This window comes from Agrobacterium sp. MCAB5 (assembly GCF_052114365.1).
Classification (GTDB): Bacteria; Pseudomonadota; Alphaproteobacteria; order Rhizobiales; family Rhizobiaceae; genus Agrobacterium; species Agrobacterium tumefaciens.
On the sequence record NZ_JBFREP010000001.1, the window covers coordinates 791375 to 844773 of the forward strand.

A 53399-nucleotide genomic window follows, 5' to 3' on the forward strand; every position below is an offset into this window, starting at 1 on the left:
ACGGGAAGCGGCGCTCGCCTATTTTCATGAGAATGAGGCTGCCTTTACGGCCGCAGCCCTTGCCAAGATAAAACGCTCGGCTTTGCCGGCCGGTCGCAGTCTGCATCTCAACAGCCGCGATATCCGCCGTGCGATTGCGGGGGAGGGCGGGGATGTCGCGCTCCGTGTCTGCCGGGTGCTTGATCAGGGGTGATTTGTGATGGTCTCGCGGCTTAACTTCCCCACCACCTCATTCCTGTGACAAGCACAGGAATGAGGTGGGAGGATCCGCAAAACTCTCGACACCAAGGTGAGCCTCACCGGTGCTCCGCCGCGAAAACCTGAAGTTCCGCCTCGGCTTCCGGACCAAAGAGGCCGAGGTGTTTCAGAATATCCACCGCGAAACTGACGGGTGCACTGCCGGCTGCGGTTACGATGCCGCCATCGCTGACCGCCTTCGGCTGGTCGCGATAGAGCGCTTCGCCGCGATAGGACGGATAGGTCTTGTGAGAGGCGAGCGAATTTCCGGTATGGGCGACGTCATCAAGGGCGCCCGTGCCTGCAAGCGCGCTGGCAGCCGCGCAGATGCCGGCAACCAGTCGGCCCTTCTCGCGAAACCGCTGTACCAGCCCGCCAAGATCGACAGCCGTTCCCTTTTCCCAGCTGAGGCCGCCGGGAATGACGAGCGCATCGATGTTAGCAGGATCAAGCGCGTCATAGGATGTGTCGGGCGTAACGTTGAGCCCGCCCATTGAAACCACGGGCCGGCCGTCCGGGGTTGCGTAAACGATCTCGACGCCGAGATAGCCGCGCGCGGCGGCGGCAAGCAGCGCCGGTTCCCAGTCCGCAAAATCCTGCGCAAGCGCAATGGCAATCCGTGTCATGGCCGTCTCCAAAGGTTGCAATCAGGCGATAGACTGCATGTAGCGCATGCCGGTGACCGGGCGCGGCGCGAAATCCATGCTTTCGTAGAAACGATGCGCGGCGACATTGCCGGTCGTGGCGCTGACGGAAAGATAGTCGCAACCGAGGCGCTTGGCGATATCGCGGGCGCGGGAAACCAGGTGCTGGCCGGTGCCATGGCCGCGGTGACCGTCACGCACGAAAAGATGGTGCAGCTCAAGCCCGCGGCGGCCTTCCTGCGCCCTGTAGAGCGGCAGCATCAGGGCGTAACCGATCAATGCGCCGTCGGCTTCCGCCACCAGCCCATGCACCCAGGGAAGCGGGCCGAACAGGTCGCGTTCCAGTTTCGCCGGCGTAATCGCCGCCGCATCGCCATGAAAGGTGGCAAGCAGGGTGATCATCTCATTGAGCTCAGGCAAATCGGTCTTGCGTGCGCCACGAATGATGACGACGGGCGGTCTTTCCAGTGTAAGGGAACTATCTTCGGTCATTTTTCTGGTCCTTCGGTTTTATCGGTGCCGTCAGGACGCTTGAAAAACAACAAAGCCGCCTGACGGCGGCTTGTTGACAAAATGATCTGTCGAGCCGCCCTTTACAGGTAGGCCCAAAAGTACGAGCAGGAGATGGGTGCGCGTTCGTTGATCATGTCCATGCAATGCGCTCGAATCTGAAATCTGTCAAGCCTGCTGTTTAGCCTCAATGCTCCCCTTCGCACATGCCATGGTCGGAAAGTGCGCGGATGACATAACAATCCTCGATCGAATGACCATGGCAATGGGAGACGATACGTTCCAGCTCATGCTCGAGCTTTTTGAGGCTGGTGATTTTTTCGCGCACATGGGCGAGGTGTTCGGCGGCAATGCGATCCGCACCCTCGCACGGCATTTGCCGGTGCTGGCTGAGCGCGATCAATTCTCTGATGGCGTCTATATTGAGCCCGATATCGCGGGCATGGCGGATGAAAGCCAGCCTTTCGAGATCGGATTTTTCGTAACGGCGCTGGTTGCCTTCCGAGCGGTCTGCCTCGCGGATGAGGCCCATCTGCTCATAATAGCGGATCGTCGGAACCTTCACGCCGGTACGTTTGGACAATTCACCGATGGACAGCATTGCCTTCTCCATATCCTCAAGAGCAGCCGGGACAAGAACGAACCGGATGCTCTAGTCTCTAGAGATATAGCTTTTCAGCCTGCCGTTCAATGGGTGTCAGGCGGCGGCATCCACGCCGAGTGCCTGCGCCAGGGCTTTGAGAACTTCTGTCTCGATGCTGGAGGCGGCGTCAGGCTGCGCTGATGCGGCGATATCTACCGCCGGTTCGGTTCTGGCCTGTGCGCCGCTGTCCAGGTTCCAAAGTGCTGCGGCAAGTCCGGCGGAAACGCTGGCGGCGGCAGGTGCGGCGGAAACGGCAACGCTCTCGGCGCTGGAAATCGCGCGGTGTGCCGCCCGTGTCAGTTCCAGCAGGGCCTCGGTGGTTGCATTTGTTTCCCTAGTCTTTGTCGGCTCAAGGGTCCGGACCGGAGTTGCGTAATAGCTGCTGGTTGTTGCTGCGATAGTCGTCATGACTGAGTCCCCTAAGTTTCATGGGGTATTTTTAGGGGTCGAAACATTCGCGAAGATTGCGTCGCGCAGGGCTTGAACCAAAAAACATCGCAATATAGTATACCCCCCTATAGTATATGAGGTACTCATGTCCCATACGATCCGCAACAAGGAGAAGCTTCTCGCTCGCATCCGTCGCCTCAAGGGGCAGATGGAGGCGGTGGAGCGTGCCCTGGACGATTCCAAGCCCTGCGGCGAGGTGCTGCAATTGCTGGCCTCGGTGCGCGGTGCGCTTTCCGGCCTGACGGGGGAGGTGATGCAGGAACATCTGCATGAGCACGTCGTGCACGCCGAAAATGAAGACGAGCGGGCGCGTGCGGCGGACGAGCTGGCCCAGGTGCTGAAGACCTACATCCGCTAACCTCTCTCCCAAAAGTGTCCGCGGCTTTGGGAAAAGACATGCGTGAAACAGAATATTCCAGGATCGAACAGGATTAGCGACATGACGACGACATCCGAATTTTCCGCAGCGTCCGGCCACGACCATGTTTTCCTAGGCCGGAACCATGAGCGCAATGAAAAGCGCGTGTGGATGGTGATTGCGCTGACCACAGTCATGATGGTGGCGGAGATCGTCGCCGGCCACTGGTTCGGTTCCATGGCGCTGACGGCGGATGGCTGGCACATGTCCACCCATGCGGGCGCAATGCTCATCTCGGCGCTGGCCTATCTCTATGCCCGGCGTGAGGCGCGCAATCCGCGCTTCACCTTCGGCACCGGCAAGTTCGGTGATCTCGCCGGTTTTGCCAGCGCCATCGTTCTGGCGGTGGTGGCGCTGCTCATCGCCGTCGAAAGTGCGATGCGGCTTTTCAATCCTGTTCAGATCGACTTCAATCAGGCGATCCTCGTCGCCGTCATCGGTCTTGCCGTCAATCTCGTCAGCGCCGTGCTGTTGAAGGATGACCACGATCACGGCCATGGCCATGGCCATGGTTCGCATGCCCATCACGGCCATGGCAGCCACGCCCATCACGATCACGGCTCGCACGCGCATCACGGCGAGCACGGTGCGAAGGGCGGCAGGGACAATAATCTGCGCGCAGCCTATCTGCATGTACTCGCCGATGCGCTGACTTCCGTTCTCGCCATTGTCGCGCTGCTGCTCGGCAAGTGGAACGGCTGGTCCTTCCTCGATCCGTTGATGGGTATTGTCGGCGGTGTGGTGATTGCCCGCTGGTCATGGGGACTCATTCGCTCCACGGCAACGACGCTGGTGGATGCGGTTCCGCTGACGGAGGACTTGCCGCAGGAAATCCGTGAAAGCGTGGAAACGGAAGAAGATCGCATCACCGACCTGCACGTCTGGCAGGTGGGGCCGGGGCATCACGCCGCCATTGTCGCCATCCACTCGCAGGTGCCGAAGGCACCGGCTTTCTACAAGCAGAAGCTTGCAGCCATACATGAACTCTCACATGTAACGGTGGAGGTCAGCCCGGCAAGGGCCTGATCGGAATCACCTATTCGTATTCGGAATAGGCGCTGCGCACCCATTCGGCCTGCGCTTCTGCCTTGTCCTCGGCGGAGGTCGCAGCCTGCGTGTGGGCCGGCGCGCTGCCATTGCCGACGGCCCACAGCACGTTTGCCAGCGAACGGGAAAGAACGGTGCTGGAAACGGTAGGGTTGCCGGGGCCGCGTTTAACGGCCTGTTCCTCGGGCGCGCTCTGCGCGCTGCCGGGTTTTTCGATGTCGCGGACACGAGCCTGATAATTGTATCCGCCAATATTGCTTTCGATCTGCATGCCAGTGATTCCGCGTTCAAAAGTTAACAAATGGTTAACGGCGGCGGCTTGCCCGAAGCTTGCGCTTGCTGCATTGCAATGTCGTTCCCGGCTTGACACGTGGCAAAGGGGTGCTTCGTTTTTGCATGGTTGGATGGGAAGGCGGGCATTACCGGCCTTGCCCACACTTCGCGTCGTGCTCGCCATGGCGACCCTGTTGTGCCGCTCAAACTGTGGCGCCAAACACCCCAACTCCCGTCATGCCGGCTCTAGGCCGGTATGACGGAAGAGCGTTTTGACGCCGCCAGGCAGCTCCTATGTCTTTTGCGCAGCGGGGCTGGGGCTTTTTCGGTCCTCTGAAAGAAAGGCAAATCCTGTTGGTGCCGGATTACGCGGTTTCCTTCTCCACAGGCGCCGCCGGTTCCGGGATTTTTTCCGCTTCCTCCACGACTGCCACCCCGGCCTCCGCCTCCTGAGGTGCCGGCGTGACCATCGCCGCCACCAGCGTGTCGAGGCCGATGGCGCCGACTGGCTTGCCGTCTTCATCCACCACATGGGCGCTGGTTTCGTTCGCCTCCGACATATCGCGGGCGATGGTTTCCAGTGTCGCGTTTTCCGGCACCGACATGCCCTCGGGTTTCGCCGTCAGCGGTTCCATCACGGTGGTCGCCTGAAGCACGCGGCTGCGGTTGACGTCGCGCACGAAGTCGGTGACGTAACCATCCGCAGGGGAAAGGATGATGCTCTGGCCGTCGCCCTGCTGCACCACTTCGCCGTCTTTCAGAATGGCAATGTGGTCGCCGAGCCGCAAAGCCTCATCCAGATCGTGAGTGATGAACACCACTGTCTTGTTCAGCTCCTGCTGAAGGTCGAGCAGCATCGTCTGCATATCGACACGGATCAGCGGATCGAGAGCCGAATAGGCCTCGTCCATCAGGAGAATATCGGCATCGTTGGCAAGCGCGCGGGCAAGGCCGACACGCTGCTGCATGCCGCCGGAAAGCTGGTTCGGATAATAATCCTCATAGCCGGCAAGACCGACACGATCCAGCCAGTAACGGCCTTTCTCTTCGCTGTCCTTGCGTGGCATGCCCTGAATATCGAGGCCGTAGACGCTGTTTTCCAGCACGGTGCGATGCGGCAGGAGGCCGAATTTCTGGAACACCATCGCCGTTTTGTGACGGCGGAATTTCCGCAGCGCCGAAGTGCTCATGCCGCAAATGTCCTCGCCGTCGTAGAGAACCTCACCTGCGGTCGGGTCGATCAGCCGGTTGATGTGGCGGATCAGCGTCGACTTGCCGGAACCGGAAAGCCCCATGACCACGGTGATCTTGCCGCCCGGCATGGTGATGTTGATGTTGTTGAGACCGAGCACATGGTTGTGTTTGTCGTTCAGCTCGACCTTGTCCATGCCGGATCGCACCGCTTCGAGGTACTTCTCGGGATGCTTGCCGAAGATCTTGTAAAGATTCCTGATTTCGATGCTTTTAGCCATGGGAGACCTCGCGGTATTTCTGCAGGCGCTTGCCGAAAGCCTGGCTTGCCCGGTCGAACATGATGGCGATGGCGACCAGAGCGAAACCGTTCAGGAAGCCCACCGTGAAAAACTGGTTGTTGATGGCCTGCAGCACATTCTTGCCGAGACCGCCGACGCCGACCATGGAGGCGACGACGACCATTGCGAGTGCCATCATGATGGTCTGGTTGATGCCGGTCATGATGGTGGGCAACGCCAGCGGCAGCTGCACATTGAACAGCTTCTGGCCGTTGGAGGAGCCGAAGGCATCGGCGGCTTCCAGCACTTCCCGGTCTACCAGGCGGATGCCGAGGCTGGTCAGGCGGATGACGGGCGGAATGGCGTAGATCACCACTGCGATCAGGCCCGGTACCTTGCCGATGCCGAAAATCACCACCACGGGGATGAGATAAACGAAGCTTGGCAGGGTCTGCATCACGTCGAGCACCGGATTGATGATACGCTGCAACCGTTCTGAGCGTCCCATCAAAATGCCGAGCGGCAGGCCGATGACGATGGCGATCAGCGTGGCGATGGCGACGATGGAAAGCGTCGTCATGGCGTCGCGCCAGAGGCCGACTGCGCCGATCATGAGCAGGGAGATGGCCGTGCCACCGGTGATCTTGAAGCTGCGCCCGGCCAGATGCACGATCGCCAGAATGACCAGCATGGTGACGATCCACGGGGTCTGGATGAACAGCCGCTCCGAGGAGTTGAGAAAGAGCTGCAGCGGATGCACGATCACATCGATCGCATCGCCGTAATTGCGCACGATATCGCGAAAACCGTCATCGATGGTCTTGCGTGCCACACGCATCGTGCCGTTATCGATGGCCGGAAACTTGCACAGCATATCCGGCAGATAGTTACAGAGGGCCATTATTGTTGTTTTCCCTTTGGGTTTTGGGGGATGGGTGGTCGAGGCTGGAGCGCGGGGCACCCCTCCGTCCTGCCGGACATCTCCCCCAAAAGGGGGGGAGATCGATCCGAGGCAAAGTCTCGCCCATCAAACAGGTTGCGGATTTGTGAGAAGGGTGAGCCCAGCCGATCTCCCTCCTTGGGGGGAGATGCCCGGCAGGGCAGAGGGGGTAAGCCACGGATGACAACCGAAGCTTCCCACTCTCATCAACCAATCACATCGAAGCCTTGATCTTCTCCGCCACCTCGGGCGAAACCCACTTCGTCCAGATATCCTCGTTGTTCTCGAGGAAATATTCCGCGCCGTCTTCGTTGGTGCCCTGGTTTTCATCCATCCAGGCCAGAACCTTGGCGACGGTCTCGTTGTCCCACTGCCGCTTGCGGATATAGTCGATGGAAGGACCGGCCTTCTCGGCGAAATCCTTGGTGACAACAGTGAATACCTCTGCCACCGGATAGGCGTTTGGCTTGGGATCGGCGCAATCAGGCTTGGCGATGCAATTGTCGTAGGCCTCGCGGTCGAGTGCCACGCCATCGTCCAGTTTCACCATGTCGTACTTGCCAAGAATGGCCGTCGGGGACCAGTAATAGCCGAGCCAGCCCTGCTTTTTCTCATAGGCATTGGAGATCGAGCCATCGAGGCCCGCGGCGGAGCCGGTATCGATCAGGGCGAAGCCCTTCTCATCGGCCTTGCGTGCCTTGAACAGGTTGGCGGTCGTTGGCTGGCAGCCCCAGCCCGGCGGGCAGCCAAACACGGCACCCTTGCTGGCGTCTTCCGGCGCCGGGAAAAGCTCGGGATGCTTGAGTGCGTCCTCAACTGTCTTGATATCAGGGTGTTCGTCGGCGAGATATTTGGGAATCCACCAGCCTTCAACGCCACCTTCACTCAGGATTTTGCTTTCCTGGATCAGGTTGCCCTTCTTGACGGCGTCCTCATAGGGGGCGCCAAGGGTATTCACCCACATTTCGGGCGCCATATCCGGCTGGCTCTTTTCATTCATGGAGGTGAATGTGGGAGTGGTGTCGCCGCTGATGACGTTGACCGTGCAATCATAGCCGTTTTCCATGATGAACTTGTCGACGTAAGCCGCAACACCGGCGGACGCCCAGTTCATTTCGGCGATGGTGACACTGCCGCATGTTTCTGCGGCGTTGGCGGAATTTGCTGCACCGGCAGCGATGGTAAAGCCCGTTACGAGAATGGTCGAGGCTAGGAGTTTCTTCATGGGAGACCTCCAAGTCTGATGCAGTGTTTTCAATTGGCAAAGCGGGAGCACTGCAAAGCCCGGATTGCCAAGGGCGAACTGACATGGCGCATGAAAAAGCCGAAAAAATCCGGCGATAAGATTATCCGCAAGACGTGCTGCAGGATTGCCGCGAGAAAGGCGGCGAAAAGGCGCATGAATATGTCAACGGCCCGGATAATACGGCCGAAAAGTGATATTGCAATGCGAAATGGCGCAACGCAGCCATGCGTTCGATTTCCGGAACATTTTTTCCGGTGACGTAATATATGGGAATTATTTGCGTTTGCGGAAGATATATTATGATTTGCAGCAACTGGAAATAAAAATTCAATGTCGATAAAGATGTTATTTAAATAAAAGATGCGTATGATAATTTGTGGAAAAAATATTCAATAACGAGATTTTTTCAGGTATTTTCGTCCAAAATAAGATCGAGCGACGATTGGATCGCCGCCCGGTTCTGCATGCAGCGTGTCAGACGGTGTCCTTGCCCGCGACCTTCAGTGCGAAGGCATATTCGAAGGCAATTTCTTCCAGCCGCTGGAAACGGCCCGACTTGCCTCCATGGCCAGCCGCCATGTTGGTCTTGAGCAGGATCGGGGCTTCCCCCGTCGTCTTTTCGCGCAGTTTCGCCACCCATTTGGTCGGTTCCCAATAGGTCACGCGCGGGTCGGTGAGGCCGGAAAGCGCAAGCAGCGGCGGATAGGGCTTTTCCCCGACATTGTCATAGGGGCTGTAGGCGGCGATCCACTGATATTCCTCTTCCGATTCCAGCGGATTGCCCCATTCCGGCCATTCCGGCGGGGTTAGTGGCAGCGTGTCATCAAGCATGGTCGTCAGCACGTCCACGAAGGGAACCGCAGCGATGATGCCGGCAAATTTTTCCGGGGCCATGTTGGCGACGGCGCCCATCAGCATTCCCCCTGCCGAACCGCCTTCCGCGATAATGCGATCGTAGGAGGTAAAGCCTTCCTTGACCAGATGATCGGCAGCCGCGATGAAATCCTTAAACGTGTTCTCTTTGTCTTTCATCTTGCCGGTTTCATACCACTCGAAACCCTTGTCCTTGCCGCCGCGAATGTGGGCGATGGCATAGATGAAGCCACGGTCTGCCAAAGACAGCGTTGTGGTGGAGAAGGAAGCGGGGATGGTGATGCCATAGGCGCCGTAGCCATAAAGCAGGCAGGGGGCCGAACCGTCGAGTACTACATCCTTGCGGTAAAGCAGCGAGACCGGCACCAACTCGCCGTCATGGGCAGGCGCCATGATGCGGCGGGTAATGTAATCGTCGGGATTGTGGCCGGAAGGCACTTCCTGCGTTTTCAGCAGCGTGCGGTCGCGCGTCACCATATTGTAGTCGAACAACTGGCTCGGCGTCGTCATCGAGGAGTAGGAGAAGCGGATGACATCGGTGTCGTATTCTGCAGCGCCATGCAGGCCAAGCGAATAGGCTTCCTCGGCAAAGGCGATGGAATGTTCCTCGCCCGTGCGGCGATCGCGGATAACGATGCGCGGCAGGCCGTCGCGGCGCTCCAGCCAGATCAGATGGCGGGCATAGGCATCGACGGAGAGAATGAGGCGACCCGGCTCGTGCGGCACGACCTCCTTCCAGTTTTCCTTGCCCGGCGCGGTCACCGGAGCTTCCATGATGCGGAAATCCTTGGCATCGCCGTCATTGGTGAGGATGTAGAAGACATCGCCGCCTTCGCACATCGAATATTCGATACCTTCCTCGCGCTCCGCAACCACGACAGGCTCGGCCATCAGGTCCTTGGTGGAAAGAATGCGGTATTCGCTGGTCTCATGGTCGTGAATGTCGATGAAGATGAAGTCGTCGAGCACGGACGCGCCAACGCCCATGAAGAAGCCGGGGTCCTTTTCCTCATAGACCAGCCGGTCGGCCGACTGCGGCTCGCCGATGATGTGGTGGAAGACCTTCGAGGGGCGGTGGTTTTCGTCCTGCAGCGTATAGAAGAAGCTCTTGCCGTCAGGCGCCCATGCCCCGCCGCCGCCGGTATTTTCCACGACATCGGCAAGGTCTTCACCGGTTTCGAGATTACGGATGCGCAGCGTGAAATATTCCGAACCCTTGTCGTCATAACCCCAGATGCCGTGACTGTGATCGGAAGACTGGTCGAGGCCGGCAAGACGGAAATAATCCTTGCCTTCAGCTTCCCTGTCGCCATCAAGCAGCACGTGCTTTTCGCCGCCATCACGCGGGGTGCGGAAATAATGCGGTTGCTCGCCGCCGGTCACGAACAGCGTGCCATAGGCATAGGGTCCATCATTGACCGGAACAGAGGAATCATCCTGCTTGATACGGCCTTTCATCTCCTCGAACAGCTTTTCCTGAAGCGCCTTGGTGTCGCCCATTGCGGCTTCCATATAGGCGTTCTCGGCCTCCAGATGGGCGCGGATGGCTGGGTCGAGCAGGGTAGGGTCCTTGAACATGGCCTGCCAGTTATCGGCCCGGAACCATGCGTAGTCATCGGTGCGGGTGATGCCGTGATGCGTATCCTGGACGGGCCGTTTTTCGGCGGTCGGGGCGGCGGGCAGGTTCTTGAAAATCGGCAAGGGAAACTCGCTTTCGTATGAAAAATGCGTGGGCGGCACCCAAGATGTAGAGTGCCCCTCACCACCGATCAAGTTTCAAATCTCCACAGGTGAAATGAGGCTTGGGCACAATTTCGTCAGTTTTCGATCACATTTTGGCAATATCCGGCAAATCAGCGATGATACGCGCCTGCCACCGGCCTGCCGTGCATCGATAAGAACAAACGAAAACTGACAGGATCCCATGCGAAAGTTTCTTCCCGCTGCTCTTTCTGCGTTTTTCCTTGCCTTGCAGGCATCTACACCCGCTTTCGCAATAGACGCCAACGTCATGCGGCAGCTGAACGTGCTCGCCCCCGAGGAGCGTCTGGAGCAGCGTTGCGACATAGAGGCGATGGAGCGGATCGCGACGGAGCAGAAGGGCATGAAGCCGGATAAGGTCATTGCCTATACCTTCGGTGATCCCGAGGTTGGCAAGAATTCGATCAAGGCGTCGGGTGCAGTCTTCAGAAGCGCCGGTGAATGGTACAAGCTCAAATACAAGTGCCAGCTGAAAAGCGACAGCCTCTCCATCCAGTCCTTCGATTACCGTGTCGGCGACAAGATTCCCGAAGAGCAGTGGAAGAAGTTGTATCTTTATGACTGATCGGAGAATTCTTCGTCCGCGGTCGCCGGTTTAAACCCCGCTTTTCTTGCCGCCCTGCCAATGGGTCTGTAACGCTGTCCTTCGATCGAATTGAGGGGCGAGAACATGGCGAAGCAATTCAAGGGACTTTCGGCTTTTCCGATCACGCCCGCTGACGAGGCCGGGCAGGTGGATAGCCAAGCCTTTTCCGCCCTCGTCGAGCGGCTGGATGCGGCGGAGGTCGATTCCATCGGTATTCTCGGCAGCACCGGAACCTATATGTATCTGTCGCGTGCCGAGAGGCGGCGCGCGGTCGAGGCAGCCCATGCCTTCCTCAAGGGCAGGCGCACATTGATGGCAGGCGTCGGCGCATTGCGTACCGATGAGGCCGTGGCGCTGGCGAAGGATGCCGAAGCTGCCGGTGCCGATGCGCTGCTTCTGGCACCCGTTTCCTATACGCCGCTGACTCAGGAAGAGGCCTATCACCATTTCGCCGCCGTCGCCGGCGCAACCGATTTGCCGCTCGCCATTTACAACAACCCGACGACGACGCGATTCTCCTTCAGCGATGAGCTTCTGGTCAGGCTCGCCTATATCCCGAATATCCGTGCCATAAAGATGCCGCTGCCGGCCGATTCCGACTATGCGGGAGAGCTTGCGCGGCTGCGGCCGAAACTGACGGATGATTTCGCCATCGGTTACAGCGGCGACTGGGGATGTGCGGAAGCAACGCTTGCCGGTGGCGATGCCTGGTACAGCGTCGTTGCGGGCCTGCTGCCGGTTCCGGCATTGCGGTTGATGCGCGCCGCGCAGGCCGGGGATGCGGAGGAGACGCGCAGGCTCGATCTGGCCTTCCAGCCGCTTTGGGCGCTCTTCAAGGAATTCGGCAGTATCCGCGTGATCTACGCCGCCGCCAATGCTTTGTCGGTAACGGCATGCGAGCCGCCCCGGCCAATCCTGTCGCTCACCAGCGCAGAGCGCCAGCGGGTGGAAGAGGTGCTGAACGCTCTGTCCACGCTGGAAGCCGCGCCATAATTCGGGCGTTTTGCAGGCGGATTGCCACATCTTTACCCTTTGGAAACTGAAAAATGCTGCGTAGCCTGCCCTTTGCCGCTCTCTTCCTGTCGCTCTCCACTGCCGCCTTCGCGGGGACGGGGCTCGTCGAGCCGACGCTGAAAATGACGCCGAGGCATGACGGCAGGGTGCGGGTGGCGATGACTCTGGACGCCTGCATGGGCAAGACCGACCATCGCATTCTCGATACGCTGGTGCAGGAAAAGATACCGGCGACGATCTTTGTCACTGCCCGCTGGCTGAAGCACAATAGCGAAGCGCTTGCCGTAATGATGGCGCATCCGGATTTGTTCGAGATTGAAAACCACGGCGAAAACCATGTGCCAGCGGTGGATAAGCCCGTTGCCATCTATGGCATTGCCGCTGCCGGTTCGGAAGCGGCAGTCGAGCAGGAGGTCGAGGGCGGCAGGCAGGCAATTGTCGCCATGACCGGTCTTCAACCGCAATGGTTTCGCGGTGCGACGGCGAAATACACCACCTCGTCCATGGCCGCCATCAACAGGCTCGGCATGCGGGTGGCGGGTTATTCCGTCAATGGCGATGGCGGCTCGCTTCTGGGCGCGGCCGCCACGGCAAAGCACATCGCTTCGGCCAGGGACGGCGACGTCATCATCTCCCACATCAACCAGCCTACCCACGAAGCGGGTGAGGGCGTGGTGAGGGGCCTTCTGGCGCTGAAGGCGCGCGGCGTGGTGTTCACAAGGCTGGACGACCCGTCGTTTACGCCGCCGGGTAATTGAGCGGGGCGGCTCTCTCCTCATTCCTGTAACAAGCACGGGAACGAGGGAAATGAGCATCCCACATCCACGCCCGTTTTTCGGCGGCATACCGCTCAAATTTGCGCTAGCATCCTCCCATGCTGTTCAAACGCCCCGACACCGAAACCCTATATTCCGCCCTTGTGAACAAGGACCCCGCCTATGAGGGCGTGGCCTATGTGTGCGTGACCTCGACGAAGATTTTCTGTCGCTTTACCTGTACGGCGCGAAAGCCGAAGATCGAAAACTGCCGCTTTCGCGAAACCATCGCCGAATGTCTGGAAGCTGGCTTCCGCCCCTGCAAGCGCTGCAAGCCGATGCTTTCCTATGGCACGGCGGATGAAACCGTCACCACCCTTCTGACGGCACTGGAAAACGAACCGGCGCGGCGCTGGCGTGAGGACGATGTGGTGGCGATGGGCCATGACCCTTCTACCGTGCGCCGCACCTTCAAACGCCGTTTCGGCATGAGTTTTCTGGAAATCGCAAGGTTGCGGCGGCTGGGAGATGCGGCGACAAGCCTCGCATCAGGAGAAGCCGTGATCGGCGCGCAGATCGATGCCGGATATGAATCCGGCAGCGGTTTTCGCTCGGCCATCAACCAGTTCTTCGGCACCTCTCCCGCCGCCATGAAAGGCAAGGGGTTCCTGAAGGGCGACTGGATCGACACGCCGATCGGTCCGATGCTGGTGGTTGCCGATGATCACGCCCTGCATCTTCTCGAATTTGCCGACCGTCCAGCGCTTCCGGCCGAATTGAAGCGGCTGAAGGCCCGCACCGGCGCGGATATGGTGCTGGGCAGGACGGCGGTCACCGGCCAGATCGCAGCAGAACTCGCGGCCTATTTCGCCGGGCACTCGGCTGACTTCGAAACCCGGCTTGCCGGATACGGCACACCCTTCGAGCGCGATGTCTGGCACGCATTGCGGGAGATACCGGCGGGAGAGATCGTCAGCTATTCTTCGCTTGCGACGTCGATGCAACGGCCATCCGCCGTGCGTGCCGTCGCCCGCGCCAATGGCGCCAACCAGATTGCCATCGTCGTTCCCTGCCACCGGGTGCTGGGCGCAGATGGCAGCCTGACCGGGTATGGCGGTGGTCTGTGGCGGAAGAAATGGTTGATCGAGCACGAGCGGCGCATGGCCGATAAGCTCCGCATCCCTCTCGCCTCCTGACCGGCCATCAGGCCGGCAGGTTTGGAACGATGCGGCGTGAAGGAAACAGCTCGCGCGTTACTGTCATGGCGATCAGCGACAGCGGCAGTGCCAGCATGGCGCCCGCAGCACCCCACATCCACGTCCAGAAGATGATCATCACGAAGACGAGGAAGGGGTTGATCTCCATGTTGCGGCCCACAACTGCCGGAAAGGCCAGGTTTTCCATCAACAGGTGAATGGTGAAGAAGATCGCGGATGGCAGCAACGCCAGCACCATGTTGTCATGCGTGATGATGCCTGCCACCGCCAGCGACACCGTCATGGCGGTGATGCCGAGAAATGGCACGAAGCTGGAGAGAAAGGCGAAAAGCCCCCACAGAAGCGGCATGGCCAGCCCGCCGAAATATGCGATCGCCACCATCGTCACGCCCAGCGCCGCATAGATCAGCGCTGCCGTGGCAAAATAGGTGCCGAGCACTTCTTCCACCGAAGCGATGATCCGAATGGCCCTCAGCCGCTGGTGCCGGGCCGGAAAGGCCATGATGATCGCCTTGCGCAGCCGCAGGCGGCTGTAGAGGAACATCAAAAGCGCGGCGAGGAAGATCATGCCCTGAACGACTGCGGGGGTGACGTTGGAACCGAGCAGGGAAATTATCTCGCCGCTGCGCGAAATCAGCGATTCCATCGAAATCGACCCCATGCTGAAGGTCGCTGCCGAAATGTTCAGCCATCGGATGCTTTGAAGATAGGGCAGGAAGCGGTCCATACTGCGTTCGATCAGCGCTGGTCCTTCGGAGGCGAGCTGCGACAAAGGGTCTATCAGCGAATTGATCACGAAAAACATCACGGCCGCGACAAGGCCGGAGAGAATGACAGCCACACCGGCTCCGGGAATGCCATAGGAACTGAGCTTTTCCGCCGCGATGCCGAGGATCATGCCCACGACAATCGCCAGCACAACCGGTATGAGGATCAGAGACAATTCATGAATGACCGCCATCATGACGACGAGAAAAATGCCGATAACCGACCATGCAACGGCCACATCGAGCGCTTCTCGGCCGAGCGGCTGCTGGCTGCGCGCGTCGTCACGGTGCGACCCGGACGCCAGACCCTCGAAAGGGTCGGCCTTCGTCGACGGAGCGTTTGCGGCGCGCCGCCCGATATTGCCCAATATGCCGGTTTTTTCCGGCCTGGCATTCTCATTCATCGAACTGTCCCCCAATAAGACATCAAACGTTCGAAAAATGAGGCGGTTCCGGAGCTGCAAAAATTTCTGCCGCCCCGTGGTCTTTACGCGGAAAGCTTCAGGCCTATGCCCCACGGATCTTTGAGAACAATACCGTCGCTCTGCCGTTCCGTAGCTATTTCCAGCCGGTCGAGAGCGGCCGTTGCAGTATCGAGCGCCGCACTATCGTTGAACTTCAGCGAGTAGCCCGAAAGGCCGGTCATATTGTCCGTGCGGGCCGTGGCGCCGCGGCTGTTCCAGATATTGGCGGCCACATGGTGATGATAAGCGCCCGAGCCGAAGAAGCTGGCACCCGGATAACGCGCCATGATCTTCAACCCCAGCACATCCTGATAAAACTCATCCGCCTGCGGAATATTGCCGACCTGCAGATGCATGTGGCCGATGGCCGTTCCATCGGCGGCGCCCTCGAACGCCGTTTTCGGCGCACTGTCATACAGCGCCTGTAGGTCGAGGCGGAGCGTGGCCATCTCCACCGTGCCGTCCTGCTGGTAGGTCCATTCCGACGGCGACCGGTCGCGATAGACCTCGATGCCGTTGCCTTCGGGGTCGGCCAGATAGATCGCTTCACTCACCAGATGGTCGGATGCGCCCTGAAGCTGGATATTGTTGTGCGCGGCATGGGCCAGCCAATGGGCCAGATCCTCGCGGCGCGGCATCAGGAAGGCGGTGTGGAACAGGCCTGCGGCATTGCGCGGCGCGCGTTCAACCGTGCCGGAGGTGGAAAGTGTCAGCAGCGGCTGGCCGTTGACACCAAGAACCTCGCCGCTCGGGCTTTTTTCGATGACGGAGAGGCCGATGATTTTCTGGTAGAATTCCGAAATGCGCGGCAGATCGTGAACGACAAGATGAGCCTGACCGACATAAGCCGGCCGCGTCAGGGCGAATTGTTTGATTTCACTCATCATAATCTCCATATTGAATCCGGCGTGCTGACGACGCGGATTTGCGCGTCTGCATCAGCCGACGCCGCTTTGCGGCGTTCATTTGTGGTGAATATGGGCGGGTTTTGTCGTTCAGCAAAGATCGCCATCTGGCGATTGACCGTCCACTATTCGTTGACAATGCCCCTGTTGCTGCTCCGACGCGGCTTTGACTTCAATCAAGGCGAAGGGCGCATCGGCAGGGAAATATGAGCCCGACACGTGAACGGCAGATTACGCCAAAGGAGATAGCCATGTACAAGAAAATCATCGTACCGGTAGACCTCAGCGCCATCGACAAGGGAGAGAAGATTCTCGCCAAGGCCAAGGCGCTGCTGGATGTCGATGGCGAGATCGTCCTCATCAATGTGGTTGAGGAACTGCCCGGCTATATGGCGATTGACCTGCCGGTAGACCTCATCGAAAATGCCATCAAGGATGCCAAGACGAAACTTGCGGATATTCAGGCGAAGGCCGGCTTCAAGGGCAAGCACGAAATCAGAAGCGGCGCGCCGGCGCGTGAAATCATTGCCGCTGCCGAAGAGCACAAGGCCGATCTCATCATCATCGCATCGCATATGCCTGACTTTAGCAATTATTTCATCGGAGCCACCGCCGACCGCGTGGTGCGCCATGCCAAGTGCTCGGTGCTGATTGACAGGTAAAGTGAGCTGAAATCTTGGGGTTGCGGGCGATTTTCGCCCGCACCGGCTGGAGGAGAAGACCATGAATGTCGACAGTTACGAGAAAATCCTGCGCGACCGCCAGCGCGAGCTTTACAGCCGCCTGCACAAAATCGAGGCGGATTTCGAAGAACCGCGCAACCCCGATGACGACGATCGCGCCGCTGAACGCAGCAATGACGAGGTGCTGGATGAAATTGGGCAGGTGGGCCAGGACGAGTTGCGCGCCATCGACGCCGCACTCGACCGCATCGCGAACGGTACCTACGGCACCTGCGTCAAATGCGGCAAGAAAATTTCGGAAGACCGCCTGAAAGCCGTGCCCTATACGCCGTTCTGCCAGGAGTGCGCTGCGGCCTTGTGAGGGCGCTCCTTTTCCATCCTCATTCCTGTGACAAGCGCAGGAATGAGGGAAACGGCGAGGCCACCGCTCAACCTCTCCTTTCGCAACAGCCCGGAACGCAATTTGATCGCCGTTAACCGGCTGCTGTCTTGTTCCTGTCTAATATTGCCGTCATGCTTGGCCACAAGCAGGCAAACGGGAATGGACTATGAGTAACGTGTGGCGGTTTGGTCGCCAGTATGATTTTCACGAGATTGTCGCCGATGGTATCGTCCACGGCGTGGGTATCGTTTTTGCGCTGGTCGGCGCCACGGCGCTGATTTTTTACGCGACCGTCTGGGGCAGCCTCAGCGCCATCGCGGCCGCCTGGATTTACGGACTCGGCCTTGTCGCCTGCCTGTCCGTGTCCTTCACCTATAATATCTGGCCGCATTCCAACGTAAAATGGTTCCTGCGCCGGCTGGATCACTCGGCGATCTTCATCCTGATCGCCGCCACCTACACGCCGTTCCTGATGCGCGGTATCCACGAGCCGCTGATTGCCACCATGCTGGGGCTGATCTGGCTTGCCGCCATCTGCGGCATATTGCTCAAATGCCTGTTTCCCGGCCGTTACGACCGGGTCGCCATAGGCCTTTATCTCGCCATGGGCTGGAGCGGCATCATGGTGGTGCAGCCACTCTCGACGCATCTGGCCCCCGTCACGCTCTGGCTGATTGTCGCTGGCGGTGTCATCTATTCGCTCGGCGTGGTCTTCCATGTCTGGGAAAAGCTGCGATTCCAGAACGCCATCTGGCACGGTTTCGTCGTCGCCGCCGCCGTTGTCCACTATTTTGCCGTGGTCACTTCCTTCAGCCTCGTTCCCATGTCTTCCTGATCTAGAGAGCACTGGACAGCCATCCGCGTCATCGCCTAATGCTCGCCTGAAGGTCGTGCCCCGGAACGTTGGGCGCGCGATGCAGACAAGAATGAGGGCGAACGATAATGAGTTTGGAACTGCGCGATGCCACCGTGGACGATCTTTCCGGCATCATGGAGATTTACAACGACGCGGTCCTGAACACGACGGCGATCTGGAACGAAGTGCTGGTCGATCTGGAAAACCGCAAGGAATGGTTTTCCGCCCGCAAGTCACGCGGCTTTCCTGTGATCGTCGCGATTCTTGACGGCAAGGTTGCCGGCTACGCTTCCTATGGCGACTGGCGCGCCTTCGACGGCTATCGCCACACCCGCGAACATTCGGTTTATGTCCACAAGGACGCGCGCGGACACGGCATCGGCAAGCGGCTGATGCAGTCGCTCATCGACCACGCTTCCGGCAACGATGTGCATGTGCTGATCGCCGCGATCGAATCGGAAAACGCCGCCTCCATCCGCCTGCACGAAAGCCTCGGTTTCACCGTTGCCGGCCGGTTTTCGGAAGTGGGCACCAAGTTTGGCCGCTGGCTGGACCTGACCTGCATGGAGCTTAAACTGAACTAGTACGCGGGCCGGGATTTCTCTCAGGCGGGGCGCCGGGCGAAGGCCAGCATGACGCCGAAAGCCATCATCATCGATCCGCTGATCCGGTTGACGCGCTTCAGGGCGCGCGCATTGCGCATAAGACCGGACAGTCGCGAACCGACAAAGGCATAAACGGTGATCGCCACCACCTCGAGCAGCAGGAAAATTGCCCCGAGCGTGGCGAAGCTCTGCCAATAGGCGTCCTGCCGGATGAATTGCGGGAAAAAGGCCGTGAAGATCAGGATGGCCTTCGGATTGCCGGAGGCGACAAAAAACTCCTGCCGCAGATAGGTCTTGAGAATATTTCCGTTGCCCGAGGAGATATCGGGAGCGGTGACATCCGCCCTTGAGCGGATGAGCTTGAAGCCGATCCACAGCAGGTAGAGAACGCCGATCCATTTGATTAGCGAAAACATCATTTCGGAAGCCATCAAAAGTGCGCCGAGGCCCAAAGCGGCGATCGCGATCATGCCAGCAAACGCAACCAGCCGGCCGCTCGCGGCCATCACTGCCGTTGCCATGCCGTATCGCGCACCAACCGTCATCGACAGGAGATTGTTGGCCCCGAACGCCATGTTCAGGGCAAAGCAGGCGGGAATGAATATGAGGATGGTTTCGAGCGCCATGATGGTGATCCGGAAGGAGTGAGATCGCGATAATCTCACTCTCCGGTCCGGCTGTCGAGACGGTCATTTTCTTCGCAAGAACGGCCGGAAGGCAACCGGCCGTTACCTGTCTCTCATCAGATGGGTTCGAACACCATCGAATGGCCGTTGATGCAATAACGCAGGCCGGTGGGCGGTGGGCCGTCCGGGAAGACGTGGCCGAGGTGGCCGCCGCAATTGGCGCAGCGGATTTCGGTGCGCACCATGCCAAGCGTCGCATCGCGATGTTCCGTCACCGCACCCGGTTTCACCGGTTCGAAATAGCTCGGCCAGCCGCAACCTGCATCGAATTTGGTATCGGAGAGGAACAGCGGCTCGTCGCAGGCGGCGCAGCGATAGAGGCCTTTCTGGAACGTGTCCCAGTAGGGACCGGTAAATGGGCGCTCGGTGCCGTGTTCACGCAGGATGCGATATTGCTCCGGCGTCAGCTGCTCGCGCCAGTCGGCATCGCTCTTGTTCACTTTCGGGGATGTCAGATCGCTCATGGAATGATCCTTTCTGTTCCTGCCAGAAATAGGCATCGGCGCTGCAGATTGAAAGAGGGCAGCTGTCATAACGAGTACGTTATGGGCAGGTATGAGAGTCGATTTGGGTTGAGATGGCGGTGTCTATGCCTTAACTGAAAAATACGATTTGAAAAGAACGCCATTCATGGGCGTACAGGGGTAGGGGAAGCCCTGGGAGATGTGAATGACATCAGATGTCACGCAGCTGACATTCCTGTCGCTGTTTTTGCCGTTTCTGGCAGCGCTTGCCGCACCGATGCTGGTGAAAAGATTAGGTCACAATGCCGTCTGGATATTGGCGATCGCGCCCGCGCTGGCTTTTGTACACTTCGCACTGATGCTGCCGCAGGTGGCGGCTGGCGGCGTGGTCACGGGCGGTTACGTCTGGGTTCCAAGTTTCAACCTCAGCTTTTCGTGGTTCATTGACGGCCTGTCGCTGACCTTTGCACTTCTGATCACCGGTATTGGTCTGCTGATCGTGCTTTATGCCGGCGGTTACATGAAGGGGCATCCGCAGCAGGGCCGCTTCCTGTCTTTCCTGCTTCTGTTCATGGGCGCGATGCTAGGCGTCGTGGTTTCGGACAGCCTGTTGATGCTATTCGTTTACTGGGAACTGACCTCGATAACCTCGTTCCTGCTGATCGGATTCGACCATGCGCGCCCGGCCGCACGCCGTGCCGCCTTGCAGGCGCTGGTGGTAACGGGCGGCGGCGGTCTGCTGCTGCTCGCCGGGTTGATCTTCATCTGGGACATGAGCGGCATGACGCAATTGTCCATGCTGGTGCGTGGCGGCGATATATTACGCGACAGCCCGTTCTATCTGGCTGCGCTGCTGCTGGTTCTCGGCGGCGCGTTCACCAAATCGGCGCAGTTCCCGTTCCATTTCTGGCTTCCCAACGCGATGGAGGCACCGACACCGGTTTCGGCCTATCTGCACTCGGCAACCATGGTGAAGGCCGGCGTCTATCTTCTGATGCGCCTCAACCCCGTTCTCGGCGATACCGCTGCCTGGCAGATCCTGCTGCCGTTCTTCGGCGGGTTGACCATGCTGACCGGCGCGCTGCTCGCCGTGCGCCAGACCGACCTGAAGCTGATGCTGGCCTATACCACCATGTCCTCGCTCGGTCTGCTGGTGATGCTGACCGGCTTCGGCTCGGACCACGCGATCGAGGCGGCTGTGCTTTATCTGGTGGCGCATTCGCTTTTCAAGGGCGCACTGTTCATGGTCGCCGGCATCATCGACCACGAGACCGGAACCCGCGATGTGACGAAGCTCGGCGGCTTGCGAAAAGCCATGCCGATCACCTTTGCGGCAGCACTTGCCGCAGCCATCTCCATGGCCGGCCTGCCGCCCTTTTTCGGCTTTCTCGCCAAGGAGGAGATTTATTATGCGCTGGCGCATGGCAATCCGCGTGCCGTGCTGTTCACCGGCATCGCCATTCTCGGCAATGCGCTGATGTTTGCCGTCGCTTTTGCCGTGGCGCTGAAACCTTTCCTCGGCAAGCCCGTGAAAACCCCGAAACACGCTCATGAGGGACCACTGCTGCTGTGGCTCGGCCCGGCGCTGCTGGCGATAAAGGGGCTGACCATCGCTCTCTTCGCTGGCCTTTCGCATTTTTACATTTCGACGCCGATGGCAAGCGCGATCGCGGGTGAGCCGCGCCCGGTGGAAATCTCGCTCATTCCCCATATCGGCGTGCCGCTCGGCCTGTCGCTGCTGACCATCGCGCTCGGCATCGTCCTCTATATGCAGCTTTCCGCCGTTCGCGGCCTGATGGTGCGCACCTTCAAGGCGCTGGGTGCAGGGCCGGACAGGGGCTTCGATGTTTTCATCGAAACGCTGGTCAAAATCTCGTTCCATGTTGTCAGGCTTATCCAGCCCGGCAGGCTGGAATTTTACGTCACCGCCACTTTCGCCGTCATTGCCGTCGTGCTGCTTGCGCCGCTGTTTCTCTATGGCGAACTGCCGTCCATGCCGGCGTGGCCGCACGACATGAAAATCCATGAGCTGACCTTCATTGGCATCGCGGTTGCGGGCCTTGTCGCGGTGCTCACGGCGTCCAGCCGGCTTACGGCCATCATCGCGCTCGGCATTCAGGGGTTTGCGGTGGCGGTCATCTTCCTGCTGTTCGGCGCGCCCGATCTGTCGTTTACGCAATTCATGGTCGAAACCCTCTCCGTGGTCATTCTGACGCTGGTGATGACAAGGCTTCGCCTGTCGCCGTCAGACCACCGCGGCCCTGGCCAGAAGCTTCTGGACAGCACCATCGCCATTGCCTGCGGAACCGGCTTTGCCCTGTTCCTGATGCGGGCGACGGAAGCGTCGTTCGATAATCGCCTCACCGATTTCTACAACACCTATTCCAAGGTCATCGCCCACGGGGCGAATGTGGTGAACGTCATCATCGTCGATTTCCGCGGCACGGATACGCTGGGCGAGATTGCGGTGGTGATGATAACAGGCCTGGCCATTCTCGCGCTCATCCGCATCCGCCCGGCTGTTGCCATCAAGGGCCCAGCAAAAATAGCGAAGAAGAAGGGAGCGCGGGCTTGAACACGCTTATCCTGCGCACCGTCGCCCCCGTAGTCACCAGCCTCATGGTGCTGTTTTCCATCTTTGTATTGCTGCGCGGCCATAACGAGCCGGGCGGCGGTTTCATCGGCGGGTTGATCGCGGTCTCGGCGCTGGCGATCTACGGCATCGCTTATGGTGTGGCCGCAGTCCGGCGCGCCATCGTGTACCATCCGCTGTCCATTGCCGGCGCGGGGCTGCTGTTGGCGACGTTGTCTGGTCTCGTCTCGATTGCAGCCGGCGTGCCCTTCATGACCGGGCTGTGGGTCTATCCGAGCCTGCTTGGTGTGGAAGTGCCACTCTCCACCGTCATGTCCTTCGATATCGGCGTTTATCTCGTCGTGGTCGGTGCCATCACCTCCATTGCGCTGGCTCTGGAAGAAAGGGATAGCGACTGATGGAAGCTGTTTTCTCCATTCTCGTCGGCATCTTCTTTTCGGTGGCGATCTATCTCATGCTCTCGCGTCACAGCATCCGCATGCTGCTCGGCATCGCCATTCTCGGCAACGCAGTCAACCTCCTGCTGTTCACGGCGGGAAGGCTGACGCGCGAAGTGCCGCCGATCATTCCAACCGGCATGGACACGCTGCCGGCGGGTGCCGCCAATCCGCTGCCGCAGGCGCTTATCCTCACGGCAATCGTCATTTCCTTTTCCTTCTTCTGTTTCCTGCTGGTGCTGACCTGGCGCGCGTTCCAGGAATTGCAGACCGACGACACCGACGAAATGCGCACCGCAGAACCGGCAGGCGAGCCTTTGCCGCCGCTCGGTTATTGAGCGGGGCGGGGCACAGACACATGGCTTCATCCACCACTTCCGCAATATCAGATCTTTCCGCAGCGCTGGTCACGGCACCCGTGCCGCTATCCGACTGGCTGATCATCCTTCCCGTCGCGCTCTCAATCGGCGCAGGTGCGGTGCTGATGATGCTGCGCCACACCATGCGTCTGCATGCGCCCATTGCAATCACGGCACTTGTTCTGCTGGTACTGCTCGATGCTGCGCTTCTGTGGAAGGTCGTGACCCAAGGGCCGTTCACCATGGTCATGGGCCGCTGGCTGCCACCCTTCGGCATTGCCTTTACGGCTGATCTGACTGGCACGCTGCTGTCGCTCGCCGCCGCCATCGTAGCGCTGGCCGGTGCCATCCACGCCAGCGCCGATATCGACGCCAGCGGCAGGCGATACGGTTTTTATCCATTCCTGATGCTGTTGATGGCGGGTGTCACCGGTGCGTTCCTGACCGGCGACCTCTTCAACCTCTATGTCTGGTTCGAGGTGCTGTTGATCTCGTCCTTCGGCCTCATCGTGCTGGGCTCCACGCGCGAGCAGATCGATGGCGCGCTGAAATACGCCATCCTCAACCTCATCGGCACGACGCTGTTCCTGATCACGGTCGGTTATCTCTATGCCATCTTCGGCACGCTCAATATGGCCGATATCGCGCTGAAGGCGACGCAGCTGCGCGGCACGGCTCCGTTGATGACGCTGGCCAGCCTGTTTGCTCTCGCCTTCGCCATGAAGGCGGCGGCCTTTCCGGTGAATTTCTGGCTGCCCGCCTCCTATCACACGCCGCGCATCGTCGTTTCCGCCCTGTTCGGCGGCCTGCTTACCAAGGTCGGCATCTACGCGCTGCTGCGCGTCATGGTCATGCTGTTTCCGGTCGAGCGGGAGGAGCTGAGTATCGTCATCGCCATCTCTGCGGCGCTGACAATGGTGCTCGGCGCCATGGGTGCGCTGGCACAGAACGATATCCGCCGCATGCTCGGTTACATCGTCATATCGGGCATCGGTTACATGATGGCGGGCATCGCCATCGGCACGCCCTCGGGCGTTGCTGGCGCGATCTTTTACGCGCTGCACTCCATGGTGCTGATGACGGCGCTTTATCTCGCCGCCGGCCACGCCGCCCGCCTTGGCGGCAGTTTTACCCTGACTTCGCTCGGTGGCCTTTATCGGCAGGCGCCGTGGTTTTCGGGCCTCGCGCTCGCCTTGTTTTTCGCCGGTTCCGGCCTGCCGCCGTTTTCCGGCTTCTGGCCGAAGGTGGTTCTCGTCAAATCGGCGATCGATATCGGCGCCTGGTGGCTTGCCGCAGCCCTTCTCCTGTCCGGCTTCATCGCCACCATCGCCTTCGGGCGGGTCTTCCTCTTATGTTTCTGGCGCCCGGCAGTGGCCTCAACCGGCCAGGCGCCGTCGCTGCCTGCGTCGCCTCTAGCGGCCCCTTCTTTCGTCCCGCTGGTCGGGCTGACATTGCTGGTGGTGTTCTTCGGCCTGTTTCCGGAAAGCCTGCTCAATCTCAGCCAGCAGGCGGCGGCGGGGCTTGGCAACCCCGACGCCTATATCCAGTCGGTGTTTCCCGAAGGGAGCAGACCATGAGCCGCTACATCCTGTTACTGCTCTTCGTTGGCGTATGGCTCGCTGTGAGCGGCAGCGTCACGCCGGCGAACATTCTCTTCGGCCTCATCGTCTCGGCGCTGGCTCTGGGCCTTATCCGTCACCAGATCCCCAAGGGCGGCCGTCATCGACTGCGTCCGGTCCGCGTGCTGTCGCTGCTGCTGCTGTTCTTCAAGGAGCTGGCGCTGTCGGCCTGGAAGGTGGCGGTGATGGTGACGCGGCCGAAGCTCGATGTGCAGCCCGGTATCTTCGCCTATCCGCTCAGGCTGACGACGGATTTCGAGATCACGCTGCTTGCCAATCTCATCACGCTGACCCCCGGCACACTTTCGGTCGATGTTTCCGAGGATAAAACAACGCTCTACGTCCACGCGATCGATTGCAGCAATATCGAAGCCGCCAAGAATGACATCAGAAACGGCTTCGAAAAAAAGATCATGGAGGCGTTTCAGGGATGACGCCGGAACTCATAGTTTCATTTGCAACTGTACTTGCCACGGTTGTACTGTCCGCTGCCTTTTTGCTGACAGTATATCGCGTCGTCGTCGGTCCGACCTTGCCGGACCGAATCGTCGCGCTCGACATGCTGGTCGGCATCGCCATCGGCTTCATTGCGGTTATCGCCATCCGCACCGGCGTCGATCTTTATGTCGATATCGCCATTGCGCTCGGACTGGTGGGTTTTCTCGCAACGGTGGCTTTTGCCCGCTTCGTCCTGTCGCGCGGTGCAGATGGCAGGCGCAGGACAAAGGCTGTTCTTGACGGTGAGCGGGCATCGGAAGTTGTTGAAAAGCCTGAAAAACAAGTATCCAGGCGTGGAAAAAGAAGGGGCGGGCGATGATGGGCTGGATCGTGGCTATTCTGGTTGCGGCACTGACGGTCTCAGGTGCCGCCTTCTCGCTGATTGCGGCAATCGGGCTTAATCGCCTGCCGGATGTCTACACCCGCATGCATGCGGCTTCCAAGGCGGGAACGGTGGGCTCAGGCCTGTTGCTGCTGGCTGTCGGCATTCATTCCACGGAAATATCGACGCTGGCACGGGCACTTGCCGGTTTCTTTTTCTTTGTTCTGACAGCACCGGTCTCCGCACATCTTCTTGCAATGGCTGCACACAAGGCAGGTTATCCACTTGCTGATAAATCGGTAGTTGATGACCTAAAGAAAATTTGAAGTTGAATTACCCCCTAATAATGGGGGGTCTTCGTTTTGCATTACTACTTGGCATAGTATTTTATTACCCGTGATTTTTTGTATTCCAATTAGACTGTTTTGAACTGAAAAAATCATAATAGGAATTTGACTTTTGCTGTTTTGATGCTATCCAAATTAAGTGTAAAATTGCTTATTGCGATTTGCATCTAGCCTCTTCATGGTCGGCATAGGCATTTTATTAATGTCTAATCTATGGTTGATCAGACCTTTGTTGGCCATGTCGCGGGCTACAAGTTGAATCTCGGATCAATTCGTTTCCGGTTTCGCTTGAAATCTAGGGGTAGATTTCACGTTGGTTTCAACAGGGCGAAGGAGGGGCACCGGGTAACTTCACATCGCTCGATGCGGCGTTCATCCGTGTCTGGAGATAAATAACAGGAGATACTTAAATGACGGAAACTGCATACGGTAACGCCCAGGATCTGCTGGTCGAACTGACGGCGGATATTGTGGCTGCCTATGTTAGCAACCACGTCGTTCCGGTAACTGAGCTTCCCGGCCTTATTTCGGATGTTCATACGGCACTCAGCGGAACATCGGCACCGGCATCGGTGGCGGTCAATGTTGAAAAGCAGAAGCCTGCTGTGTCGGTTCGCAAGTCGGTTCAGGACGATCATATCGTCTGTTTGGAATGTGGTGGCTCGTTCAAGTCGCTCAAACGCCACCTGACGACGCATCACAGCATGACGCCGGAAGAATATCGCGAAAAATGGGATCTGCCGGTCGATTATCCGATGGTTGCTCCCGCCTATGCCGAAGCCCGTTCGCGGCTCGCCAAGGAAATGGGTCTCGGTCAGCGCCGCAAGGCGAACCGTTGATTTTCTAAGACGGATTGTGTCGCGGCTGTATTTTCTCCCCGTCCGGGGAAAGATGGCCCGAAGCGCCGGATAAAGGGGACCTTGGCAGCATATTGCTGGCCTTGCCCCTTAACTCGCCGCCGTGACCTTTTCCCTTAGCAGGAGATGGCGGCAGGGCGCACATGCCCGCTCCATACACATCTTGCACCATAGTGTTATGTCCAGCTGGTCCTTAGACCGGCTTTTTTATTGCCGCGCGCAATTTCGACAGAGGAAAAAAATCCTTGTCGAGGCGTCACTTTTATTCAAAAACAAAGCGAAATCAATCGCATGGTTTTCGACGCCAAATTTGCCCTTCCCCGGGCCCATCCTCAGGTGTATGAATTAATTCCTATTCGTAAAGGAGTTGCATATGCCTTCGGACATATCGTCTTTGCCTGCCCCCTTTCGGCCCTGTGTGCAGGTTGCCGATAGCAATTTCCGCCGTTTTCCGCCTGCTGCCGGGCGGGATGAGATTTCCCGGATTTGCCGGCTGGTCCGGCAACTGGCCGGGGAAATGGTGCAATTAACCGGCGATCGTGTGGCTGCGCGCCGGGACAGGCGGCGCACCGAATGCCATATCCGCCAGATCGCCATGTATGTGTGCCATGTGCAGCTCGGTATTCCCATGTCAGATATCGGCCCCTGTTTCGGCAGGGACAGAACGACAGTCGGCCATGCATGCCAGGTGGTTGAGGATCGTCGCGACGAACCCGCCTTTGACGAGTTCGTCGCCACACTGGAGCGGCTTTCCGGCAGCATTTTCAACGTGATGAAGGGTGTTCGGGATGAGTGAGACAAAAAGCGCTCCAGCCATGCCTCCCGATCCTGTCCTGTTGCGGCTCCTGCGCTGCATTGCTGCGGGCACGGCTGAGATATCGGGGGATCGCGGCGATATGGTATTGCAGCGACCGGAGGCCGGGAACGGCAGGACAGGGCGTCCGGCGTTGCGGTTTCCGGCCGCCACGGTGCAGCTCGCCCTCTCTTCGGGGCTGATCGAGAGACGTGAAAACACGCTCTCCGCCGCGCCGCCGCTCGCCTCCTATTTGAAGCGCGCTATAGCCAGGGATCGCGACGAGATTTTTCAGGAACAGCACTGGGATTTGCAGACGGTGGTTCTGGATGTCGGCAAGGGCAGGCAACCGGCCCGGCGCAACCTCAATAGCTCGCCACTGACAGGCCTTTCACGGCTGAAGGAAAAGGATGGCACGGCATTCTTCCCCAGCGACGCCTTGCAGGCGGGCGAACGCCTCGCCGCCGATTTTCACCGCGCGCAGTTGAACCCAAAGGTGACGGCAACTTGGGAACCGAAAATTGCAAGCCGCACGAAGGGGGAGGCGGGTGGCAAGCTCGATCTTACCGACGCGGCGATTTCCGCCCGGACGCGGTTTTCCCGTGCAGCCGATGCTATGGGGCCTGAACTTTCAGGTGTCGCCATCGATATCTGCTGCTTTGAAAAGGGGCTGGAGGCCGTAGAGCGCGAGCGGCAATGGCCGGCGCGTTCGGCAAAACTGCTGCTGCGGGCCGCTCTGCTATCGCTTGCCCGGCATTATGCGCCGCAAGCGCAACGCAGCAGAAGGACAAGCCACCATTGGGGCGACGAAGATTATCGCCCGCCGATGGCGCCAACGATGGCAACAGAATGAAGGCTCAGGCGGTCAGAAGTCTCGCTTCCTCGCGGATACGTTTGACCATGGAACGCAGGCCATTGGCGCGCTGCGAGGACAAATGTTCCACCAGCCCGATCTTGTCGAACACCTCAATGGCGTCGAGACCGGCGATTTCGGAAGCTTTTTTACCGGAATAGACGGCAAGAACGATGGCGACGAGGCCGCGCACGATATGCGCATCGGAATCGCCCTCGAAGGTCATGAGAGGATCTTCAGCACCATCGCTGTGGCTGACGAGCCAGACCTGGCTTGCGCAGCCCTGTACCTTGTTCTCAGGCGTGCGCTTGTCTTCCGCAAGGTCGGGAAGCGCCTTGCCGAGTTCGATGACGTAACGATAGCGATCCTCCCAGTCGTCGAGGAAGGCGAAATCGTCAAGGATCGTATCGAGAGAGGCCATGTTGCGCGCCGTACCGTTCGTTATTGCCATGCTTTGCTACGATATAGGGCAAGTGCGGACGGTTTTGAACCATGCGGACCATGAAAAAGCCCACGGAAACAGGTTTCCGTGGGCAAGTTTGGCAGGCAGTCACGCAGGCGGACATATCCGGCTGCAGAGAAGGGTCGGCGCGGCGTTAGGCGGCGGCGCAAAATATCAGGGGGTGGGGCGCTTCTGCGGCAGGGGAATGATGGTGCCGGTCTTCAGCATGTCGGCATTCCCAGGGAATTCGACGCTGATCGCCGGTGCTGCGGCCAGTTTTTCGCTCTCGCTGGCGAGTTCGGCTGCGGGTGCCGTTTTATCACCGGATGCAAGCTGCGCGTCGAGCAATTCATAGGCGACCTTGGCGCCTTCCTTTGCCCGTTCACCGAGCGCGTGGAAGGTTTCGGCGCCCTTGACGCAGACGTCGGGTTTTTCGATGCAGATGGCGCTGACATAACGATAGGCCTCACCGGCTGCCGAAACGGCGCTGGGAATATCGAATGCCGAAGGTTCCTTGGTCGGATCGTTGCTGCTGCCGAAATAGGACAGCGCGACCAGCACCAGCGAAAACCAGAATGTTCCTTTGATCAGAAACCACATTGTCAGACTACCCTGCCAGATGATCTTTGTTTTGAAGCCCCGCCCGTTTTGGGTCATCGGCCTTTGTCCCGTTTTTCGGGCTTGGAGAGAAGCTACAGGCGACCGGCGAACAGCCAATTGCAAAAAGCCGCGCAATTTAATTCAAATTGTATCTATTCTCCTCGCATCGGGACCGGCTCCAGCAATTCCGTCGCATTTTAACAGTCCATGTTAAGCATAATTGCGACAGATGCCGTCTGTTCCGGGCAAAAGTGCTCACCCGTGCCGCCACAAAGGTTAACGCGATGGCAAAAATAAAGCGAAATCCGTCGCTTACCCGTCATTAACCATGATTGGCAAAGCTTGGTTGAAATGCTCCGTAATGGGACTGCGGCGCATTTCGAGGCTGTTTGGTGCCGTTCTTTTTATCCATTCCTTAAGCCGCGGGCTTCTATTGTCGGAGCCGTTAGATCCGTCTCAGGGATTCAGGTTTGGTATTGCGTAATATGAGAAAAAAAGCGGTCGCATTGGTCGACCATGCCGCAGGCAGATGGCTTGCGCGTATGGAGGAGGACGCCGAAAGGCGCGCCGGCACCGTTGCGCGCCTGCGCCGCCTGTTTGCCTTCAGCGCCGTCGGCTTCCTGGTCGTTCCCGCCCTGTTCAGCCTCGTCTTCAGCCCCGCCATCGCGCTGCCCATCGGCGCCGCTCTGGTGCTGGCGCTCTATCTGGCCGCAGCCGCCCTGTTGATCGCCTTTTCGCGTCCTGCCCGTGGCGCAGCGTCCCTGTCCGCTCAAGCCGGCGACGATGACCTCGTTGCGGCATCGCAGTTGCCCGGCCTCGTACTCACCATCAATGAAAACGGCCTCGTCGAGCGCGTCTCCGGCCGCGACCTTGAAACGTTTCCAGCCGATCTTCAGGCCTGCAAGGGCCATGTCTTTGCCGAATATGTCTATGTTTCTGATCGCATCGAGCTGATGCAGGCTTTCGACCTTCTGCGGCAGGGCGAGGAAAAGTCCAGCGTGGAACTGCGGTTCGAAACCGGTGCGAAATCGCGCCATGCGCAGTTCATTCACGCGCGTATGGAAATGACGGCGATCCGCAATGCGGCCGGCAGGCTGCGCCGCGTCGTCGCCCAGCTCTCCGACGTCACCGAGATGGAGCTTCTGCGCCGCGATGTCGCCCGCAAGGCGGCAGAGGCGGAATCGGCCAACGACGCCAAGTCGCGGTTCCTCGCTGCCGTCAGCCACGAGCTGCGCACCCCGCTCAACGCCGTCCTCGGCTTTTCCGACATTCTGGCGGGCGAATATTTCGGCCGGCTGGAAAACGACCGCCAGCGGGAATATGTCGGCTTGATCCGCCAGTCCGGCGCGCATCTCCTGTCGGTGGTCAACACCATGCTGGATATGAGCAAGCTGGAAGCAGGCCGTTACGAGCTGATGATGGAAAGCTTCCCGATCGGCGAAACCATCTCGTCCTGCGAGGCCATGCTCGGCTTGCAGGCGAAGGAAAAAGGTCTGACATTGACCAGCCGCATCCAGCGCGGTATCGGCGAAATCTCCGCCGACCAGCGCGCCATCCGCCAGGTTCTCATCAATCTGGCCGGTAACGCCATCAAGTTCACCGATGCCGGCGGTGTAGTGTCGATCGATGCTGCGCGTGAAGGCAGGATGCTGAAACTGACGGTCAGCGATACCGGCATCGGCATCGCATCCGACAAGATTGAACTCCTGGGCCAGCCTTTCATGCAGGTCCAGAATGAATATACCCGTCGCTATGAGGGCACGGGTCTGGGATTGTCCCTGGTCAAGGGTCTGGTAGCACTGCATGGCGGCACTTTCGCCATCACCAGCCAGCCCGGCGCGGGGACGGTCGTAACGATCATGTTGCCTGCTGACGGTTCCGGCATGGCAGGTGGCGAAAACGCTGAAACCGAATGCATGGTGGAGTTTCCGCCGCGCATCAAACGGCTCGGCGAAATGGCCGTGATTATGAGGAAGGATGGTGACGATGGCCCCGCGAAAGCGAAAATCGCCTAAGAAAACAACGGCCCAGATTGGCGCCGGGATTGTTTCCTTGGTGGTTTCGGCCATCGGGCGCGAACTCCTGCGCCGTCCCAAACTGGTGGGCGGCTCAGGCGCCTTCGTGGTCGTCTTCGGTTTTGTCGCCGCCAACGCGCTCTGGTACCAGCCGGGCGTTCATCCGTCTCCTTTCCTGCGTACCCGCGATGCGGCAAACCCGAACGGCATTGCCGGTTATCGCGCGGCAGAGCCGCTCGGCACGCAGGGTCATGTCACGACCTTCCGCATAGAACGCCCCAGCGAAACCGAAACCGCACAGCAACCGGCGGCCGCAACGGCGACGCCTGCGACATCGGTTGCGGCGGAAAACCAGAAGCCGCAGCAGATCGTTGCCGATATTCAGGCCGAACTTAAAAAACGCGGGCTTTACGAAGGCGAGGCGGACGGCAAGATGGGACCGCGCACGGCTGCTGCCATCATGTTCTTCGAAGAAACGCTTGGCATGGAACAGACCGGCGAACCGACGACACGGGTGCTGGCGGCGCTCAGGATCGACGGCGCAACCGTCGCCGCAATCCCGAAGGATCGGCCTTCCGACGCCAACACTGGCGGCGGCGTTGAGATCGACCCGGTCGCGGCCGCAATCCGTAAGGCTGAAGCGCCTCGTCCCAAGGCCGAACCGGTCTCCTTGAACAGCGCTGCCGCCGCTTCAAAGCCGGTGAGCCGCGATCTGATTGCAAAGATCCAGCAGGGACTGATCAATATCGCCTATGCCGATGTGAAAGTGGACGGTGTGGCCGGCGAGCAGACCCGCAACGCCATCCGCCATTTCGAAAAACACTACCGCCTGCCGGAGACTGGTGAACCGAGCGAAGCCGTGCTGAAGAAGCTGAAATCGATCGGGGCGCTTTAGGGCACTGGGTCTCAATTCTCCCCATTCCTGTGACAAGCGCAGGAACGAGGAAAGAAGAGAGCGTAACAACACGGACAGGCAGCGGCCTGCCGCCTCCATCGAAAGCACCCCCAATGCGCCTCAAATCCGAAATCTTCGTATCAGCCCTTATCCGCCGCGTGTTTTCCGCTGGTGGCTTTGCCGCTGTCGAAAAGAAGGGTGCGGAAGAGGCCGGTGCGATCTTCATCCGCCAGCGCCTTCGTGATGGCCGCGAAAACCTCTATGGACCCGCGCCGCAGAGTTTTGCCGAGGACGAGCAAGTCCGGGCCGAACGCCGTTTCGAGACGCGTCTTGCAGGTGTGGAGGGGGAGGAAAGTACTGCTCTTCTCGAAAGGGAGCGGCGCTTCGACAGCGATCTGTGGGTCGTCGAGATCGAAACGGACGAGATCGGCACTCTCCTGACGCTGGTGGACCAACCGAAGATTTAAAGCGTGCAGCAGCTTTGCGCCCGGAATTGCTCCGGGCGAGGGGTGGCCGCCTTAACCCTCACGTCCCCGTTCTGTGAATGACAGGTGCGCTGTGGTTCGGTCGTTCGCGGCCGTGGGTGTAGCTGTCGGCGCGCCGCCAGCTTTCCACCCGCTCTTCGCATTCAATGATTTCGAGGCGGTCGAGCATGGCCTCGGCGCGGCTCATGTCGCCTTCGGCGGCGGCAAGATGCGGATAGAAGCATTGCAATATGAAGGCGGCTTCGGAAAATTCCATGCCGAGCCCGATGAGGGTGGTGGCGAGCTGCGTGCCTGATATGTCGAGCATGATGCGCTCCGACAGCCAGTAGCTGGACGACAGCGAATCCGCCAGCGTCACGGCAAACTGCCGCGCATCACGCTCGCGCGCGAACCGCACGAGCAGCGCTTCCTGCACGTCACTCAGGCGGCGCAGGCCAAGAACGTCGCTTTCCGGGCGGCTGAGCTGATGCGCCATCCGTTTGATGCGCTGGCGCATTTCCTCTTCCACGGCGGTGGATTTGATCTGGGCGTCTGCCGGCTGCGCAATGGCGGGCTCCGGCATGGCGGGAGGCGTCGCGTCATCGGGTCGCTTCAGGTCTTCCATGTGCCGCAGGCCGACTAGCGCGTCGATGACGGTCGGCGACAGGTCCTCGCGCCGCACGATGGCGCGCGCATGGGCGGCCCCTTGCGTGCGGGCAATGGTGATCAGCGTGTCGTCATCAAGGCACTTCGACGAAATCAGGAAGGGGGCGGCAATGGAAATCGGCTGGCAGGCGATGAAGAAGGCAACCGCCGAAGGCACGTTTGGATGCTGGGAAAGCGCTGCAATGGCTTCCCGCTTGGCCTCTTCGGTGGAAGCGTTGAAAAGCGGCATGAAAAGCTCGGCAAACTGCCGAAGGTCCGTTTTTGACGGATGGGGAACAGTCTCAAAATTCGTGACAGTGGCCATTAGCACCACATCTTTCTTCCTCACGGCTCTTGGCCTCTCAAGTTCTCGAAACCGGTCGGTCAACGCACTACCCAACAAAAACGCAAACACAATATCGGTTCAAATTAGAGCAAATCCGTTGACACCCTGTTAACTATGGGGGGTGGCAAGCGTTATTGTGCGTTTATCAACAAGGAAATTTTAAAACCTTCGTGACGGACAAAACGTCATGGAACCTTGCCGTCTCGCCTTTGTTTTCAACGGGTGCAGCTTTATGAAGGATAAGTTGGCGCCCGGCGATTAGGGTTAACGGATCATTAACCTCTGTCTGTTTCTAATTTCATGGGCAGTATTAGGATTCCATGTTATTCTGATTGATAGAATAATTTCGAAAATGGCATGCCGAAGCCTTGATATGCGCACGACACCTTGCAAAATCGCCATCGATTTTTGGGTCGTGCGAAAACCAGTCTGTGGGCTGGATTATGCGCAATGTGATGGTGATGAAATTCCCGACGCAAGACGAGGCTTGCGCGGTTCCCATGGGCAACATTGACTCCCGAAGAGGAGACGAGCATGGCAGTTATTATTCCAATCGCCGAAGCCCGACGAAGCCTGCGCCCGGCCGGAATGTCCGGCAAGGTTATGGGCCCGGCAAAGGTCGTGCTGTTTACCGGCGTGCGTTATGAAAAACGCGATACGGAACCGGCTGGCAAGGATGCGCGCAAGCGCAAGCCCGCACCGGAAACCGCCTTCAAATCCTGATTACGCTTGGTTGACCGGCGCTATTTCCAGGGTGTCGGCTGGCATTTCGCCTCGTTCAGGAACCGTTCCGCTTCTTCCCCGAAGCTCGGCTGCGGCACCATGGTCCGCAACACCACATACCCTTCCGTCTGATCCGATTCCGCCAGAATGGCCTGTGAAAGCGATGGCGGCTGCGCCTTGCGAATGGCCGCGATCTGCACCGAATCCGCCACCAGAATATCCATCACCCCGCCTGCGGACGTGCGGTCGTTCATGCTGAACACCTCGTTCGACGCCTTGTCGTAAACCGCGACCGACCAGAAGGGCACCGCGCCGATGGCCGTCAGCCTGACGGGCTTTTCCTCGATATTGAAGGTGCAGACGGCAACCCGCATGAAGGGATCGCCGCTTCCCAGTGTCTTTTTCTCCGTCGTTTCTTCGAGAAGATGAAACTGATGCGGCTTACCTTCCGCCAAGGCGCGGGTATAGGCGTCGCGATTGCTGAAATGCGGTATCGCCAGAAGAATGACGACATGCAGCACGGCGGCGGCGACAAGGCCGGTGAGGATGGCGAGCAGGGTCCTAAGCATTGCCACACCCCAGCTTGCGGATTTGCGGCATGGCGATGTCGATAAGGCCGGAACTGCCGGCAACCGGCGTGTCGAGCAGCGTCATGACCAGCTTGAATGTCTGCCCCTGCGGCACGGCCAGCCAGTTATAGGTCTGGGCATCGGGTGCAATGGTGATGTCGATGCCGCCATCGGCGCTGCGCAACAGCGTGCGCGAATTGAGCGCAAACGGTCGTCCGGCATCTTCCGCCAGAACATTGCCCTGCTGGTCGGCGGTATAGAGCGTCCAGAACCGCGAGGGCGGCACGGCGCCCGCCAGCTGGTAACGGCATTCGCCGGTCAGGCGCTGGCCGTCGCTGTCGACGGAGGCGGTGAAGGCCAGCCCCTCGGCCGTTCCATAAAGTAGCTTGCCGGCATCGGCGCGGTGCGACTTGGCGTAGGGATCGGCCTCGATCGTCTGCGCTTCCGGAAAGGCATCCCATGAGCCGATGCGGATCGAGCCGAAGCCGGATGTCGCCTCAAGTGCTGCCAGCGTCGCGGCAATGCCGCCGCCAAAGGCGATCAATAGGGCGATGCCGACAAGGAATGGAACTCGAAACACGCTGTTTTCCCGTTTTTGAACAGGTCGAGGACTATCACTGATTCCCTGTTTGGAAAATGGTACGCCTTGTTTAGTCTTGATGGAAATGACCAGAAGAGGGATTCCACCATGTCGCGACAAGCCGCCATCGACCACGCCACCCGCTTTTTCGACGATGGCAGGTTCGAGCAGGACTTGGCGCGGCGCGTTTCGCTGCGCACCGAAAGCCAGGATGAGGCGCGCGGTGCCGAGCTGGCGCTCTATCTGGAGCGCGAAATGCAGCCCGCTTTCACCGCCATGGGGTTTTCCTGCACGATCCTGCGCGACCCGGCGGCGGATTTGCCGTTTCTGATCGCCGAACGTTTCGAGGGTGAAAATCTGCCGACCGTGCTGGGTTATGGCCACGGCGATGTGGTGCGTGGTCTTGATGACGGCTGGGCAGAAGGCCTTTCGCCTTTCGTGATGTCCGAGCGCAATGGCAGGTGGTACGGGCGCGGCACCGCCGACAACAAGGGGCAGCATTCGGTCAACATGGCGGCGCTGAAAGCGGTGCTGGAGACGCGTGGAAGACTTGGGTTCAACGCCAAATATCTGATCGAGATGGGCGAGGAGAGGGGTTCTCCCGGCTTGAGGGAAGTTTGCCGGGACTATAGCGAGCGGCTGAAAGCCGATCTTCTGATCGCCTCCGACGGCCCGCGCCTGAATGCGGAGCGGCCGACCGTTTTTCTCGGTGCGCGCGGCGGCATTACCTTCGATCTGGTGATCGAGGCGCGGGAAGGCGGCCATCATTCCGGCAATTGGGGCGGGGCGCTGTCCAACCCCGGCGTCCAGCTGGCGCATGCCATGGCAAGCCTCGTTGGCCCATCCGGGCAGATCCGCGTGCCCGAACTGGTGCCCGAAGAACTGCCGCAGGCCGTGCGTGACGCGCTTGCCGATTGCGAGATCGATGGCGGCCCGGATGGTCCGAAAATCGATCCTGACTGGGGCGAGCCCGGCCTTTCCACCGCCGAGCGTGTGTTCGGCTGGTGTGCGCTGGAGGTGCTGGCCTTCGAGACCGGTAGTCCGCGCGCGCCGGTCAATGCCATTCCGCCACGGGCATGGGCGCGGCTGCAATTACGCTTCGTTGTCGGCATCGATCCGGAAGCGGTGCTGCCCGCCATCCGCCGCCATCTCGACCGGCAGGGGTTCAGCATGGTTCGGATCGTACCCGCCGGCGACGAGATTTTCCGCGCCACGCGGCTCGATCCGCAGGACCCATGGGTCGGCTTCACGCTGAGTTCCATGGCCCGCACGACGGGCAAGAAACCGGCACTTCTTCCCAATCTGGGTGGCTCGCTGCCCAACGATATCTTTGCCGATATACTGAAACTGCGCACCATCTGGGTACCGCATTCTTATCCCGGCTGCTCGCAGCATGCGCCGAACGAACATCTGCCGAAAGAGATTGCCCGCGAGGCGCTTGCCATCATGGCCGGGCTTTACTGGGACCTCGGAGAGGGAGATACCCCTCCGCTTTAAGCGCCCATGACCAGCTTGAAGGCGATGGCCCACATGGTGAAGGCGATAACCCCTTCGAGGATGCGCCAGGCGGACGGCTTTTCGAAGATCGGGCGCAGCCAGCGCGCGCCGTAACCCAGCGAAAAGAAGAACAGCAGGGAGCCGGTGGCGGCACCCGCCGCGAAGGTTTTTTCAAAGCCGGGAAATTGCGTGGAGATGGTGCCGAGCAACACGACGGTATCGAGATAGACATGTGGGTTGAGAAAGGTCAGCGCCAGGCAAATGGCAAGCGTCTGCCACAGGCTCGCCTCCCGCCTTTCCGCCACCGAAAGCACCTCCGACGAACGCAGGGCCGAATGTAGGCTTTTCGCGCCATACCAGATGAGAAACGCCGCACCGGCATACCGCATGATGGGATCGAGTGCCGGCATGACGGCGCTTATCCGCTGAAAACCGAAGACGCCGACGGTGATCAGCAGCGCATCGGAAATTGCGCAGGTGGCACAGACGGCAAAGACATGGGAGCGCGCCAGCCCCTGCTTTAGAACGAAAGCATTCTGCGCGCCGATGGCAACGATGAGGCTGAGACCCATCGTCAGGCCGGTGAAGAAGATTTGAATGTCCATGTGCTGGCTGCTGCCTTTTGTCTCTGCCTGTGCGGATGGATGATGCCACCGCTTCCAGACCGAGTGCTTTGATATTTCCCTCACATGGTTTAATCAAATTAAACAAACTCAGTTCAAGTAAGTAAAACTAATGACGGGCAAAAACTATACGACAGGGCGATTTCATGTTCGGGCACCTCTCCTCTTCCCTCATTCCTGTGACAAGGACAGGAATGAGGGAAGAGGCGAGTGCTACTGCTACTGCCCGGACGCTTCCCGCCAACCATGCCCATATCAATCTTTACAAGGAGGCCTGTGATGCTGGACTATCCTTCCATGCGCGCCGTGGCGCTCGTGGCCCAGACTGGCAGCTTTGAGAAGGCGGCACAGGTGCTGTGTGTCACGCCCTCGGCCGTTTCCCAGCGTATCAAGCAGCTGGAGGAGCGCCTCGGCGTGGTGCTGATAGTGCGCGGTAATCCTTGCGTGGCGACGGAAAAGGGCGAGTGGCTCTGCCGGCACATGGACCATGTCGGCATGCTGGAAACCGAACTGTTCCGGCAGCTTCCGGTTCTTTCGGAAGCGGGCGCGGCGGCAGAGCGTGTCACACTCAACATTGCCACCAATGCCGATAGTCTCGGCACATGGTTTCTCGACGCGGTTTCGAAATTCACCGGTGGCAGCGACTATCTCGTTAACATCGCGGTGGACGATCAGGACCATACGGTGGAATGGCTGCGCGGGGGCAGGGTGCTCGCCGCCGTCACCGCCCATGCCAAGCCTGTGCAGGGCTGCCGGGTCTTGGCTCTCGGTGTGCTCAGATATCACGCAACCGCCAGCCCGGCTTTCATGGCGCGCCATTTCTCCGATGGCGTCACGCCCGCCACGCTTGCCCGCGCGCCGGGGCTTACCTTCAACCAGAAGGACAGGCTACAGGCCAGCTGGATCAAAAAAGCGCTGGGTGAGGATATATCCTATCCCACCCACTGGCTGCCCTCGACCGACGGTTTCGTGAAGGCAAGTCTTGCCGGCATGGGCTGGGGCCTCAACCCGTTGCAGCTAGTGGCAGAGCACCTTCAGGCGGGGCGGCTTGTGGAAGTCGTTCCCGGCACGCCGCTCGATATCCCGCTTTACTGGCAGGTCAATCGGCTCGCCGCTGAACGACTCGGCACGCTCACCGCCCATGTGGTGGAAACAGCACGGGCGGCGCTTCTTTCCTGAGGCAGATCAAATAGTCTTCCATTCGCTCCAGCTCAACACGCGCGGAATCTGCGGTTTTGCTTCGCCGCCAAGAAACGCGATATATTCCAGCGAGTGGCCGTCGGGATCCTTGAAATAGACGCTGGCTGCCGGCATCCATGGAAAGACGACGGGCTCGTCGATCTCCTTTTCGCCGTCAAAACCGAGCGGCGTTACGCCGTTCCGGCGTAGATAGTCCGGTGCGGCGAGAAGCTGATCAAAATCGACGCTGAAGGCGATGTGCAGTCTCATATTGATGGGTGCGGACTGGATGGACCATAGGCCAAGCATCGAATGCCCACGTTCGCCGGTCCAGAAGAACGCCACATTCCGTTCAGGGAATCGTTGTGCCAGCTCCAGACCGACAACATTACGATAAAACTCAACCGAGCGTTCCAGGTTCGAAACCGTCAAATGCGTCTCGAACAATGCTTTTACTTTCACCATTTCCTGTCCTCAATTGCCTAGCGCTGCGCCTTTCGGGCATTCGCTTTCTTGCAATCGGACTGTGCAACCTCAACCATGATTGAGGTCAAGCGCCAAATGCGGATTTTTCTAAAGCCGAGTGCAGGCAGCAATCTGGAGGGAAAAACGCCTTCAGCATTATGAGCCAAGGTTGCCAAGCCGTCACCGCCGGGCCGCATCCCCCGGGCCATCCCGCAACGACGCATCCGCAACCTTTTGCGTCGTGACGGTCAAAGGCGCGGCTTCCTTCATCTTCTTGGCGATGGAACGGATGACGCGGGTTGCTTCGGCTGAGAGCGAGCGTGGGCGGGTGAGTGCCGGCATGGCGGGTGCAGCGGTGGCGGATGCGGCAGCGACCTGGGCCGAAGGCTGCGGGCGCGCGCCTGTCGGCAGCGGGTTCTGGATGCCGGGAATGGGGCGCAGCTCCATGCCTTGATGGGCGTAGTCCATAAGCCGCTTGAAGGTCATGGCGGGAAGCGCGCCGCCGGTCATGTTGTTCATCGGCGTGAAATCGTCGTTTCCGAACCAGACCGCCGTGGTGTAGTTGCCGGTGAAGCCCACATACCACGCGTCGCGGTAAGCCTGCGACGTGCCGGTCTTGCCGCCGGAAACGATGCCGTTTTCAAGCGCGCCGCGCCGGGCCGTTCCCATCACGGGAATGGTGACAAGCATCTGGTTCATCTTCGAATTGGCCTCTTCGGAAAGCACCCGCTTGGCGGGTTCCTCGTCACGGCCGAAATCGTAGAGAACCTTGCCCTCGTAATCCAGCACCTGCTCGATGCCGTGGCGGCGCGATTGCATGCCATCGGCCGGGAACACGGCATACGCCGTCGCCTGATCGAGAACCGTCAGTTCCGATGTGCCGAGCGGAATGGTCTTGTCGCTGCGCAGCGGCGTGGCGACGCCCATCGCCTTGGCGGTGTCGACGATCACCTGCGTGCCGAGGACGTCTTTGGCGAGACGCACCGGCACGGTGTTGTAGGATTTGGCAAGCGCCACCTGCAACGTCACCTTACCGGCGTAGGAGCGGCCATAATTCTGCGGCGACCAGCCGCGCCAGGTCACGGGCGCGTCGGAAATCAGCGTCTCCGGCTTCATGCCCTTTTCCATGGCGGCCGAGTAGGTATAGACCTTGAAGGAGGATCCCGGCTGGCGCAGCGCCGCCGTCGCGCGGTTGAACTGGCTTTCGCCGTAGTCACGCCCGCCGACCATGGCGCGCAACGCGCCGCCGTTCTCGATCATCACCATCGCGCCCTGCTTGACGCGGTAGCCCTCGCCATACTCGCGCAGCTCCATTTCCATCGCCTGCTCGGCTGCCTGTTGCAGCCCGGTATCGATGGTGGTGCGCACGACGACGGTATGGTCCTTGAACCTGCCCTGCGCCGCCAGCCGCTGTACCTCGTCAAACGCCCAGTCGAGGAAATAATCCGGGGCCTTCACATCGGCGCGGTCAATGACGGTAGCTGGATTGCGCCGCGCGCCGATCACCTGACCCTCGGTCATCAGCCCGCTCTGCACCAGGTTGGAAAGCACGGTGTTGGCGCGCGCACGTGCGGCTGGCAGGTTGACATGCGGTGCGTATTTGGCCGGCGCCTTGAACAGGCCGGCGAGAATGGCGGATTCGGCAAGCGTGACATCGGTCAGGTTCTTGCCGAAGTAAAATTGCGCCGCCGCTGCCGCCCCGAACGTGCCGCCGCCCATATAGGCGCGGTCGAGATAAAGGCTGAGGATTTCCTTCTTCGACATGTTGGCCTCGAGCCACAGCGCGAGGAAGGCTTCCTTGATCTTGCGCTCCAGCGAGCGCTCATTGGTAAGGAACAGGTTCTTGGCAAGCTGCTGCGTCAGCGTCGAGCCGCCCTGCACGACGCCGCCGGCGCGGGCATTCTCGCTCATGGCGCGTGCAAGGCCAATGAAATCGATGCCGAAATGGTCGAAGAAGCGCCTGTCTTCGGTGGCCAGAACCGCCTTGATGAAATGATCCGGCATCTGGTCGATCGGGACGGAATCCTCATGGATGATGCCGCGATGGCCGATGGTGTTGCCGTAACGGTCAAGGAAGGTCACGGCAAAATCACCGCGATAACGCCAGTCCTTCTTGGTCTCCTCAAAGGCGGGCATGGCAAGCGCCAGAAGCACGACACAGCCGGCCGTTCCGAAGGTCAGCGCGTCGCATGTCAGGTTGACGAGAAGCTTCTTCCAGCCGCGCACATGCAGTTTGCGCGAGGCAATGGTGACGTCTTCCCAGAAATCCACCAGCCTTGCCGCAGCCGTCCACAGGCCGGAGTCGATAAAGCTATCGATTCTCAGCAGGATGTGCCGCTTTTTGCGACCGTTTTTATCGTCTTTTTCTTCCTGCACCTGGCGATGTTTTCCTGTTCAACGCAACGCGGATTGTCGATGTTTCTGCGCTTCATCCAATTCCGGACGCAAAACCATGACATGGTTCTGCTGGAATTGCTTGACGCGGCGGCCTCTCGCGGGTCAATGACCCTTTGCCACTCGCCAAAATGCTAAAATATCGTACAAACCAGCCCTTGGCGATACGATATTAAGGATTAGGGATCGGTTAAACCTTGCCCTCCAAGAGATCAAAATGGAACGGAAATGTTAACGATGAATGACGCGCCGTTCTGGAAAACCAAATCACTGGAAGAGATGAGTGGCCAGGAATGGGAAAGCCTGTGCGACGGCTGCGGCCTGTGCTGTTTGAACAAGCTGGAAGATTGGGACACCGGCGAAGTGGTGTTCACGTCGGTCCGCTGTCAGCTGCTCGACGGTGAAAGCTGTCGGTGCTCCGACTATGAGAACCGCCGCGCCACCGTGCCGGACTGTATCCAGCTGGATTTGAAAAAGGTGCACGAAATCGGCTGGCTGCCGCCCACCTGCGCCTACGCGCTGGTACGCGATGGCAAGGATCTGTACTGGTGGCACTATCTCGTCTCCGGCGACGTGAACACGGTGCATCAGGCCGGGATTTCCGCGCGCGGCCGCACCGTCAACGAGCTGGACGTGGAGGTTGACGATTTCGAGGATTATGTGGTGGACTGGCCGCTCACAGTGGGTGAGACGGCGGGCGAAAAAGAGAATAGCTGACGGAAGTCGCCAATTTTCGTGTTGGTCCTATTCCTGCCCCATCGTTTTCTTAAGGCATGTTTCGGAAGAACGGCATGCCTGAAACAAGGGCCGCCGTTCATCCATTCCGGCATATGATCCGCAGAATGCGGACGAGGGACATCAAAACGCATGCGCTATCGGCTGCCCGCCATCGTTCTTTCGTGCATTGCCCTTCAGGGTATTCTGCCGCTTTCCGCCTCCGCCCAGCAATCGCAGGCTTTTGAATGCACGCTGGTCACCTCCATCGAGACCGGCGCTGTCATCAACCAGCAGGGCGCCTGCGATCAGCGCGTGGCGCCGGCCTCCACCTTCAAGGTGCCGTTGGCTCTGATCGGTTATGACGCCGGCATCCTGCTGGATGACAAGACCCCCGCATGGGACTGGAAACCCGGCACGGAGGCCCGCGCGCAGGACCGTAAGACGGTTGATCCGACCATATGGGAGCAGGATTCGGTGCTGTGGTATTCGCGCGAACTCACCCGCCGCCTCGGCCCGGAAAAATTCGCCGCCTATGTCAAACGTCTGGGTTACGGCAATGCCGATGTATCCGGTGAACCCGGCAAGAATAACGGTCTCACCCATTCCTGGCTCGGTGCTTCCCTGACCGTTTCCCCGGTCGAGCAGGTGGGCTTCATCCGCCGCCTTCTGGCCGGAAATCTGCCGGTTTCGCGCGACGCGCAGGCAAAGACGCGGGCGATCGTGCCGGTGTTCGATGCGCCGGAGAGCTGGAGCGTGCACGGCAAGACCGGCACGGGCTTCATGCGCGACGAAAAAGGCAACCCCGACCGAAGCCGCCCCTTCGGCTGGTTCGTTGGCTGGGCGGAGCGCGAAGGCCAGCACATCGTCTTCGCAAGGCTTCGCGTTGCCGACAAGCCGTCGAGTGAACCGCTCGGCCCCGCAGTGCGCGACGCCTTCCTGCGCGATATTGCCCGGCTGGCGGTGCACAGATGATTACACAGCCGGCCAGCCCCAAGGAAAAGCGGACATGGCGGATGCCTCCAACGATGTGATCAAGCTCTACACCGACCATGGGGTTGATTTCGACAGGCTGCGCGGTCGCTCCCTCGCCGAAAAACCCTGGCTGGATCGGTTCACGTCGCTTTTGCCGCAGGGCGGATCCATCCTCGATATCGGCTGCGGTTCAGGCGAGCCGATTGCCGGCTACTTCATCGGCAACGGATATGACGTGACCGGCATCGATACGTCATATCCCCTGATAGAAATTTGCCGCACCAGATTTCCGGAAAAGCGCTGGGTGGTCGCCGATATGCGTGAACTCGTGTTGAGTTGCCGCTTCGACGGGTTGATTGCCTGGCATAGTTTTTTCCATCTGAAGGCCGACGATCAGCGCCGCATGTTCGGTATTTTCCGGCAGCACGCCAATGACGGCGCCGCACTGATGTTCACGGCCGGGCCGGGAAACGGGGAAGCGACGGGGACCCTTCAGGGAAAGCCGCTTTACCATGCCAGCCTCGCTCGCGAAGAATATGAAAGCCTGCTTGCCGCGCACGGGTTTCGACTTCTCGGCCACATCGTCAACGATCCCGATTGCGGTGGGGCGACGATTTATCTCGCCAGACGTGTGGCGGCGTAACCATCGAATTCAGAGCCCTGCCAGGCACTCACGATTGTGCGTGCGATAAAAAATGTCCTTATCCCTTGACCTTCCCATGATGGGAATCCTTACATAGTAGCCATAAACTGGCGAAAGTCGCCCCGAGGGAAGTGGCATTATGAATATCGGACAGGCTTCGGATGCATCCGGCGTTTCCGCCAAGATGATCCGTTATTACGAACAGATCGGCCTCATCACCCCCGCCGCCCGCACCGGCAACAACTACCGGGTCTATGGCGAGCAGGACGTGCATAATCTCCGCTTTATCAAGCGGGCGCGCACGCTTGGCTTCTCGCTGGAGGAGACCGAAACGCTCCTGAAACTCTGGCAGGACAAGAGCCGCGAGAGTTCGGCGGTGAAGGACATTGCGCTCGGCCATATCGCCGATCTCGAGCAGAAGATTGCCGAGATGAAGGGCATGGTGAAGACGCTGTCCCACCTTGCCCATTGCTGCGGCGGCGACCACCGGCCGGATTGCCCGATCCTCGATGATCTAGCGGCAGGCGTCGAAAAGGCCGCCCACAAGCCTGCGAAGGCCCACTGACGGCCGCATCCCGCCCCGCCGCCAGTCCCTAAACCTCGTCGAACGCACCGCCTTCGCGCGAGGGATTGCGGTCGATCACGCGCTCTTCCGCGTCATCGGGAAGGGCCTCGTCGCTTTCCTGATAAGGGTCGTCCTCGCTCTCGGCCTCTTCTTCCTCGATTTCATGTTCGATGGACTGCGGAATTTCTCCCTTTGCCGGAAGGGCGTCGATATCGAGATCGAGCAGTTCCTCGTCCATGGCGTCTTCGTTGAGAGGTGTGATTTTCTTGCGGTCCATGGTGGTATCCTTTCTGTCTGGTCATTGCGCAAACGACCGGGGAGGCAGAGGGTTCCTGATGCCTGCAAGTTCGCTCGAGCGGAATAGGTGAAAAGGCGCCTTGACCTCAATGGTGCTTGAGGTTCTAGTTTGCCCGCCGTATCGCAAGAATGGAAAGGATACGGCTTTGACGAGTATGGAAATGACGGAGAAAAATAGCTGGTCGGAATTGCTTGGTGGGGCGAACCTCTCGCTTCTGACCGTCATTTCCTCCGGTATCGGCCTGCATGCCTTCAACCAGTTTGCAGTAGTCACGGCCCTGCCGGTCGCGGTGCGCGAGATTGGCGGCGCGGCCTTCTATAGCTGGGCCTACAGCCTCTATTTCGTCGGTTCCGTGGCAGGCGGTGTCACCGCCGTTCTGTTTCGCGAGCGTTTTGGCGCACGCAGCGTTCTATTCCTGTGCTGCCTTATCTTTTCCTTCGGCTCCGTCATGTCGGCACTCGCCGACAGCTTTTTATGGGTCGTCATCGGCCGGGCGTTGCAGGGACTTGCCGATGGCCTGATCGTGGCGGTGTGTTACAGCCTCATACCTGCCGGCTTTCGCTCGGCTCTACTGCCGAAGGTCTTTGCCATCGAGGCGGCCATCTGGGCGGTGGCGTCCTTCGTCGGGCCGCTCACCGGCGGGTTTGCCACGGAGCACATCTCCTGGCGCGCCACATTCCTGTTGTCTGCGCCGCTGATCGTGCTGCTGCTGGCCTATACGGCGATTGCGGTCTCGGCGGAACGGTCGGTCGCGACCTCGCGAAAGCCGATGGTGCCGCTGCTGCTTTGCCTCGTTGGCGCATTGGCTTTCTCCGCACCCTCCGCCTTTGAGGATGCCGGTCTGCGCATCATGTCGCTGCTGGTTGGTGCGGCACTGTTGTGGGCGTCGCTGAAGGCGGGCATCCGGCCTTCCACCGGCCTGTTCCCCAGGGATTCCTTCCGGTTGAAAACGGTACTTGGCAGCGGTTTCTGGGTGCTGTTCCTGATGTCCTATGCCCATGCACTCGGCAGCGTCTATCTCGCTTATGTCGCCATCAATCTCTGGCACCATGAGCCGACCTTCGCCGGTTTTATCGTCGTGACGATGCCGCTTGCCTGGAGCTTCGTGGCAATGCTGATCGGCAGCCTGCGTTCGGGCCGCCTGCGGCAGCTTTGCCTGCATTACGGACCCTACCAGATGGTGCCGGGCTGTGCGCTGCTCGGGCTTGGGCTGGCGACGGGGAACTGGCCGGAAATGCTGATCGGGCAGATATTGATCGGTTCAGCTTTCGGCATGTCCTGGGCAGGCATCAGCCAGGCAGCCATGGAAGCCGCGCCGGAAGAGGAACGCAAGATGACGGGCGCGCTGCTGCCTACGGTCGCGACGCTGGGTGCCGCGGCCGGTGCGGGCGCAAGCGGCACCGTCGCTGCCGCGAGCGATCTCGTTCTGCAGATCGATCGTGCGGATGTGACGATGCCGATGCTCTATCTCTATGGGCTGGGTGTCATCGTCTCGCTTCTGGCGATCCTGACAACCCGCGGCTTGCGAAGCGGACAGCGCTGACGCCTCTGCGGCGTGTGTGCGGTTAAGACTGCGTGGTGGCGATGGTGATCGCCGCCAGATAAACCACGAAAGCCATGATCGCGACTGCGCCAATAATGATGACGACACCCTTGCCCGCGCGTTTTTTCTCGGTCTTGTTTTCGTTGGCTTCTGTCGGAAACAGGATGGGATCGCGGGAATCGCTGATTTTTGTCATGCCGTTTCTCCTTTGAGCGGTTGCTGCTTATCAACAGCAGATCCGCCAAAAGGTTCCTCACGGACGCAGCGCCCAGCTGGTGGCGTGCACTACAGCCCCCGGCGCTGCCTTGAGGAGCGCTGAACGCACGGGCTCGAAACCCTCTATGCGTTTTGTTCCCACATACCGGCCCCGGTTGGCGAACACTTCGATGGATCCGTAGTCCAGAAAGACGCGGATGTGCGAGGCCCTTGCCCCTCTGGCGATATAGTGCGGCGAGGGGCCATCGCGCCCGTCATCATGGCGGATCCACAGGCCCGTTTCATCGGCGATGAGGCCCAGTGTGACCACGGGATGATCGAGCACCAACTCGAACGGTGCGCCGGGCGAGGCAAGCTCGATCAGCATCTCCACCGCACCGTTGATGAAGGTGACGCGCTCCCCGGCCGCCAGCCGCGTGCGATCGACAATATGGCTTCGCAGGCTTTCCGCCGCACCGATTGGCGGGGTCAGTAGCTCGCCGTTCGAATAGTGGATCCGGCGCGGCAGCGTCATGGATGTCGGGAAATCGATCTCCGGATTGGCATCCGCCCAATTGGCGAGCCAGCCGATGCCGATGATGCTGTCGCCATCCAGAAACGCCTGGAAGGCGTAATTGTCGGTGCCGAAATCCAGCTCCTGCCCAAATTCCTTGGTGAAGACCTTGCCGTCGAACCAGCCGACATCGGCCATGGTCAGGTTCTTGCGGCCGGTTTCAGGGTCTTCTGAATGCATCAGCCCATAGACCAAAACCCAGCGCGTGGATCGGGCATTGGCCGGGCCGTCGAGCGGCAGAAGGCAGGGGCATTCAATGGCAGTGGTCTTGTAGCGCGTTTCCACCCAAAGCTTGCCCACATAGGTCCAGCCTGACGCCGCCGTCGGGTCCAGCGTCTCGTAAAGCAGGATGACGCCGCCACCGTCGCTCTGACTTCCGAGCAGCATTTTCCAAAGTCCATCCGGGCCGCGAAAGACGTAAGGATCGCGGAAGTCCGGCGTCAGCCCCTGTCCGTCCGGGCGATGGCCGAGAATGACTTCGGCCTGTCCGGCCATGATGAGATCGGAAGAAGTGGCGGTGAGCTGGATCTGTTGTTCGGGAATGCGATCCTGCACCTGCTCGGTGAAGAACACGCGGATGCCCGAACCTTCGACCAAAGGAATTGTCGAGCCGGAATAAGCGCCGCCGCGCTTGTCCGGCCGCGTTGTCAGGTCCTCTGAAGGGAAGAGGAAGATCGGCAGATGCCGCCAGCGCAGGTAATCGGAGGAAACCGCGTGGCCCCAATGCATGGTGTTCCAGCGCAGCCCGTGTGAATAATGCTGGTAGAACAGATGCGGCCGTCCTTCGAACCGGCCAAAGCCGTTCGGATCGTTCATCCAGCCGAAGGGCGGGCGGAAGTGATAGCTGTCAGGCAGTTCCGGTGCGGCATTGTCCGGCTTGGTATGGACGACGGTTATGCCGGTTTCCAGCACGTCGGCGGCGGTGAACCAGTAGATGACGGAAACGGCGGTCGTGACAGTATCGTAGCTCAGTTCCACATGGCCGCCGCCGAAGACCTGATAGATTCTAAATCCGAACTCTTCCGTGTTGAGGCTTGAAACCTCAGCGAATTTTCCATTCGCATTGGAAAAGGAGACGGCACCGGGTTCCGCCGGTTTTTTCGCCTTCAGCCATACATGGAAAGTGGCGTTAACAGGCAGATCGGTGTGCAGGATGCGGATTGCGCTTTCCGGCTCGGCGGCTACGGCTTCAACGACGGTCATTCCCGTTCCTTTCGTTGCGGCTACTTTGGTTCAGGAAACGCAACGAATGGGACGAAAGAAAGTTCAACCGCCAGAGGTTTCGCCGTCGCCAGCCTCGTATTTGCCATCCAGCTCGAACAGCAGCCCGTCTGGATGATAGAAGGTGCGGCCTTCGCCGGAGAAGTAAGCCGCAACGATCTGGTTGGTCAGCCGCGAGCCGAAACCCGTACGCGTCGGCGTCCTGACCGCAGGTCCGTCCGTCTCGCGCCAGCGCAGTTCGAAGCGGTCATCCTCGTCCAGCGTCCAAAAGATTTCGATTTTGCCGCTCTCGTTGGAAAGTGCGCCATATTTCATCGCGTTGGTGGCCAGTTCATAAATGGCCAGAGACAGGCCCAGCGCCTGTTGCGGCGCGATTTCCATGTCCGGTCCGGAAATCGTTACGCGCGCCTTGTCGTCGAGATGCGGATAAACGGACTCGCGGACAAGCGCGGAGATGCTGGCACCCTTTCCCGAAGCATGAATGAGGTTCTGGGCGTTGCCGAGTGCGGCGATACGTCTTTTGATGGTGTCGCGCGCATCCTCAAGCGTCTGCGAATGGCGCAGGGTGGCGCTGACGACCGCCGTGGTGATCGCCATCGTATTCTTGACCCGGTGGACGAGTTCGCGCCGCAGAAGATCCTCCCGGCTGCGGCCCTGCACCGCTCCGGTCGTGTCGACGGCTATGTCTATCAGCCCTGCGATCTTGCCCTGGTCGTCGTAAAGCGGGCTGTATGAAAAGGTCCAGTAGGTGTCTTCGGGGTAGCCGTTGCGGTCCATGACGAGATGCATGTCCTCGGCGAACGTGCCCTTGCCGGAGAGTGCCTGATCAACGAAGGGTTTCACATCGTTCCAGACATCGGACCAGATGATGTGAAACGGCTTGCCGAGCGCACCCTCTTCCTTCAGCCCAAGAAACGGGCGGTAGGCGTCGTTGTAGACGATGTTGAGGTCAGGCCCCCAGAACAGACAGATTGCATGGCCTTGCTTGAGGATCATCTGCACGGTGGTTTTGAGTGATACCGGCCATGTCTCTATCGGCCCCGTGCTTGTCGACGCCCAGTCGAAGCGGCGGATGGCCTCGCCCATTTCACTGTCGTCATAGGGGAACTCTGGCACGAATTTATCCTGCTTGCATTGCGGCTCATTCATTGGATGTTTGTATGTTCAAATATACCTGTAGTTCAAATTGATTTTTCCAAACTCCGCTGCGGCTTCCCGTAATTGTGGCTATTCACCCCTCGCAACCGGGCGGAAAAAGAGCCATATCAGGTAAAAGCAGGGAGTTTACCCGTGATCACATTCGACAATTCCTATGCCCGCCTGCCGGAAAGGTTCAGCGCCGCCGTCTTGCCAACGCCGGTGAAGGCGCCACGCCTCATCGCCTTCAATCGCGCGCTGGCAGACGAGCTTCTTCTCGACGTCTCAGGCCTCGACGACGACAGGCTGGCGGCGATCTTTTCCGGCAATGTGGTACCGCAAGGGGCCGAGCCGCTGGCGATGGCCTATGCCGGCCACCAGTTCGGCGGTTTCGTGCCGCAGCTCGGCGATGGTCGTGCCATTCTTCTCGGTGAAGTCATCGACAAACACGGCAAACGTCGGGATATCCAGCTGAAGGGCTCCGGCCCGACGCCGTTTTCGCGAAGGGGCGACGGGCGCGCGGCGCTCGGCCCGGTGCTACGCGAATATATCGTCTCCGAGGCAATGTTCGCGCTCGGCGTTCCCGCGACAAGGGCGCTCGCCGCCGTCCTGTCCGGTGACAGGGTGCAGCGCGAGGTGGGTCTGCCGGGCGGGGTTTTCACCCGTGTTGCGGCAAGCCATATCAGGGTCGGCACCTTCCAGTTCTTCGCCGCGCGCGAGGATGATGAGGGGATCAGAAATCTTGCGGATCATGTGATTGACCGCCACTATCCCGAAGTGAAAAACGCGGACAATCCCTATCTCGCCCTGTTGCAGGGCATCGCCCAGAGGCAGTGCGAACTCATCGCCCGCTGGATGATGGTTGGCTTCATCCACGGCGTGATGAATACCGACAATATGGCGATCTCCGGCGAGACGATAGACTTCGGTCCATGCGCCTTCCTTGACGAATACAATTCTAACAAGGTGTTCTCCTCCATCGACGCACAGGGGCGCTACGCCTTCAACAATCAGCCGGGCATCGCCCAATGGAACATTGCAAGGCTGGCGGAATGCCTGTTGCCGCTGCTTGACCCTCAAGTGGAGAAAGCAGCCGAACTCGCAAACGCCGTGCTCGCTGATTTCGCCGCCGCGTTTCCCAAGCGCTGGCTTGCCGGCATGCGCGAAAAGCTTGGGCTGACGGGCGAAGAGGAGGGCGATATCGAGCTGGTGCAGGCGCTTCTTTCGCTGATGCAGGCATCGGAAGCCGATTATACGCTGACCTTCCGGCGTCTTTCTCACGCGGTAGAGGGCGATGCCGAGCCGTTTCGCGGCATGTTCATCGATATCGCGGCGGCGGATGCATGGCTGGCGCGCTGGCGGGAGCGGGCCGGGCGGGAAGAAGTTTCTGCCTCCGAGAGGTCGCGGGCGATGCTCGCCGTCAACCCGGCCATCATTCCCCGCAACCACCGCATCGAGGAACTGATCGAGGCGGCGGTGGAAGACGGCGATTTCGAACCGTTCCACGCCATGCTGGCGGCGATTGCCACGCCATTTGAGGAACGGCCGGACAATTTCGTCTACATGCAGCCGCCGATGAGCGATGAGAAGGTGTTTCGGACCTTTTGCGGGACGTGATTTGGGAGAGGCATTCCGCCGCTCGTCGTCATGCTCGGGCCTGCCCCGAGCATCTGCGACCTATCGATTTCGTGAGACGTTAGATCCTCGGGACAAGCCCGAGGATGACAGTGTCGGGGCCGATTGCTCCCCTTAACTCACCCAACCCGGGCCAGCGGCTCATGCGCGCCGTAATATCTTCCAAACCGGTTTTCCAGGAATTTCGGCAGGGCCACTTCTTCCTGCCGGACAAATCCCTTCTGCGGCAGGGCGCCTTCCGCAAGCAGGTCGAGAACCGTGCAGATACCGGCTGCGGTGGTGATCTGGATTGCGCTCATCATCCGGCCGGAAACGGGGCCGGCATAGACCTTGTTGGCATAGGTTTCCTGCAGGAACCGGCCGTTGCGGGTGCCGCAGACGGTAACGAAGACAATGACCACGTCCTGCATGGTGCCGGGCAGGGCGTTTTCGAACAGGTCCTTCAGCACATCGCGGCGGTTGCGCAGGTTGAGGTCGTTCAAAAGCGCCTTCATGATCGCGACATGGCCGGGATAACGGATGGTGCGGTAATTCATCGTCCGCACCTTGCCTTCCAGCGTCGCACATAGCGTGCCGAGGCCGCCCGAGGTATTGAAGGCCTCATAAGTCACGCCGTCGAGCGAGAACTCTTCGCGCTCTTCCAGCGCCGGAACGGCGGTGAGGCGGCCTTCGACGATGGCTTCGCAGGGCTCGATATACTCGTTGATCAGCCCGTCCGTGCTCCAGGTAAGGTTGTAGTTGAGCGCATTGGACGGATATTGCGGCAGCGCGCCGACACGCATGCGCACGCTGTCCAGCTTGTCGAACCGGGCGGCAAGATCTGCGGCGACGATGGAAATGAACCCGGGGGCAAGGCCGCATTGGGGAATGAGCGCGGTCTCAGCCGTTTCCGCCAGTGCCTTGACCTTGCGGGTGGATTCGACGTCTTCAGTCAGATCGAGATAATGCGTGCCGACTGTAACCGCAGCTTCCGCAATGCCCGCCGTCAGGTGGAAGGGGGCAGCGGAAAGCACGGCGAACTTGCCTTTCAACAGCGCTTCCAGCGCCGGACGGTCGCCAATGTCGACGATTTCAGTGTCGACACGCTCATGCGCCGGCACATTCGTCAGCTGGTCTGCCGAGCGATCGGCAACCGTGATGCGATAATCGCCGGTGACAGCCAGCATCCAGGCGATGGCTGAACCGATATTGCCCGCGCCGATGACGACGATGTTTTTCATGTTTTTGTTCCCCGCAGTAAATTTATATGCCTCTGCGCACCTGATGCGCTTCATAGACAGAATGCCAGCTTTTTTGGACGATTCGCAGCTTCACTATGTGCGAATAGCGGGTTAATAATGGACAATTAGACGACAGGATTGGTCATTATGACGATTGCCGACAAGGACCGGGCGCTGCTCGCCCTGCTTTCCGAAAACGCCCGCATGCCGGTGGCGGAACTGGCCCGCAAACTCGGCCTTTCGCGCACCACCGTGCAGGCTCGCATCGAGCGGCTCGAGGCCGAAGGGGTGATCGCCGGTTATGGCCTGAGACTTTCGGAAAGCTATCTTTCCGGGCTGGTGCGCGCCCATGTGCTGATCACCATCGGGCCAAAGGCGCTGCCTGGCGTGACGGCGGCGCTCACCGCCATCAAGGAGGTGACAACGCTGCATTCGGTTAGCGGCACTTTCGACCTGATCGCCATTCTGGCAGCACCTTCCATTCTCGACCTTGACCGGTTGATCGACAGGATCGGCGCGCTGGACGGCGTGGAACGCACGCTATCGTCGATCATTCTTTCCACGCGGATTTCGCGGTAGGCGTTGGAGGGTTTGGCAGGCGAAAGGCGGACGAGTGCGCGCAATGCTCTCGTCCCCCCTCATTCCTTTGACAAGCACAGAAATCAG

General features: G+C 59.7%; 61 protein-coding genes (1 of these 61 cut by a window edge). 35 read left to right on the forward strand and 26 right to left on the reverse strand.

Annotated elements, in window-relative coordinates; genetic code table 11:
• On the forward strand, positions 1–193 hold the 3' portion of the coding sequence (locus tag AB4Z23_RS03870) for a hypothetical protein (RefSeq protein ID WP_003511970.1). The gene continues 122 nt to the left of window position 1, outside the view; only the last 193 of its 315 coding nucleotides appear in the window; its start codon lies off the left edge, out of view; the stop codon is at positions 191–193.
• Between the two features lie 103 nt (positions 194–296).
• Here the strand turns inward: AB4Z23_RS03870 and AB4Z23_RS03875 are convergent, their stop codons facing one another.
• The 4 genes from AB4Z23_RS03875 to AB4Z23_RS03890 form a co-directional block, all read right to left on the reverse strand.
• Positions 297–863: a type 1 glutamine amidotransferase family protein gene (locus AB4Z23_RS03875; protein WP_421477935.1), complete on the reverse strand. Its 567-nt coding sequence runs from the start codon at positions 861–863 to the stop codon at positions 297–299.
• A gap of 21 nt (positions 864–884) precedes the next feature.
• On the reverse strand, positions 885–1373 hold the full coding sequence (locus tag AB4Z23_RS03880) for a GNAT family N-acetyltransferase (protein WP_003511975.1): 489 nt from the start codon (positions 1371–1373) through the stop codon (positions 885–887).
• A 205-nt stretch (positions 1374–1578) separates the two neighbouring features.
• Entirely contained in the window at positions 1579–1992 is a 414-nt protein-coding gene (locus tag AB4Z23_RS03885; RefSeq protein WP_003511977.1) for a MerR family transcriptional regulator, read from the reverse strand.
• 96 nt (positions 1993–2088) lie between these two features.
• A complete protein-coding gene (locus tag AB4Z23_RS03890; protein ID WP_003511979.1) occupies positions 2089–2442 on the reverse strand; it encodes a hypothetical protein in 354 nt (117 codons plus the stop codon).
• A 127-nt stretch (positions 2443–2569) separates the two neighbouring features.
• Between AB4Z23_RS03890 and dmeR the strand changes: the two genes are divergently transcribed.
• On the forward strand, positions 2570–2842 hold the full coding sequence (gene dmeR, locus AB4Z23_RS03895) for a Ni(II)/Co(II)-sensing transcriptional repressor DmeR (protein ID WP_421477936.1): 273 nt from the start codon (positions 2570–2572) through the stop codon (positions 2840–2842).
• Positions 2843–2923: 81 nt separating this feature from the next.
• Positions 2924–3928 carry a CDF family Co(II)/Ni(II) efflux transporter DmeF gene (dmeF, locus tag AB4Z23_RS03900; RefSeq protein WP_112513406.1) on the forward strand — a complete coding sequence of 335 codons (1005 nt, stop codon included), beginning with the start codon at positions 2924–2926 and terminating at the stop codon, positions 3926–3928.
• Between the two features lie 10 nt (positions 3929–3938).
• On the opposite strand, the gene AB4Z23_RS03905 is transcribed toward dmeF, so the two are convergent.
• The 5 genes from AB4Z23_RS03905 to AB4Z23_RS03925 form a co-directional block, all read right to left on the reverse strand.
• Positions 3939–4220: a hypothetical protein gene (locus AB4Z23_RS03905; protein WP_003511987.1), complete on the reverse strand. Its 282-nt coding sequence runs from the start codon at positions 4218–4220 to the stop codon at positions 3939–3941.
• A 367-nt stretch (positions 4221–4587) separates the two neighbouring features.
• On the reverse strand, positions 4588–5694 hold the full coding sequence (locus AB4Z23_RS03910) for a quaternary amine ABC transporter ATP-binding protein (RefSeq protein ID WP_421477937.1): 1107 nt from the start codon (positions 5692–5694) through the stop codon (positions 4588–4590).
• Complete coding sequence (locus AB4Z23_RS03915) at positions 5687–6595, reverse strand: ABC transporter permease (protein WP_003511991.1); 909 nt, start codon at positions 6593–6595, stop codon at positions 5687–5689. Before AB4Z23_RS03915 ends, AB4Z23_RS03910 begins: the two co-directional genes overlap by 8 nt.
• 253 nt (positions 6596–6848) lie before the next feature.
• Positions 6849–7859: an ABC transporter substrate-binding protein gene (locus AB4Z23_RS03920; protein ID WP_421477938.1), complete on the reverse strand. Its 1011-nt coding sequence runs from the start codon at positions 7857–7859 to the stop codon at positions 6849–6851.
• Positions 7860–8354: 495 nt separating this feature from the next.
• Positions 8355–10454, reverse strand: a complete 2100-nt coding sequence (locus AB4Z23_RS03925; RefSeq protein WP_421477939.1) for a S9 family peptidase — start codon at positions 10452–10454, stop codon at positions 8355–8357.
• 223 nt (positions 10455–10677) lie between these two features.
• On the opposite strand from AB4Z23_RS03925, the gene AB4Z23_RS03930 reads away from it, so the two are divergent.
• The 4 genes from AB4Z23_RS03930 to AB4Z23_RS03945 all read left to right on the forward strand — a co-directional run bounded on the left by AB4Z23_RS03930 (position 10678) and on the right by AB4Z23_RS03945 (position 14065).
• A complete protein-coding gene (locus AB4Z23_RS03930; protein WP_003511997.1) occupies positions 10678–11079 on the forward strand; it encodes a DUF930 domain-containing protein in 402 nt (133 codons plus the stop codon).
• A 105-nt stretch (positions 11080–11184) separates the two neighbouring features.
• Entirely contained in the window at positions 11185–12093 is a 909-nt protein-coding gene (locus AB4Z23_RS03935) for a dihydrodipicolinate synthase family protein (RefSeq protein WP_441360000.1), read from the forward strand.
• A gap of 53 nt (positions 12094–12146) precedes the next feature.
• Entirely contained in the window at positions 12147–12872 is a 726-nt protein-coding gene (locus AB4Z23_RS03940; RefSeq protein WP_421477940.1) for a polysaccharide deacetylase family protein, read from the forward strand.
• Between the two features lie 116 nt (positions 12873–12988).
• Positions 12989–14065, forward strand: coding sequence for a bifunctional transcriptional activator/DNA repair enzyme AdaA (locus AB4Z23_RS03945; RefSeq protein ID WP_421477941.1), 1077 nt, complete (start codon positions 12989–12991; stop codon positions 14063–14065).
• Between the two features lie 7 nt (positions 14066–14072).
• Here the strand turns inward: AB4Z23_RS03945 and AB4Z23_RS03950 are convergent, their stop codons facing one another.
• On the reverse strand, positions 14073–15257 hold the full coding sequence (locus tag AB4Z23_RS03950) for an AI-2E family transporter (RefSeq protein ID WP_003512001.1): 1185 nt from the start codon (positions 15255–15257) through the stop codon (positions 14073–14075).
• An 83-nt stretch (positions 15258–15340) separates the two neighbouring features.
• The gene (locus AB4Z23_RS03955) at positions 15341–16201 is read right to left on the reverse strand and encodes a VOC family protein (RefSeq protein WP_421477942.1); all 861 of its coding nucleotides are present in this window, start codon (positions 16199–16201) and stop codon (positions 15341–15343) included.
• Here AB4Z23_RS03955 and AB4Z23_RS03960 point away from each other — a divergent pair.
• The 5 genes from AB4Z23_RS03960 to AB4Z23_RS03980 all read left to right on the forward strand — a co-directional run bounded on the left by AB4Z23_RS03960 (position 16184) and on the right by AB4Z23_RS03980 (position 18727).
• Positions 16184–16432 carry a hypothetical protein gene (locus tag AB4Z23_RS03960; RefSeq protein WP_141566650.1) on the forward strand — a complete coding sequence of 83 codons (249 nt, stop codon included), beginning with the start codon at positions 16184–16186 and terminating at the stop codon, positions 16430–16432. The genes AB4Z23_RS03955 and AB4Z23_RS03960 overlap by 18 nt on opposite strands.
• 41 nt (positions 16433–16473) lie before the next feature.
• On the forward strand, positions 16474–16884 hold the full coding sequence (locus AB4Z23_RS03965) for a universal stress protein (protein WP_441360001.1): 411 nt from the start codon (positions 16474–16476) through the stop codon (positions 16882–16884).
• A 61-nt stretch (positions 16885–16945) separates the two neighbouring features.
• Positions 16946–17266, forward strand: coding sequence for a TraR/DksA family transcriptional regulator (locus AB4Z23_RS03970; RefSeq protein WP_013635698.1), 321 nt, complete (start codon positions 16946–16948; stop codon positions 17264–17266).
• A gap of 187 nt (positions 17267–17453) precedes the next feature.
• The gene (trhA, locus tag AB4Z23_RS03975; protein WP_003512005.1) at positions 17454–18122 is read left to right on the forward strand and encodes a PAQR family membrane homeostasis protein TrhA; all 669 of its coding nucleotides are present in this window, start codon (positions 17454–17456) and stop codon (positions 18120–18122) included.
• Between the two features lie 107 nt (positions 18123–18229).
• Positions 18230–18727: a GNAT family N-acetyltransferase gene (locus tag AB4Z23_RS03980; RefSeq protein WP_174061541.1), complete on the forward strand. Its 498-nt coding sequence runs from the start codon at positions 18230–18232 to the stop codon at positions 18725–18727.
• Positions 18728–18747: 20 nt separating this feature from the next.
• Here AB4Z23_RS03980 and AB4Z23_RS03985 read toward each other — a convergent pair whose 3' ends face one another.
• A complete protein-coding gene (locus tag AB4Z23_RS03985) occupies positions 18748–19374 on the reverse strand; it encodes a LysE family translocator (RefSeq protein ID WP_421477945.1) in 627 nt (208 codons plus the stop codon).
• 116 nt (positions 19375–19490) lie between these two features.
• Complete coding sequence (gene msrB / locus AB4Z23_RS03990; RefSeq protein WP_003512009.1) at positions 19491–19898, reverse strand: peptide-methionine (R)-S-oxide reductase MsrB; 408 nt, start codon at positions 19896–19898, stop codon at positions 19491–19493.
• A 205-nt stretch (positions 19899–20103) separates the two neighbouring features.
• On the opposite strand from msrB, the gene AB4Z23_RS03995 reads away from it, so the two are divergent.
• The 10 genes from AB4Z23_RS03995 (at position 20104) to AB4Z23_RS04040 (ending at position 28576) form a co-directional block, all read left to right on the forward strand.
• Positions 20104–22473 (forward strand): putative monovalent cation/H+ antiporter subunit A, encoded by a 2370-nt coding sequence (locus tag AB4Z23_RS03995; protein WP_421477946.1) that lies wholly within the window; start codon positions 20104–20106, stop codon positions 22471–22473.
• Positions 22470–22889, forward strand: a complete 420-nt coding sequence (locus AB4Z23_RS04000) for a Na(+)/H(+) antiporter subunit B (RefSeq protein WP_441360002.1) — start codon at positions 22470–22472, stop codon at positions 22887–22889. The genes AB4Z23_RS03995 and AB4Z23_RS04000 overlap by 4 nt, the downstream gene beginning before the upstream one ends.
• Positions 22889–23266 carry a Na+/H+ antiporter subunit C gene (locus AB4Z23_RS04005; RefSeq protein ID WP_080799100.1) on the forward strand — a complete coding sequence of 126 codons (378 nt, stop codon included), beginning with the start codon at positions 22889–22891 and terminating at the stop codon, positions 23264–23266. The genes AB4Z23_RS04000 and AB4Z23_RS04005 overlap by 1 nt, the downstream gene beginning before the upstream one ends.
• A 20-nt stretch (positions 23267–23286) precedes the next feature.
• A complete protein-coding gene (locus tag AB4Z23_RS04010; RefSeq protein WP_421477947.1) occupies positions 23287–24864 on the forward strand; it encodes a Na+/H+ antiporter subunit D in 1578 nt (525 codons plus the stop codon).
• Positions 24861–25340 carry a Na+/H+ antiporter subunit E gene (locus AB4Z23_RS04015; RefSeq protein WP_013635705.1) on the forward strand — a complete coding sequence of 160 codons (480 nt, stop codon included), beginning with the start codon at positions 24861–24863 and terminating at the stop codon, positions 25338–25340. The genes AB4Z23_RS04010 and AB4Z23_RS04015 overlap by 4 nt, the downstream gene beginning before the upstream one ends.
• The gene (locus AB4Z23_RS04020) at positions 25337–25723 is read left to right on the forward strand and encodes a cation:proton antiporter (RefSeq protein ID WP_003512027.1); all 387 of its coding nucleotides are present in this window, start codon (positions 25337–25339) and stop codon (positions 25721–25723) included. The genes AB4Z23_RS04015 and AB4Z23_RS04020 overlap by 4 nt, the downstream gene beginning before the upstream one ends.
• Complete coding sequence (mnhG, locus tag AB4Z23_RS04025) at positions 25720–26052, forward strand: monovalent cation/H(+) antiporter subunit G (RefSeq protein ID WP_003512029.1); 333 nt, start codon at positions 25720–25722, stop codon at positions 26050–26052. The genes AB4Z23_RS04020 and mnhG overlap by 4 nt, the downstream gene beginning before the upstream one ends.
• Positions 26053–26483: 431 nt before the next feature.
• The gene (gene ros / locus AB4Z23_RS04030; RefSeq protein WP_003512037.1) at positions 26484–26912 is read left to right on the forward strand and encodes a MucR family transcriptional regulator Ros; all 429 of its coding nucleotides are present in this window, start codon (positions 26484–26486) and stop codon (positions 26910–26912) included.
• Between the two features lie 391 nt (positions 26913–27303).
• Positions 27304–27726, forward strand: a complete 423-nt coding sequence (locus AB4Z23_RS04035) for a helix-turn-helix domain-containing protein (RefSeq protein ID WP_003512040.1) — start codon at positions 27304–27306, stop codon at positions 27724–27726.
• Positions 27719–28576, forward strand: coding sequence for a DUF6456 domain-containing protein (locus AB4Z23_RS04040; RefSeq protein ID WP_421477949.1), 858 nt, complete (start codon positions 27719–27721; stop codon positions 28574–28576). Before AB4Z23_RS04035 ends, AB4Z23_RS04040 begins: the two co-directional genes overlap by 8 nt.
• 4 nt (positions 28577–28580) lie before the next feature.
• Here the strand turns inward: AB4Z23_RS04040 and AB4Z23_RS04045 are convergent, their stop codons facing one another.
• Both AB4Z23_RS04045 and AB4Z23_RS04050 read right to left on the reverse strand, forming a co-directional pair.
• Positions 28581–28997 (reverse strand): SufE family protein, encoded by a 417-nt coding sequence (locus tag AB4Z23_RS04045; protein WP_025592801.1) that lies wholly within the window; start codon positions 28995–28997, stop codon positions 28581–28583.
• Positions 28998–29192: 195 nt separating this feature from the next.
• A complete protein-coding gene (locus AB4Z23_RS04050) occupies positions 29193–29618 on the reverse strand; it encodes a DUF5330 domain-containing protein (protein ID WP_025592804.1) in 426 nt (141 codons plus the stop codon).
• Between the two features lie 485 nt (positions 29619–30103).
• Between AB4Z23_RS04050 and AB4Z23_RS04055 the strand changes: the two genes are divergently transcribed.
• From AB4Z23_RS04055 to AB4Z23_RS04065, 3 genes are all read left to right on the forward strand, one after another.
• Positions 30104–31633, forward strand: a complete 1530-nt coding sequence (locus tag AB4Z23_RS04055; RefSeq protein ID WP_421477950.1) for a sensor histidine kinase — start codon at positions 30104–30106, stop codon at positions 31631–31633.
• Complete coding sequence (locus AB4Z23_RS04060) at positions 31605–32528, forward strand: peptidoglycan-binding domain-containing protein (protein WP_013635711.1); 924 nt, start codon at positions 31605–31607, stop codon at positions 32526–32528. The genes AB4Z23_RS04055 and AB4Z23_RS04060 overlap by 29 nt, the downstream gene beginning before the upstream one ends.
• A gap of 113 nt (positions 32529–32641) precedes the next feature.
• On the forward strand, positions 32642–32995 hold the full coding sequence (locus tag AB4Z23_RS04065) for a DUF1491 family protein (RefSeq protein WP_013635712.1): 354 nt from the start codon (positions 32642–32644) through the stop codon (positions 32993–32995).
• Between the two features lie 58 nt (positions 32996–33053).
• Here AB4Z23_RS04065 and AB4Z23_RS04070 read toward each other — a convergent pair whose 3' ends face one another.
• A complete protein-coding gene (locus AB4Z23_RS04070; protein ID WP_003512047.1) occupies positions 33054–33962 on the reverse strand; it encodes a DUF2336 domain-containing protein in 909 nt (302 codons plus the stop codon).
• A 555-nt stretch (positions 33963–34517) separates the two neighbouring features.
• Here AB4Z23_RS04070 and AB4Z23_RS04075 point away from each other — a divergent pair.
• Positions 34518–34706, forward strand: coding sequence for a hypothetical protein (locus AB4Z23_RS04075; protein ID WP_013635714.1), 189 nt, complete (start codon positions 34518–34520; stop codon positions 34704–34706).
• A gap of 20 nt (positions 34707–34726) precedes the next feature.
• On the opposite strand, the gene AB4Z23_RS04080 is transcribed toward AB4Z23_RS04075, so the two are convergent.
• Complete coding sequence (locus AB4Z23_RS04080) at positions 34727–35275, reverse strand: DUF1254 domain-containing protein (RefSeq protein ID WP_013635715.1); 549 nt, start codon at positions 35273–35275, stop codon at positions 34727–34729.
• The gene (locus tag AB4Z23_RS04085) at positions 35268–35855 is read right to left on the reverse strand and encodes a DUF1214 domain-containing protein (RefSeq protein ID WP_003512054.1); all 588 of its coding nucleotides are present in this window, start codon (positions 35853–35855) and stop codon (positions 35268–35270) included. The genes AB4Z23_RS04080 and AB4Z23_RS04085 overlap by 8 nt, the downstream gene beginning before the upstream one ends.
• 108 nt (positions 35856–35963) lie before the next feature.
• Here AB4Z23_RS04085 and AB4Z23_RS04090 point away from each other — a divergent pair, with 108 nt between their 5' ends.
• Positions 35964–37352: a M20 family metallopeptidase gene (locus AB4Z23_RS04090; protein WP_421415545.1), complete on the forward strand. Its 1389-nt coding sequence runs from the start codon at positions 35964–35966 to the stop codon at positions 37350–37352.
• Here AB4Z23_RS04090 and AB4Z23_RS04095 read toward each other — a convergent pair.
• Entirely contained in the window at positions 37349–37957 is a 609-nt protein-coding gene (locus AB4Z23_RS04095; RefSeq protein WP_003512058.1) for a LysE/ArgO family amino acid transporter, read from the reverse strand. The genes AB4Z23_RS04090 and AB4Z23_RS04095 overlap by 4 nt on opposite strands.
• A gap of 297 nt (positions 37958–38254) precedes the next feature.
• Here AB4Z23_RS04095 and AB4Z23_RS04100 point away from each other — a divergent pair, with 297 nt between their 5' ends.
• Positions 38255–39154, forward strand: coding sequence for a LysR family transcriptional regulator ArgP (locus tag AB4Z23_RS04100; RefSeq protein WP_421415547.1), 900 nt, complete (start codon positions 38255–38257; stop codon positions 39152–39154).
• 6 nt (positions 39155–39160) lie between these two features.
• On the opposite strand, the gene AB4Z23_RS04105 is transcribed toward AB4Z23_RS04100, so the two are convergent.
• Both AB4Z23_RS04105 and AB4Z23_RS04110 read right to left on the reverse strand, forming a co-directional pair.
• Positions 39161–39619, reverse strand: a complete 459-nt coding sequence (locus AB4Z23_RS04105) for a VOC family protein (protein ID WP_421415549.1) — start codon at positions 39617–39619, stop codon at positions 39161–39163.
• Between the two features lie 180 nt (positions 39620–39799).
• Complete coding sequence (locus AB4Z23_RS04110; protein ID WP_013635720.1) at positions 39800–41995, reverse strand: transglycosylase domain-containing protein; 2196 nt, start codon at positions 41993–41995, stop codon at positions 39800–39802.
• A gap of 255 nt (positions 41996–42250) precedes the next feature.
• On the opposite strand from AB4Z23_RS04110, the gene AB4Z23_RS04115 reads away from it, so the two are divergent.
• The 4 genes from AB4Z23_RS04115 to cueR all read left to right on the forward strand — a co-directional run bounded on the left by AB4Z23_RS04115 (position 42251) and on the right by cueR (position 44910).
• Positions 42251–42730 carry a YcgN family cysteine cluster protein gene (locus AB4Z23_RS04115; RefSeq protein WP_019564095.1) on the forward strand — a complete coding sequence of 160 codons (480 nt, stop codon included), beginning with the start codon at positions 42251–42253 and terminating at the stop codon, positions 42728–42730.
• Positions 42731–42880: 150 nt separating this feature from the next.
• Positions 42881–43702, forward strand: a complete 822-nt coding sequence (gene blaOXA / locus AB4Z23_RS04120; protein WP_003512067.1) for a class D beta-lactamase — start codon at positions 42881–42883, stop codon at positions 43700–43702.
• 34 nt (positions 43703–43736) lie between these two features.
• Positions 43737–44345, forward strand: a complete 609-nt coding sequence (locus tag AB4Z23_RS04125) for a class I SAM-dependent DNA methyltransferase (RefSeq protein WP_421477951.1) — start codon at positions 43737–43739, stop codon at positions 44343–44345.
• A gap of 139 nt (positions 44346–44484) precedes the next feature.
• Positions 44485–44910 (forward strand): Cu(I)-responsive transcriptional regulator, encoded by a 426-nt coding sequence (gene cueR / locus AB4Z23_RS04130; protein ID WP_003512071.1) that lies wholly within the window; start codon positions 44485–44487, stop codon positions 44908–44910.
• Positions 44911–44938: 28 nt separating this feature from the next.
• Here cueR and AB4Z23_RS04135 read toward each other — a convergent pair whose 3' ends face one another.
• Entirely contained in the window at positions 44939–45187 is a 249-nt protein-coding gene (locus tag AB4Z23_RS04135) for a hypothetical protein (RefSeq protein WP_003512073.1), read from the reverse strand.
• Between the two features lie 175 nt (positions 45188–45362).
• On the opposite strand from AB4Z23_RS04135, the gene AB4Z23_RS04140 reads away from it, so the two are divergent.
• Positions 45363–46751, forward strand: coding sequence for an MFS transporter (locus tag AB4Z23_RS04140; protein ID WP_019564092.1), 1389 nt, complete (start codon positions 45363–45365; stop codon positions 46749–46751).
• Between the two features lie 22 nt (positions 46752–46773).
• Here AB4Z23_RS04140 and AB4Z23_RS04145 read toward each other — a convergent pair whose 3' ends face one another.
• From AB4Z23_RS04145 to AB4Z23_RS04155, 3 genes are all read right to left on the reverse strand, one after another.
• Positions 46774–46947, reverse strand: coding sequence for a hypothetical protein (locus tag AB4Z23_RS04145; RefSeq protein WP_003512077.1), 174 nt, complete (start codon positions 46945–46947; stop codon positions 46774–46776).
• A 57-nt stretch (positions 46948–47004) separates the two neighbouring features.
• Positions 47005–48723 carry a glycoside hydrolase family 32 protein gene (locus AB4Z23_RS04150; RefSeq protein WP_111796163.1) on the reverse strand — a complete coding sequence of 573 codons (1719 nt, stop codon included), beginning with the start codon at positions 48721–48723 and terminating at the stop codon, positions 47005–47007.
• Positions 48724–48786: 63 nt separating this feature from the next.
• Positions 48787–49857, reverse strand: coding sequence for a sensor histidine kinase (locus tag AB4Z23_RS04155; protein ID WP_233284935.1), 1071 nt, complete (start codon positions 49855–49857; stop codon positions 48787–48789).
• A gap of 177 nt (positions 49858–50034) precedes the next feature.
• On the opposite strand from AB4Z23_RS04155, the gene AB4Z23_RS04160 reads away from it, so the two are divergent.
• Positions 50035–51495 carry a protein adenylyltransferase SelO gene (locus AB4Z23_RS04160; RefSeq protein WP_113291521.1) on the forward strand — a complete coding sequence of 487 codons (1461 nt, stop codon included), beginning with the start codon at positions 50035–50037 and terminating at the stop codon, positions 51493–51495.
• A 137-nt stretch (positions 51496–51632) separates the two neighbouring features.
• Here AB4Z23_RS04160 and AB4Z23_RS04165 read toward each other — a convergent pair whose 3' ends face one another.
• A complete protein-coding gene (locus AB4Z23_RS04165; protein ID WP_003512083.1) occupies positions 51633–52733 on the reverse strand; it encodes a saccharopine dehydrogenase family protein in 1101 nt (366 codons plus the stop codon).
• Between the two features lie 147 nt (positions 52734–52880).
• Between AB4Z23_RS04165 and AB4Z23_RS04170 the strand changes: the two genes are divergently transcribed.
• Positions 52881–53312: an Lrp/AsnC family transcriptional regulator gene (locus AB4Z23_RS04170; RefSeq protein WP_003512084.1), complete on the forward strand. Its 432-nt coding sequence runs from the start codon at positions 52881–52883 to the stop codon at positions 53310–53312.
• Positions 53313–53399 lie beyond the last annotated feature (87 nt).

What these genes read in the sequence shown, in the direction of transcription:
- AB4Z23_RS04095 (WP_003512058.1), bottom strand. Translation starts at nt 37,957, where the DNA reads ATGGACATTCAAATCTTCTTCACCGGCCTGACGATGGGTCTCAGCCTC.
- trhA (WP_003512005.1), top strand. Translation starts at nt 17,454, where the DNA reads ATGAGTAACGTGTGGCGGTTTGGTCGCCAGTATGATTTTCACGAGATT.
- AB4Z23_RS03955 (WP_421477942.1), bottom strand. Translation starts at nt 16,201, where the DNA reads ATGAGTGAAATCAAACAATTCGCCCTGACGCGGCCGGCTTATGTCGGT.
- AB4Z23_RS03930 (WP_003511997.1), top strand. Translation starts at nt 10,678, where the DNA reads ATGCGAAAGTTTCTTCCCGCTGCTCTTTCTGCGTTTTTCCTTGCCTTG.
- AB4Z23_RS04055 (WP_421477950.1), top strand. Translation starts at nt 30,104, where the DNA reads ATGAGAAAAAAAGCGGTCGCATTGGTCGACCATGCCGCAGGCAGATGG.
- AB4Z23_RS04105 (WP_421415549.1), bottom strand. Translation starts at nt 39,619, where the DNA reads ATGGTGAAAGTAAAAGCATTGTTCGAGACGCATTTGACGGTTTCGAAC.
- mnhG (WP_003512029.1), top strand. Translation starts at nt 25,720, where the DNA reads ATGATGGGCTGGATCGTGGCTATTCTGGTTGCGGCACTGACGGTCTCA.
- AB4Z23_RS03915 (WP_003511991.1), bottom strand. Translation starts at nt 6,595, where the DNA reads ATGGCCCTCTGTAACTATCTGCCGGATATGCTGTGCAAGTTTCCGGCC.
- AB4Z23_RS03905 (WP_003511987.1), bottom strand. Translation starts at nt 4,220, where the DNA reads ATGCAGATCGAAAGCAATATTGGCGGATACAATTATCAGGCTCGTGTC.
- AB4Z23_RS04035 (WP_003512040.1), top strand. Translation starts at nt 27,304, where the DNA reads ATGCCTTCGGACATATCGTCTTTGCCTGCCCCCTTTCGGCCCTGTGTG.
- dmeF (WP_112513406.1), top strand. Translation starts at nt 2,924, where the DNA reads ATGACGACGACATCCGAATTTTCCGCAGCGTCCGGCCACGACCATGTT.
- AB4Z23_RS03980 (WP_174061541.1), top strand. Translation starts at nt 18,230, where the DNA reads ATGAGTTTGGAACTGCGCGATGCCACCGTGGACGATCTTTCCGGCATC.
- AB4Z23_RS03920 (WP_421477938.1), bottom strand. Translation starts at nt 7,859, where the DNA reads ATGAAGAAACTCCTAGCCTCGACCATTCTCGTAACGGGCTTTACCATC.
- ros (WP_003512037.1), top strand. Translation starts at nt 26,484, where the DNA reads ATGACGGAAACTGCATACGGTAACGCCCAGGATCTGCTGGTCGAACTG.
- AB4Z23_RS04060 (WP_013635711.1), top strand. Translation starts at nt 31,605, where the DNA reads ATGGCCCCGCGAAAGCGAAAATCGCCTAAGAAAACAACGGCCCAGATT.
- AB4Z23_RS04020 (WP_003512027.1), top strand. Translation starts at nt 25,337, where the DNA reads ATGACGCCGGAACTCATAGTTTCATTTGCAACTGTACTTGCCACGGTT.
- blaOXA (WP_003512067.1), top strand. Translation starts at nt 42,881, where the DNA reads ATGCGCTATCGGCTGCCCGCCATCGTTCTTTCGTGCATTGCCCTTCAG.
- AB4Z23_RS04010 (WP_421477947.1), top strand. Translation starts at nt 23,287, where the DNA reads ATGGCTTCATCCACCACTTCCGCAATATCAGATCTTTCCGCAGCGCTG.
- AB4Z23_RS04090 (WP_421415545.1), top strand. Translation starts at nt 35,964, where the DNA reads ATGTCGCGACAAGCCGCCATCGACCACGCCACCCGCTTTTTCGACGAT.
- AB4Z23_RS04015 (WP_013635705.1), top strand. Translation starts at nt 24,861, where the DNA reads ATGAGCCGCTACATCCTGTTACTGCTCTTCGTTGGCGTATGGCTCGCT.
- AB4Z23_RS04075 (WP_013635714.1), top strand. Translation starts at nt 34,518, where the DNA reads ATGGCAGTTATTATTCCAATCGCCGAAGCCCGACGAAGCCTGCGCCCG.
- AB4Z23_RS03995 (WP_421477946.1), top strand. Translation starts at nt 20,104, where the DNA reads ATGACATCAGATGTCACGCAGCTGACATTCCTGTCGCTGTTTTTGCCG.
- AB4Z23_RS04070 (WP_003512047.1), bottom strand. Translation starts at nt 33,962, where the DNA reads ATGGCCACTGTCACGAATTTTGAGACTGTTCCCCATCCGTCAAAAACG.
- AB4Z23_RS03950 (WP_003512001.1), bottom strand. Translation starts at nt 15,257, where the DNA reads ATGAATGAGAATGCCAGGCCGGAAAAAACCGGCATATTGGGCAATATC.
- AB4Z23_RS03970 (WP_013635698.1), top strand. Translation starts at nt 16,946, where the DNA reads ATGAATGTCGACAGTTACGAGAAAATCCTGCGCGACCGCCAGCGCGAG.
- AB4Z23_RS04040 (WP_421477949.1), top strand. Translation starts at nt 27,719, where the DNA reads ATGAGTGAGACAAAAAGCGCTCCAGCCATGCCTCCCGATCCTGTCCTG.
- msrB (WP_003512009.1), bottom strand. Translation starts at nt 19,898, where the DNA reads ATGAGCGATCTGACATCCCCGAAAGTGAACAAGAGCGATGCCGACTGG.
- AB4Z23_RS03880 (WP_003511975.1), bottom strand. Translation starts at nt 1,373, where the DNA reads ATGACCGAAGATAGTTCCCTTACACTGGAAAGACCGCCCGTCGTCATC.
- AB4Z23_RS04115 (WP_019564095.1), top strand. Translation starts at nt 42,251, where the DNA reads ATGAATGACGCGCCGTTCTGGAAAACCAAATCACTGGAAGAGATGAGT.
- AB4Z23_RS04045 (WP_025592801.1), bottom strand. Translation starts at nt 28,997, where the DNA reads ATGGCCTCTCTCGATACGATCCTTGACGATTTCGCCTTCCTCGACGAC.
- AB4Z23_RS04165 (WP_003512083.1), bottom strand. Translation starts at nt 52,733, where the DNA reads ATGAAAAACATCGTCGTCATCGGCGCGGGCAATATCGGTTCAGCCATC.
- AB4Z23_RS04005 (WP_080799100.1), top strand. Translation starts at nt 22,889, where the DNA reads ATGGAAGCTGTTTTCTCCATTCTCGTCGGCATCTTCTTTTCGGTGGCG.
- AB4Z23_RS04050 (WP_025592804.1), bottom strand. Translation starts at nt 29,618, where the DNA reads ATGTGGTTTCTGATCAAAGGAACATTCTGGTTTTCGCTGGTGCTGGTC.
- AB4Z23_RS03965 (WP_441360001.1), top strand. Translation starts at nt 16,474, where the DNA reads ATGTACAAGAAAATCATCGTACCGGTAGACCTCAGCGCCATCGACAAG.
- AB4Z23_RS03885 (WP_003511977.1), bottom strand. Translation starts at nt 1,992, where the DNA reads ATGCTGTCCATCGGTGAATTGTCCAAACGTACCGGCGTGAAGGTTCCG.
- AB4Z23_RS04140 (WP_019564092.1), top strand. Translation starts at nt 45,363, where the DNA reads ATGGAAATGACGGAGAAAAATAGCTGGTCGGAATTGCTTGGTGGGGCG.
- AB4Z23_RS04145 (WP_003512077.1), bottom strand. Translation starts at nt 46,947, where the DNA reads ATGACAAAAATCAGCGATTCCCGCGATCCCATCCTGTTTCCGACAGAA.
- AB4Z23_RS03940 (WP_421477940.1), top strand. Translation starts at nt 12,147, where the DNA reads ATGCTGCGTAGCCTGCCCTTTGCCGCTCTCTTCCTGTCGCTCTCCACT.
- AB4Z23_RS03890 (WP_003511979.1), bottom strand. Translation starts at nt 2,442, where the DNA reads ATGACGACTATCGCAGCAACAACCAGCAGCTATTACGCAACTCCGGTC.
- AB4Z23_RS03910 (WP_421477937.1), bottom strand. Translation starts at nt 5,694, where the DNA reads ATGGCTAAAAGCATCGAAATCAGGAATCTTTACAAGATCTTCGGCAAG.
- AB4Z23_RS04125 (WP_421477951.1), top strand. Translation starts at nt 43,737, where the DNA reads ATGGCGGATGCCTCCAACGATGTGATCAAGCTCTACACCGACCATGGG.
- cueR (WP_003512071.1), top strand. Translation starts at nt 44,485, where the DNA reads ATGAATATCGGACAGGCTTCGGATGCATCCGGCGTTTCCGCCAAGATG.
- AB4Z23_RS04150 (WP_111796163.1), bottom strand. Translation starts at nt 48,723, where the DNA reads ATGACCGTCGTTGAAGCCGTAGCCGCCGAGCCGGAAAGCGCAATCCGC.
- AB4Z23_RS04080 (WP_013635715.1), bottom strand. Translation starts at nt 35,275, where the DNA reads ATGCTTAGGACCCTGCTCGCCATCCTCACCGGCCTTGTCGCCGCCGCC.
- AB4Z23_RS04100 (WP_421415547.1), top strand. Translation starts at nt 38,255, where the DNA reads ATGCTGGACTATCCTTCCATGCGCGCCGTGGCGCTCGTGGCCCAGACT.
- dmeR (WP_421477936.1), top strand. Translation starts at nt 2,570, where the DNA reads ATGTCCCATACGATCCGCAACAAGGAGAAGCTTCTCGCTCGCATCCGT.
- AB4Z23_RS04065 (WP_013635712.1), top strand. Translation starts at nt 32,642, where the DNA reads ATGCGCCTCAAATCCGAAATCTTCGTATCAGCCCTTATCCGCCGCGTG.
- AB4Z23_RS03875 (WP_421477935.1), bottom strand. Translation starts at nt 863, where the DNA reads ATGACACGGATTGCCATTGCGCTTGCGCAGGATTTTGCGGACTGGGAA.
- AB4Z23_RS04170 (WP_003512084.1), top strand. Translation starts at nt 52,881, where the DNA reads ATGACGATTGCCGACAAGGACCGGGCGCTGCTCGCCCTGCTTTCCGAA.
- AB4Z23_RS03985 (WP_421477945.1), bottom strand. Translation starts at nt 19,374, where the DNA reads ATGGCGCTCGAAACCATCCTCATATTCATTCCCGCCTGCTTTGCCCTG.
- AB4Z23_RS04135 (WP_003512073.1), bottom strand. Translation starts at nt 45,187, where the DNA reads ATGGACCGCAAGAAAATCACACCTCTCAACGAAGACGCCATGGACGAG.
- AB4Z23_RS03935 (WP_441360000.1), top strand. Translation starts at nt 11,185, where the DNA reads ATGGCGAAGCAATTCAAGGGACTTTCGGCTTTTCCGATCACGCCCGCT.
- AB4Z23_RS03945 (WP_421477941.1), top strand. Translation starts at nt 12,989, where the DNA reads ATGCTGTTCAAACGCCCCGACACCGAAACCCTATATTCCGCCCTTGTG.